The organism is Dethiothermospora halolimnae (assembly GCF_037577855.1).
GTDB lineage: Bacteria > Bacillota > Clostridia > Tissierellales > VENL01 > Dethiothermospora > Dethiothermospora halolimnae.
On record NZ_JBAKFX010000027.1, the window covers coordinates 1 to 51016 of the forward strand.

General features: G+C 29.1%; 40 protein-coding genes and 1 pseudogene. 3 read left to right on the forward strand and 38 right to left on the reverse strand.

All coding sequences use genetic code 11. The features are described 5' to 3' along the window. Positions 1 to 72: 72 nt before the first annotated feature. The 17 genes from V6137_RS11585 to V6137_RS11665 form a co-directional block, all read right to left on the reverse strand. Positions 73 to 990, reverse strand: a complete 918-nt coding sequence (locus V6137_RS11585; protein WP_425448099.1) for a 5'-nucleotidase, lipoprotein e(P4) family — start codon at positions 988 to 990, stop codon at positions 73 to 75. A 169-nt stretch (positions 991 to 1159) separates the two neighbouring features. Beyond that, the gene (gene arcC, locus V6137_RS11590) at positions 1160 to 2092 is read right to left on the reverse strand and encodes a carbamate kinase (RefSeq protein WP_425448100.1); all 933 of its coding nucleotides are present in this window, start codon (positions 2090 to 2092) and stop codon (positions 1160 to 1162) included. Between the two features lie 218 nt (positions 2093 to 2310). Further along, positions 2311 to 3306, reverse strand: coding sequence for an ornithine carbamoyltransferase (gene argF / locus V6137_RS11595; RefSeq protein WP_425448101.1), 996 nt, complete (start codon positions 3304 to 3306; stop codon positions 2311 to 2313). A gap of 276 nt (positions 3307 to 3582) precedes the next feature. Next, positions 3583 to 4818 (reverse strand): arginine deiminase, encoded by a 1236-nt coding sequence (gene arcA, locus V6137_RS11600; protein WP_425448102.1) that lies wholly within the window; start codon positions 4816 to 4818, stop codon positions 3583 to 3585. Between the two features lie 539 nt (positions 4819 to 5357). Next, positions 5358 to 5972, reverse strand: a complete 615-nt coding sequence (locus V6137_RS11605) for a methyltransferase family protein (RefSeq protein ID WP_425448103.1) — start codon at positions 5970 to 5972, stop codon at positions 5358 to 5360. A gap of 115 nt (positions 5973 to 6087) precedes the next feature. Continuing rightward, positions 6088 to 7644, reverse strand: coding sequence for a response regulator transcription factor (locus V6137_RS11610; RefSeq protein WP_425448104.1), 1557 nt, complete (start codon positions 7642 to 7644; stop codon positions 6088 to 6090). 185 nt (positions 7645 to 7829) lie between these two features. Continuing rightward, a complete protein-coding gene (locus tag V6137_RS11615) occupies positions 7830 to 9575 on the reverse strand; it encodes a methyl-accepting chemotaxis protein (protein WP_425448105.1) in 1746 nt (581 codons plus the stop codon). 222 nt (positions 9576 to 9797) lie between these two features. Continuing rightward, entirely contained in the window at positions 9798 to 10373 is a 576-nt protein-coding gene (locus V6137_RS11620) for a hypothetical protein (protein WP_425448106.1), read from the reverse strand. A gap of 84 nt (positions 10374 to 10457) precedes the next feature. After that, entirely contained in the window at positions 10458 to 11150 is a 693-nt protein-coding gene (locus V6137_RS11625; RefSeq protein ID WP_425448107.1) for a DUF421 domain-containing protein, read from the reverse strand. A 450-nt stretch (positions 11151 to 11600) separates the two neighbouring features. After that, complete coding sequence (locus tag V6137_RS11630; protein ID WP_425448108.1) at positions 11601 to 11759, reverse strand: aspartyl-phosphate phosphatase Spo0E family protein; 159 nt, start codon at positions 11757 to 11759, stop codon at positions 11601 to 11603. Positions 11760 to 11944: 185 nt separating this feature from the next. After that, a complete protein-coding gene (locus V6137_RS11635; protein WP_425448109.1) occupies positions 11945 to 12304 on the reverse strand; it encodes a response regulator in 360 nt (119 codons plus the stop codon). A gap of 119 nt (positions 12305 to 12423) precedes the next feature. Beyond that, on the reverse strand, positions 12424 to 13443 hold the full coding sequence (locus tag V6137_RS11640; protein WP_425448110.1) for a protein-glutamate methylesterase/protein-glutamine glutaminase: 1020 nt from the start codon (positions 13441 to 13443) through the stop codon (positions 12424 to 12426). 11 nt (positions 13444 to 13454) lie between these two features. Continuing rightward, positions 13455 to 14267 carry a CheR family methyltransferase gene (locus V6137_RS11645; protein WP_425448111.1) on the reverse strand — a complete coding sequence of 271 codons (813 nt, stop codon included), beginning with the start codon at positions 14265 to 14267 and terminating at the stop codon, positions 13455 to 13457. A gap of 21 nt (positions 14268 to 14288) precedes the next feature. Beyond that, positions 14289 to 16529 (reverse strand): HAMP domain-containing methyl-accepting chemotaxis protein, encoded by a 2241-nt coding sequence (locus V6137_RS11650; RefSeq protein WP_425448112.1) that lies wholly within the window; start codon positions 16527 to 16529, stop codon positions 14289 to 14291. Positions 16530 to 16572: 43 nt separating this feature from the next. After that, positions 16573 to 17061 (reverse strand): chemotaxis protein CheW, encoded by a 489-nt coding sequence (locus V6137_RS11655; protein WP_425448113.1) that lies wholly within the window; start codon positions 17059 to 17061, stop codon positions 16573 to 16575. An 18-nt stretch (positions 17062 to 17079) separates the two neighbouring features. Beyond that, on the reverse strand, positions 17080 to 19086 hold the full coding sequence (locus tag V6137_RS11660; RefSeq protein WP_425448114.1) for a chemotaxis protein CheW: 2007 nt from the start codon (positions 19084 to 19086) through the stop codon (positions 17080 to 17082). 5 nt (positions 19087 to 19091) lie between these two features. After that, positions 19092 to 19451 (reverse strand): hypothetical protein, encoded by a 360-nt coding sequence (locus tag V6137_RS11665; protein ID WP_425448115.1) that lies wholly within the window; start codon positions 19449 to 19451, stop codon positions 19092 to 19094. Between the two features lie 184 nt (positions 19452 to 19635). On the opposite strand from V6137_RS11665, the gene V6137_RS11670 reads away from it, so the two are divergent. Further along, entirely contained in the window at positions 19636 to 20322 is a 687-nt protein-coding gene (locus V6137_RS11670; protein WP_425448116.1) for a response regulator transcription factor, read from the forward strand. A 68-nt stretch (positions 20323 to 20390) separates the two neighbouring features. On the opposite strand, the gene V6137_RS11675 is transcribed toward V6137_RS11670, so the two are convergent. The 15 genes and pseudogenes from V6137_RS11675 to V6137_RS11745 all read right to left on the reverse strand — a co-directional run bounded on the left by V6137_RS11675 (position 20391) and on the right by V6137_RS11745 (position 39850). Continuing rightward, on the reverse strand, positions 20391 to 23468 hold the full coding sequence (locus tag V6137_RS11675) for a PAS domain S-box protein (RefSeq protein ID WP_425448117.1): 3078 nt from the start codon (positions 23466 to 23468) through the stop codon (positions 20391 to 20393). A 78-nt stretch (positions 23469 to 23546) separates the two neighbouring features. After that, positions 23547 to 25502, reverse strand: a complete 1956-nt coding sequence (locus V6137_RS11680; RefSeq protein WP_425448118.1) for a SpoIIE family protein phosphatase — start codon at positions 25500 to 25502, stop codon at positions 23547 to 23549. A 151-nt stretch (positions 25503 to 25653) separates the two neighbouring features. Then, complete coding sequence (locus tag V6137_RS11685; protein ID WP_425448119.1) at positions 25654 to 27708, reverse strand: sensor domain-containing protein; 2055 nt, start codon at positions 27706 to 27708, stop codon at positions 25654 to 25656. Between the two features lie 42 nt (positions 27709 to 27750). Further along, entirely contained in the window at positions 27751 to 28764 is a 1014-nt protein-coding gene (locus V6137_RS11690; RefSeq protein WP_425448120.1) for a sensor domain-containing diguanylate cyclase, read from the reverse strand. Between the two features lie 116 nt (positions 28765 to 28880). Next, entirely contained in the window at positions 28881 to 29120 is a 240-nt protein-coding gene (locus V6137_RS11695; protein ID WP_425448121.1) for a hypothetical protein, read from the reverse strand. A gap of 339 nt (positions 29121 to 29459) precedes the next feature. Then, positions 29460 to 30356 carry a transposase gene (locus tag V6137_RS11700; protein ID WP_425448122.1) on the reverse strand — a complete coding sequence of 299 codons (897 nt, stop codon included), beginning with the start codon at positions 30354 to 30356 and terminating at the stop codon, positions 29460 to 29462. Between the two features lie 197 nt (positions 30357 to 30553). Next, complete coding sequence (locus V6137_RS11705; RefSeq protein WP_425448123.1) at positions 30554 to 31381, reverse strand: energy-coupling factor transporter transmembrane component T family protein; 828 nt, start codon at positions 31379 to 31381, stop codon at positions 30554 to 30556. Then, positions 31374 to 33074, reverse strand: a complete 1701-nt coding sequence (locus tag V6137_RS11710) for an ABC transporter ATP-binding protein (protein WP_425448124.1) — start codon at positions 33072 to 33074, stop codon at positions 31374 to 31376. Before V6137_RS11710 ends, V6137_RS11705 begins: the two co-directional genes overlap by 8 nt. After that, entirely contained in the window at positions 33071 to 33751 is a 681-nt protein-coding gene (locus tag V6137_RS11715) for an ECF-type riboflavin transporter substrate-binding protein (RefSeq protein ID WP_425448125.1), read from the reverse strand. Before V6137_RS11715 ends, V6137_RS11710 begins: the two co-directional genes overlap by 4 nt. A 202-nt stretch (positions 33752 to 33953) precedes the next feature. Next, positions 33954 to 35006, reverse strand: coding sequence for a metallophosphoesterase family protein (locus V6137_RS11720; protein WP_425448126.1), 1053 nt, complete (start codon positions 35004 to 35006; stop codon positions 33954 to 33956). Between the two features lie 259 nt (positions 35007 to 35265). Then, positions 35266 to 35847 (reverse strand): GNAT family N-acetyltransferase, encoded by a 582-nt coding sequence (locus V6137_RS11725; RefSeq protein ID WP_425448127.1) that lies wholly within the window; start codon positions 35845 to 35847, stop codon positions 35266 to 35268. A 100-nt stretch (positions 35848 to 35947) separates the two neighbouring features. After that, positions 35948 to 36871, reverse strand: a complete 924-nt coding sequence (locus V6137_RS11730) for a helix-turn-helix transcriptional regulator (protein ID WP_425448128.1) — start codon at positions 36869 to 36871, stop codon at positions 35948 to 35950. A 248-nt stretch (positions 36872 to 37119) separates the two neighbouring features. After that, positions 37120 to 37887: a TatD family hydrolase gene (locus V6137_RS11735; RefSeq protein ID WP_425448129.1), complete on the reverse strand. Its 768-nt coding sequence runs from the start codon at positions 37885 to 37887 to the stop codon at positions 37120 to 37122. Positions 37888 to 38054: 167 nt separating this feature from the next. After that, a pseudogene (locus tag V6137_RS11740) lies at positions 38055 to 39359 on the reverse strand (alkaline phosphatase family protein). A gap of 14 nt (positions 39360 to 39373) precedes the next feature. After that, positions 39374 to 39850 carry a YkvA family protein gene (locus V6137_RS11745; RefSeq protein ID WP_425448130.1) on the reverse strand — a complete coding sequence of 159 codons (477 nt, stop codon included), beginning with the start codon at positions 39848 to 39850 and terminating at the stop codon, positions 39374 to 39376. 212 nt (positions 39851 to 40062) lie between these two features. Here V6137_RS11745 and V6137_RS11750 point away from each other — a divergent pair, with 212 nt between their 5' ends. Beyond that, positions 40063 to 40449, forward strand: coding sequence for a BlaI/MecI/CopY family transcriptional regulator (locus V6137_RS11750; protein WP_425448131.1), 387 nt, complete (start codon positions 40063 to 40065; stop codon positions 40447 to 40449). Between the two features lie 51 nt (positions 40450 to 40500). Then, positions 40501 to 42591, forward strand: a complete 2091-nt coding sequence (locus V6137_RS11755) for a M56 family metallopeptidase (protein WP_425448132.1) — start codon at positions 40501 to 40503, stop codon at positions 42589 to 42591. 48 nt (positions 42592 to 42639) lie between these two features. Here V6137_RS11755 and V6137_RS11760 read toward each other — a convergent pair whose 3' ends face one another. The 6 genes from V6137_RS11760 to V6137_RS11785 all read right to left on the reverse strand — a co-directional run. Continuing rightward, positions 42640 to 43656, reverse strand: a complete 1017-nt coding sequence (locus V6137_RS11760; RefSeq protein ID WP_425448133.1) for a hypothetical protein — start codon at positions 43654 to 43656, stop codon at positions 42640 to 42642. Between the two features lie 23 nt (positions 43657 to 43679). Beyond that, on the reverse strand, positions 43680 to 46373 hold the full coding sequence (locus V6137_RS11765; RefSeq protein WP_425448134.1) for a VWA domain-containing protein: 2694 nt from the start codon (positions 46371 to 46373) through the stop codon (positions 43680 to 43682). After that, complete coding sequence (locus tag V6137_RS11770; protein ID WP_425448135.1) at positions 46363 to 48159, reverse strand: vWA domain-containing protein; 1797 nt, start codon at positions 48157 to 48159, stop codon at positions 46363 to 46365. Before V6137_RS11770 ends, V6137_RS11765 begins: the two co-directional genes overlap by 11 nt. A gap of 4 nt (positions 48160 to 48163) precedes the next feature. Then, positions 48164 to 49033, reverse strand: coding sequence for a DUF58 domain-containing protein (locus V6137_RS11775; RefSeq protein WP_425448136.1), 870 nt, complete (start codon positions 49031 to 49033; stop codon positions 48164 to 48166). A 32-nt stretch (positions 49034 to 49065) separates the two neighbouring features. Then, the gene (locus V6137_RS11780; RefSeq protein ID WP_425448137.1) at positions 49066 to 50055 is read right to left on the reverse strand and encodes an AAA family ATPase; all 990 of its coding nucleotides are present in this window, start codon (positions 50053 to 50055) and stop codon (positions 49066 to 49068) included. 15 nt (positions 50056 to 50070) lie between these two features. Next, the coding region (locus tag V6137_RS11785) for a hypothetical protein (protein WP_425448138.1) at positions 50071 to 51016 on the reverse strand (946 nt) is incomplete at its 5' end.

Sequence of the window (51016 nt, forward strand, 5' to 3'; positions counted from 1 at the left end):
TAATAAATAATGGCTGACACCATGGTGTCAGCCATTATTTATTTTTTATATATTCTTAAAAAACTAACTCTTTTACTCCACTATCCAAGTATTTAATGGTGCTTTTCTTTTCTGACTTTTTTCTTCATTTGATATTCCCCATTCATAATCATACAAAGCACCCTCCCATTCACCATACATTGGATTTGGAAGAACTATAAATTTAGTTCCAAATTTATCTTTATTAGTATCTGTTACTTCAAATCTATCTTCTATATTTTTATCTCCAAAGGCACTATCAAAATCATTTAAGTTATCTCCCATAAGTAAAACAATTCTATGATTTTCATCTACAATTTCCCTTCTTGGTCCTTTATCAGAGGTTTCTTCTCTAAGTAATATATTTTCTTCTTTAACTTGTGGGAACCCTAGTTTTTCTAAATTTTCCATTGTTCCTTCTAATAAATGTATTTTTCTATTGGATACATAAAATACATCTCCACCATTTTCTACAACATAATTTAAAAATTCTATAGATCCAGGTAATGCTGTACCTTCAGCAGAATTTATCCAATCATCCCACCCGGTTGGATAGGCATAGTCACTACCTATTAGTCCTGCCTCATAGGGACTATTATCAAGAACAGTTTCATCAACATCAACTATCACAGCTCTTTTTTCGTCTGAATCATTATTATTTAAATCCATATCATACACCATCTTTGCAAGATTAAAAGCCTGATAGGATAAAGCTCTCATTTCTGCAGAGTTTTGATACCAAGTTGTTGCCATAACTAACTGTTCATTTAAATCTTTAATTGAATATTCATCATTATCCTCTGGCTTGTTTTCATCAGTTTCATTATCATTCTCATCTGCACCATCGGGATTAGCTCCATTTTCAGTTGTATCTTCCGGTGTATCTTCTTCTGTACATCCTACAGATATGGAAAATATTAATAAAACAATCAATAAATAAGCTAGATACCTTCTTAATTTAAATCTTTTCATAGTTAATCCTCCCAATTAATATTATTTTTTATTAAAATATCTTAAGTAAGTATTTTTATTATTGTTTGCAACTTTATTAAAAAATATCACTTAGTTGGAGGATTGCAAGTCTACCGATAACTAATAGCATTAAAAAAGAGGTTGATTTAAATCAACCTCTTTTTTAATGCTATTTTGTTATAGTAGTACCGCTTTGTCCCTTTAAAGCTTCCCCTGCTTTTTCTAAAGAAGCTATTACAGCCTTTCTACCTTCTTTAGAACTAGCAAATTTCATTGCAGCCTTTACCTTTGGAAGCATACTTCCCGGTGCAAAATGTCCTTCTTCTATATATTTTTCTGCTTCTTCTAATGTTATTGAATCTAAATCTTTTTGATTTGGTTTACCAAAGTTTATAGATACCTTATCAACAGCAGTAAGAACTACAAAGAAATCAGCATCCAATATTTCAGCTATCTTCTCACTGGCAAAATCTTTATCTATAACCGCTGGAACTCCTTTTAGGCTATTTCCCTCTTCTACTACTGGAATACCTCCTCCTCCAACAGTTATAACTATATGTCCATTATCAACTAATGTTTTTACAGTTTGTTTTTCTGCAACATCTACAGGAATTGGTGAAGGTACAACTCTTCTAAATCCTCTACCGGAGTCTTCTACCATGTCATATCCCTTTTCTTTCTTTAACTTTTCAGCTTCTTCTTCACTATAGAAGGCTCCTATTGGTTTTGTTGGATTTACAAAGGCTTGGTCATCTTTATCAACAATAACCTGAGTTACCACAGTTGCAACTGGCTTATTTACTCCTCTATTTAATAACTCTTCCCTTATGGCATTTTGTAGATGATATCCTATATAACCTTGACTCATTGCTCCACATTCTGGGAATGGCATCTCTGGAGTACCGGCTTCACTTTTTGAAGCTGTTTCCATGGCTAAGTTTATCATACCAACCTGTGGACCATTACCATGGGCTATAATAACTTCATTTCCCTCTTCTATTAAATTAACAATAGGCTTAGCTGTATTTTTTACTAAACTTAACTGTTCCTCTGGTGTTTTACCTAAAGCATTACCACCTAAAGCTACAACAACCTTACTCATTTTACATTCCTCCTAAGATAAATATTGAAAATAGATTTAAGGTTACGAAGGATAAGATTATATGTTTTATGTAACTTTTCATATTTATATCCCTTCGTAACCTTAAAGTTTTAGATTTCCGTTTATATACAGTGTATTATACACTTTAAAGTTCACTTTTTATTATCTATTATATTGGACTCCAATATACAAATTTTATAACTTAAAAATATTTTTTATTATTTTCCTAATGTAGCCACCATAACTGCTTTTATAGTATGCATTCTATTTTCAGCTTCATCAAATACTACTGAATGTTTACTTTCAAATACTTCATCAGTTACTTCCATTGAATCTAAGCCAAACTTCTCTTTTATTTCTTTTCCTATTATAGTGTTTGTATCATGGAATGCTGGTAGACAATGCATAAATATTACTTCATCATCGGCCATATTTATCATATCCATATTAACCTGATATGGCTTTAACATATTAATTCTTTTCTCCCATACTTCATCTGGCTCTCCCATTGATACCCAAACATCAGTATATATTGCATCTACACCTTTGATTCCTTCTTCTATTGATTCTGTAAGTGTTATCTTAGCTCCTGTTTCTTTAGCTATTTCTCTTGCTTCATTTACTAAATCTTCCTCTGGGAATAACTCTTTTGGAGCTACTATTCTAAAGTCTAAGCCCATTTTTGCAGAACCTATCATTAAAGAGTTACCCATATTATTTCTTCCATCTCCAACATATGCAAACTTAATTCCTTTTAAATGTCCTTTATGCTCTTGGATAGTTAAGAAGTCTGCTAATATTTGAGTCGGATGGAACTGGTCAGTTAATCCATTCCATACTGGAACCCCTGAATGTTCAGCTAAGGCTTCAACTGTTTCTTGAGAGAATCCTCTATACTCTATACCATCATACATTCTTCCAAGTACTCTAGCTGTATCAGCTGCTGATTCTTTTTTACCCATTTGAGAACCAGTTGGTCCTAAGTAAGTAACATGAGCCCCTTGATCTAAAGCTCCAACTTCAAATGCGCATCTTGTTCTTGTTGATGCCTTTTCAAATATTAAAGCTATGTTTTTACCTTCCATTGTTGGTTGCTCTGTACCTGAATACTTAGCTCTTTTTAAATCTCTAGCTAAGTCTAGTAAGTAATTTATTTCCTTTACTGAATAGTCCTTAAGTGTTAATAAACTTCTTCCTTTAATATTAAATCCCATTTTCACTACCTCCTAATATATGTTGTTTTTATTTTAGAACATAATTTATGATATTATGTTTTTTATGTTAATTAATTTTTACTTCGTATATCTAAGTTGATGGATTGCGAATCCATCAACAACAATAGACTTTTGTCACTAAAAAATTTATAATCTATTAACAACTATAATCTATTAACAACTATAATCTATTAACAACTATAATCTTGTTATTGACAACAATAATATCGTTGTTGGAGGATTCGTAATCCCCCAACATTTTATAATAAATTCAACTTATTTCTTTAAACTCTCTCTTACAAGGGGCATACTCATACATCTTGGTCCTCCACGACCCCTTGATAATTCTGAACTTGGCATAATGTGTGTCTTAATCCCATGTTCTTGTAATAATTTATTTGAAACATGGTTTCTTGAATAAACAATCACTTCTCCCGGGGCAATAGCAAGTGTATTTGATCCATCATTCCACTGTTCTCTAGCTGCATCTATTGAATCTCCACCGGCACATCTTATTAGTGTAACATTTTCCACTTCTAGATATTTCTTTAATATTTCTTCCAGTGTCGCCTCTTCTTTTTTAATATCTAATTGACCATTATCTCCTTTAGTTATGGAGAATACCGTCAATGGACCTTCTATCTCTGGGTGGATTGTAAACTTATCATAATCGACCATTGTAAATACTGTATCTAAATGCATAAATGCCCTCTTCTTTGGTATATCAAATGCTAGTATTGTTTCGAAGGTTTGTCCATCTGCAAATATTTTTTCAGCAAACTTCTCTACTGAAGCTGCATCTGTTCTCTCTGATATACCTATTGCAACAACTTTGTCGTTAAGGATTAATTCATCTCCACCCTCCATTGAAGTTGTTTCATCCCTATTAAACCAAATTGGAACATCTGCATCCTTAAACCTTGGATGATATTCAAATATATACTTAGCAAATATTGTTTCCCTATTCCTAGTCTCAGTTCTCATATGATTTAATGTGATTCCTGTTCCTATAGTAGCAAATGGATCCCTAGTAAAGTATAAGTTAGGCATTGGGTCTAATACAAATGGATAGTCCCTTGACACCATATCAGCTAAATTTTTCGCTGTATAGTTTTCAAGATCATTTTTTCTTACTCCCGCCATCATCGTATCTACTAGCTCTTTATTATCCATTTTTTCAAAGTATTTTTTTACAGCTTCCCTAGTACCTTGTCCTGTCACATTGCCCTCATCTAGGAATTGCTCTATAAACTTTTCTCTTACTTCCTTATCGGCTATTGCCTCAGCCGCAAGCTCTTCTAGATATAATACTTCTACACCGTTATCCTTAAGTATTTTAGCAAAAGCATCATGTTCTTGTCTTGCTATTTTTAAATATGGAATATCGTCAAACAACAGTCTCTCCATTAAGTCTGGAGTCAGGTTTTCAACTTCTTTTCCTGGTCTGTGAAGCAAAACCGTTTTCAATTTACCAATTTCACTGGTTACATTAAGAACATTGTTTTTTGACAAAGTTCTCCCTCCTTATTTTATACATCAATTATACATATATTTAAAGTAATCATTTTTCATCCATCAACCTTATACTATTGATTTTAACTTATTTGTGCCCAATTGTCAAACATGGTCTAAAGTTTATTTATTCACCTCATGTATATTTATTCATTGTTTTACTTCCTAAAAACCCCTTAGATATTTCCTATATCAGTAAACATCTACTCCAAGAAAACCTTTTCCCTGATAATTACCCATACTTTTATAGCAAAATATATATTTATCCAAACAAAAAAATAAAAAAATATATCTTGATATATTTTTTTATTTTAGTCTATCTTTCTAATACTTATATACCCTAGTATTACCTAAATAAATTATTTATAAAGTAAATTTATATCTTGCACATGTTCTAGGGTTTATAGGAGCATCATCTATAACATCATATTTTTCTTTTATTTTTTAAATCATTTACTTTACATACCCTTCATACCCAAGCAAGGGAATCCATACTTCCCAAACCACGTAAAGACTTCATATGTTGATTAGTATATACACTAAACCATAAAAGGTAGAAACATTTTTGTTTTTTTTCTATATCGAATATACTCTTCGCCAAATTCTTTAATCATATCCTCTTCTTCTTTCTTTGCCAATTTGTAATATGTATATATTATAATAGGGAAAAATAATAACATAAATAAATTGGCCCAATCAAATATCATCCCTATAGTTAACAGAATAAATCCTGTATATTGGGGATGTCTAATATGTCTATAAACTCCTGTTTTAACAACACGACCTTCCCCCTTTTCCCTTGACCAATATTTATGATAGATGTTATACCATCCATTTGAAATTAATAGTATAGCAATAATAGAAAGCCCAATATTTATATACATACCCCAATATCCAATGTGTTGATTTAATGTGTGTCCCCAAAGTATACCATCTGGTAGTTTTTTCCCTATAATCCCAGAGATTAAATACATACTAAAAGGTATGCCATGCATTTCTATAGCAAAGGCCAATACAAATGCCAAATATGCTGTAGCTGGTTTTCTATTGGCTTTCTTATAAAAGGGTACAAAAAGTAGTGCTATTGAATAAATTATTACAAAAAATATAACTCCTCCCCACTGATTAAAATGTCCATATAATGTTTCTTGCATATTAACCCTCCTCTAATATTTTTCTAATTTTATTATAATTTTTTTCATAATAAAAAACCCCTAACTAAAGTTGTGTTTTTAGTTAGGGGTTTTTAGATTAAAATATTTTAAATAATTAGACTAAGTTTAGCTCCTTAGCTTTACTGATTGCATCAAATCTCTTACTCACTGATAGCTTACCAAATATATTGTTAACATGCCATTTAGTAGTTCCAATACTTATAAACAAGGCATCTGATATTTCTTTATTGGTTTTTCCTTTAGATACTAATCGGAGAACCTCTAATTCCCTATTGGTTAATTTCTCTATCATATTATCTTGAGAAGGGGTAGATACATTCTTCCCTTTATTGTCTTTAAATAGCTTTTTAGATAGAGATTTATCCAAATCTTTAACATAACTTAAACAACTTAAATCCCTATTAATAAATTGAGAAAACATTCCATATTCTAAATAAATATCACAGGCATTTTTTAAATGGGCCTTACATATATCTATTTTCTTATCATTATAAAATAGTTCAGCTAAATATAGACTAATCCCTTGAATCTCAGGAGTATGTCCTATAAATTGTAACTCTTCTAATTTGTCAATTAAAATATCCTTTGTTATTACTTCGCTATATTTATTTAATTTAAGTTCAATTAATGCTTCTAATATAAATGTAGGTATTGACTTAGGACTTAACTGATATGCCAGTTCTAATTCTTCTACCCATTCATTTTTAAGTTTTTCATTAAAGTGTATAGCACATTTTACCTTCATTGCTCTAATTATATAATTAATTTGTGGATGATTAAGATTTTCAAAAATTGATTGTAATGTTTCTACTATCTTCTCAGCATTTTTTCTATCATTTTTCTTTATATAGCAATTAAATAAATACATTTCCATAAGACCGTGCATATGAACCAATTTCATATTAACAATGGCCACTCTAGCCTCGTCTAAAGCTTTTATAGCAAGATTTATTTTATTCATCTCATAATAACACATACCCATTGGGAGTTTTATGATATTCATAAAAGGATCCATTTCTAAATTTTTAGAGCTGTTATTTAATAGTATCTGTTGACATCTTTTTATAACATCTTCACACTCTCCTAGGGCATATAAATTTAGACATTGACTTACAAAACAATTAACAGCTAAAAAATTACTGTGTAATCTTCTAAAAATTTCATATCCTCTCTCAAAATATTTTGCTCCCTGTCTATATTTTTTTACATTAGTTAACTTTCTTCCATAGGTCATATATGCATTTCCTGCAATAATACTTTCATAATCCTTTGGTAATATATCTACGGCCAATTTAGCGTATTTCAAACTTTCCCCTTGGGACGCAACAGAGATAGCCATTGACTTTAGTGCATAAAAAGTAGATTTTTCATCTATTGTTTTTAACTGTGATTCATTTATACCAGTAAAAATCTCAGTTACTTTTTTGTTATTTCCACATATAAAACATAACCACCCCAACAATAGTTTAGAAAATACAGTATTATAGTATTGGTCTGGTATTTTAAGTGCTATATTATACATTTCATTTAACCTTGGAGATGAAAATGCTATATGAAAATCCTTTGTGAAGTAATCCACTGCTCTTTTATATGAGCCAGTCTCAACAAACTCTTTAAAATTATCTATCCACTTACTTTTTTTCATCTTCATAATTAACCCCCACAATTTCATTAATATAAAGTGTTTCTTTTATATTCAATAGATCGTTAATTTATTAATAATTTTATCCTATATAGTATTATATATTATTATATTATATAGATGACTTTTTTCAAATTCCTTTAGTTTTAACTAGAATATTTGAAAAAGGACCTGTTAAAACAGATCCTTTATATTTAATATTTAAATTTAGATATACTTTCTTGGGTTTCTTCAGCCATTTTCCCTAAGGCTTCACTGGCATTTGCTATCTCTTCCATTGATGCTGTTTGTTCCTCTACTGCGGCTGAGGCTTCTTCAGTTCCAGCTGCATTTTCCTCTGATATAGCTGAAAGACTTTCTATAATACTAATTATTTCATCTTTTTTATCTTTCATATCTTGTCCTGACTGATTGATATTTTTTATAACATTCTTCATCTTTTCAATTGCACCATCTATTCCTTCAAATTTTTCCCTTGTCATATGAACACTTTCTGTTTGAGACTTAACTACACTTCCAACTCCCTCTATAGTTTCCACTGCATGTTCTGTTTTATCTGTTAAACTCCAAACAACATTGGCTATCTCATCTGTAAACTCACTGGACTGTTCTGCTAATTTCCTTATTTCTTCTGCCACTACTGCAAACCCTTTACCTGATTCCCCTGCTCTAGCTGCTTCTATAGCTGCATTTAAAGCTAATAAATTTGTTTGTTCTGATATATTTCTAATCATATCACTGGCACTCTCTATTTTTTGTGTGCTATCATTTATATCTACAATAATTTCTTTAACTTCTTTAGATGATTTAATATTAGTTTCTGTATTTTCTACTAGTTCTTTTAAAATATCAAATCCTTCCTCTTTTAATCTGGTTACTTCTTTAGTAGAGGCATTTAAATCCTTTACATTTTTTTGGTCTTTCTCTATTAATCTATTTAATACATTAATATTTACAACTCCCTCTTCAGTATGATTCGCCTGTTCACTGGCCCCCGTTGCTATCTCTTCAATAGTTCTAGCTATCTCCTGTGATGTAGTTGATGACTGTTGACTAGTTGCTGTTAATTCCTCCGAAGCAGCCGCCACCTGCTGAGATGTATCTGATACAGTTCTAATCAAAGAAATAAAATTTTCCTGCATATTTGCTAAAGCCCTAGTTATAATTCCTATTTCATCCTTCCTTTTTAAATATTTTATAGCTTTACTCTTTTTATCTAAGGTTAAATCATAATCAGATAGCCTTTTAATAATTTCAGATAAATCAATTATAGGATTAGCTATTCTTTTTGCTATTATATAGACCACTATAAGTGCTATTATTATTCCTATTATAGTTATAAATGCTAAAGTGTTTCTTAAATCATTTAAATGGCCACTCATTAAATTATCAGATTCCTCTTTAGATACTCCAACAAATAATATTCCTATCGTATCTCCTGTTTTATTATATATAGGTTTATATGCAGTTAAATAGGGTCTCTCTAAAATCATGGCCTGCCCTACATATTGTTCTCCCCTTGCCATATAACTATAGGCTTCACTATCTTTCCCTAAATACGTACCTATTGCTCTTTTTCCATTTTCATCCTTAATATTCGTAGTTATCCGTCTAAAATCATCACCATCTTTAACAAATATAGTAGCCACATCTCCCATATCATTTAGGATGTCATCAACCATATTATTTCGTCCTTCTATGTTATTTCCCCTTTCATCTAAAAGTATTCCGTGATTATACTTTATTTCTCCAAAATATTTATCTAAATATACAGATGCTGCCGAAATATCTCCAGTTAATTTTGCCATTAAATTGTTATTTCCTATTTCTTTCATTCCCTTTGTTCCTTCTTGATATCCTAAAATACTAATAGCTGAAGTAATTAAAAGGATTAGAATACAAAAGTAAACAATAAGTTTGCTCTTTATGCTTTTTATCATAATTTTCCCTCCTTTAAGCTTATAAAAACTATTTATTATTATTAAGATCCAAATATAAATAAACACCTACATATATTCGTTTATTTATTATTACTTCGATATAGTATTTGAAATTACCTTTTTTTTCGACATTTTTATTTATTTTCTTCTACCTTAAAAAATAAAGCCTAAGTATGATAACTTCATCATACCTAGGCTTTATTTTCTCTGTATTAATAAAACTTAAGACTCTTCTATGTTTTCTTCTAAACCACCACAATCAGCTTCACATTCTAATCTTCCCACTGGATTTGTGCCAACATAATGGGCTATTGCATTAGCCTTTAGGTTTAATGGATTACATATGTCCCCAGGAATTATAAAACAAAATTCTTTCCTTACAGTGCCACAACTTCCACTGAATTTTCCAGTAAATATTATATCACTTTTTTGGGCATAAATTATATCGAATATATCTGGATCAGTTAATACAACACCTATTCCCAGAAATCTATTTTCACATACATTTCTTATTGTTACCATAACTCTAATTAGTGTACTTTGACAATTTAGTCTATTTATAGTTAAGTTAGTTCTTGAAAAGTCAACACATGGGTCTAAATTTATCGATTTAGATTCTTCACAACAACAATCATCAATAAGTATTGACTGAGTACTTATTTCTTTTTTATCCCTTGTTAATAATATATTTTCTTTCAAATCCTCTTTTTCTTTATTTTCCTTATTTTTAGAAACATATTTTCTACTATTTTTAAAAACTTTTTTACCTATTACAACATCATTACTATTTTCAGTCATCATATCACCCCTATTTTATATTCACTATATATTATGAATATCGTTTTAAGTATGATATGATTTTTTAAGTAATTAACAAATTTTTCAACTTTCCTTTTTCGCTACTATATGTATTCCTTCATCTTTTTTCCATTCTGCGAAAAATACATCTTCTACTTTTTCCAGTCCCCACATATGAATTTGATTCTTCAACCATTCTTCATCAAATCCAATAGCTTCTAAATTATTACATATAATCTCTCCATCTAATATCAAACTTATGGGTAGATAAACTGGTCTTTGGGACAGTTTCAAATCTTGAGTGACGGGTGTACTATACTTTGATTTTTTAAGAACACTAATAGAGCCACTTGTTTCCAATATGGCATATTCTACTTCTCTTATGGAAAAAACATCTTTTTCCCTTAGTAGGCTTAATAACTCGTTTATATCTAGCTTTTCCCTCTTAATTACATCATAGTCTATTTGTCCATTTCGAATAATAATAGCTGGATCCCCTTCTAAAATCTTTCTTGAACGCCTAATCTTTTGAGTAACTTTTTCTATAATAAACATTAAACATCCCCATATAAATATGGCATATAATATATAAGTTAGACCGATATCATTATCATATATTGCATTTCCTAATAGTTCCCCAAGCACCAATGCAGATATAAAGTCAAAGGGAGTTATTTGATTTATTTGAGTTCTTCTTAAAAATTTAGTTATTATAAACAATCCGAAAAAACCTATTATTAATTCTATTGTTAGATCAAAAAATTTTGATTCTGGCATAATCTCATCCTCTAATATTAGTTGGTACTTTAACTTTATAGTTATAAATTATCATTCCCATTATATAATAATGATATAAGATATTTATATAAAATGATATAATGAGGGTTTCTTTGGTGCTTCTTTATTCATTGCATATAGCAGGGATTTCCAAATCTCATAAATGTATATAAGGCTTCTTGTAGAAGACCTGTTATGCCAAAGACTGTATTTTCAATAGGCTGTGGGATTACGAATCCCCCAGCAACAAGAGAAGTTACGAAGTTCCGAGCAACAAGAGAAGTTACCAATTCTCTGGCAACTAAATTTTATTACTGTTATATATTATATGGCTTTAAAGTCATCCTTAATATATTCAGTACCTACATAAAAAATATATGGTTCTTACTCTAGAAAAGAAAAAGCCCTTATCAAAATGATAAAGAACTTTTATTAATAAATATTATATTTTTAATCATAACTTATATCTTTTTGATATTGGTTTAAAAGCTTGTCCAATTCTTGACTTTTTAATATTACTTTTTCATTTATTAACTGATCTTCCTCAATTATCATTCTGTACATCTCTTCCCTTAGCCTTTCAATTTGTTCCTTATTATTTTTTATCATAAAAACTCTCTCCCCTTCAATAACTCCATTAACAAATTCGATAACTTATAACAATTAATACCCTTGTTTTCAATTTTAAAACTTTTATGTAAAAAATAGTATGTTTCTGCTGTTACAAAGTTAATTGAAATGATGAGACTAAACATAAAGCAAAAAACAATTAATATCATTTATATAAATTCATTTTAAGTATTGGATATAGTATCTATAACAGATAATACTTTTTCTTTATTAAATGGTTTAACAATAAAACTTCTGGCTCCATTAAGGACACATTCTTTTACATAAACTTCCTGTCCCAATGCAGAAATCATTATAGCTTTTGCTTTTGGATCATATTCAATTATCTTTTTTAATGCTTCCTTTCCATCCATTTCAGGCATAGTTATATCTAATGTTACTATATCTGGTTTATATTCTTTATACATTGACACTGCTTCTTTTCCATTGGAAGCCTCCGCAACCACATCATGTCCATCGCTTACTAATATTCTTTTAATTGCAGTTCTCATAAACATAGCATCATCCACTACTAAAATCTTCATACTCTAACCCCACTTTTAATTTATTATAGTAATATTTTTAATTGTATTTACATATTATAATTATTTTATAAATTTCATACTATGCATTACGCATATAAATCCATTAATCTCCCCATATTCTACCTACTCCATCTATACAATAAACTGGAGATATCTGATAAAGGAACTTGTTTTTCTACAGCTCCTATTTCATAAGCAACCCTAGGCATACCATATATAGTACTGGTTTTTTCATCTTGTCCAATGGTTTTCGCTCCCCTCTTTCTCATCTGAAGAAGTCCCTTTGCTCCATCTCCTCCCATTCCTGTTAATATAACTCCTATTGTATTTCCTCCAACTTTATCTGCAACTGAATTAAATAAAATATCTACAGAGGGTCTATGTCCATTGCACTTTATATCCTCACTGCAAACCACTTTATATTGGCTACCATACTTTCTAACTACCATTTGATATCCCCCTGGAGCAATCAGTACCCTACCTGGCAAAATAATATCCCCATCTACTGCTTCTTTTACTTCCAATCTACTTAACTTATTTAGACGTTCCCCATACATTTTCGTAAACCCCTTAGGCATATGTTGTACTAATACCATTCCTGGCATATCACTGGGTAATTGTGTTATTATTTCAGATAAAGCTGTCGTACCTCCAGTTGAAGCTCCCATTGCTATCATAGTTATTTTTTCTTTTTCTAATTTTTTTTCTTTAGTTGTAACTGGCTTCTGTTTTGTTTTACTTATTTTAGGTTTTGCGTCCAATGCCGCTTTAATCTTTAGTATTAAATCATCTATAAATAGCTCTCCACTATTATTTGTTCTATTTGGTTTAGCTACAAAGTCCACCGCCCCTGCATCTAGAGCATCAAATACCTTATCATTCATGCTACTTAGCATAATAACAGGCATTGGGTATTGGGGTATCAACCTTCTTAAAAATTCAATACCGTCCATTTTAGGCATTTCCACATCTAAGGTCATCACGTCAGGTCTATATTTAATAATTTTATCCCTAGCATCATAGGGATCAGAAGCCGTATCCACAACTTCCAACTCAGAACTTTTAGATAAACCATTTTTTAACATCTTTCTAAAGAATACAGAATCGTCCACTATAAGGACTTTAATCTTCCTTCCCATTATATCCCTCCCTATTCCTTTCTATATACTCCCGGCATTATATATTTGTAGGGAGAACCACTATAGTTCAGTGATTCTGCTTGTCCTATAAATAAATAACCCCTTTTATGTGTATTATCAAATAGTTTCCTTACAAGTTTTTTTCTTGTGTCTATATCGAAATAAATCATAACATTTCTACAAAATATTATATGAAATTTTCTTTTAAAAGGATATACCGTCCTCATTATATTGAACTTTCTAAATATTATTTCCTTTTTTATTTCTTCCTTTACCTGACTATTTTTTTCACTTATTCTTTTAAAGTACTTTCTCTTCCAACTATCTGGTATTAGTTCAAGCTTTTCATTTTTGTATATTCCACCTTTAGCTATCGATAGTGCTTTTGAAGATATATCGGTAGCCAATATTTTTGTATCCCAGTTTTCCCTGTCCTCTTTTAAATAATCATCTATTAAGATAGCCAAAGTATATGGCTCCTCTCCACTGGAACATCCTGCACTCCATATTCTTAAATCCTTATCTTTAACTGTAGATTTAAGATGGGGTAAAATATCCTTTTTAAAATATTTAAAATGTTCAAATTCCCTCATAAAATAGGTATGATTTGTTGTTATCATATCTAAAAAATCTTTAGTTAATTTGCCATTTTTATCTTTTATAATATCTCTACTATATACAGAAAAATCATCATAATTGTTTTCAATAAGATAATTCTTTAACCTACTCACAAGTAATTTCTTCTTCTTAGTAAGATTTATTCCATAGTATCTTTTTATAAATAGAACCAACATTGATAAATCTGAATCCTTTATTCTAATCATTTTTTTACTTCATTCCCAACCTTAGTATTTTCCAAAATCTTCATCATCTAAAGATATATTTAAGTCTTCCATATCAACATCAGATGTATTATAGGGATCTTCTTGAGAATTCTCTTTTGATTTATCTTGGGATATTTTATTCTTCCCCCATTTATTACTATTATTTTTTTTCAATTTATTTATATTCTCTTTTCTAAGTTTAAATTGTTCAACAGCTTCCTTTACAAATTTAGCTTGTCCTTCTAACTCTTCACTGGCAGACGCTGTTTCTTCTGCTGTAGCCGTGTTGGTTTGAACAACCTGAGACACCTGATCAATAGACTCATTGATTTGAATTATGGCAGTTGCCTGTTCAGTGGAGGAATTGGCTATTTTATCAACACTGTCAGTTGTCATAGCTATACTTTCTACTATTTTTTGTAATGCTTCTGCTGTTTCATTGGCTATCTCTGTACCTCTAAATGCCTTTTTAATAGAACCTTCAATCATTGATGTAGTTTCCTTCGCTGCCTTAGCACTTCTAGCTGCTAAATTTCTTACTTCCTCTGCCACAACAGCAAATCCTTTACCATGTTCTCCAGCTCTAGCAGCTTCTACTGCCGCATTTAAAGCTAATAAATTAGTTTGGAATGCTATCTCATCTATAACTTTTATAACCTTAGATATATTCTGGGATGAGTTATTGATTTCTTCCATGGCAGTTAGCATTTCCTTCATCTCTTCATTTCCTTTTATAGCATTTTCTTTAGCTTTATTTGAAATTTCTTTAGCCCTATTGGCACAATTTGCATTTTCCTTCGTCTGATCAGCTATATCATTTATAGTTACATTTATCTCTTCTATGGCACTGGCTTGATCTGTAGACCCCTGAGATAACATTTGACTAGCCTCTGATATCTGGGTTGCCCCTATGGAAACCTGTTCTGTAGCAACATTTATTTCTCCAAACATCTTATTTAAAGATTCTATAATAAGATTTATTGAATCCTTTATATCTAAAAAGTCCCCTTTATAATATCTCTTAATACTTACATCTAAGTTTTTATTGGCTAACTCAGTTAGAATATATGTTATCTCTTTTACATATATAGATAAACTAGATATTGTGGTATTAAGGGCATTTTTTATTTTAGCATGATCCCCTTTATAGTCTCCATTAACCTTAACCTTTAAGTTTCCTTCAGATACTTTTTCAAGTACTATAGCTGCTTCTGCCACCGGTTCTATAACAGCATCTAAGGTTTCATTCATGCCTTTAACCAATCTAGACCAACTACCTTTAAAGTTCCTAGCATCTCCCCTTACTTCTAACTTTCCTTCTTTAGATGCCTCCGTTAATTTTTCTGTTTCATCTATTAAAGAATTTATAGTGGTGATCATTTCCTTAAATTTCTTACCTAAGAAATCATTTTCAGACATCAATTCTATTTCAATATTAGTTTCTCCATTGGTTATTTTCTCCGCCGTTTCAGCTTGATATCTAACATTTTTAATTATTCCCCTAAATGCATTTCCAAGGTGTCCAAGTTCGTCTTCTCTATCTATTTTAATATCTACATCAACATCTCCCAATGCTAGTTTATTTGCCTTTTCCGATAAGGTTTTAACTGGTTTACTAATTATTTTAGATATAAATAATATAAGTAATATTGTTAATACAATACCAATAACTAATAATATAATTATAGTTTTTACTGTGGTTAGCATTAAATCGGTATTTTCTTCTGCTTTATTTTTTGCCATTGTTATTTTATTATTCATTAACTGATCAAAGGACCCATCTATTAAGCTGGCTGTTGTTCTTAATTCTTTCCTCATCTCTTCAGCATCTTCAATTATTATATTTCTTGTAATTACATCTGCTACTTCATCCTTCTCGATATAGTATTCGTTAAGTAATCCTCTTAAGTTACTTAACTCCATCAAAGTCTCTTCATCTTTCGTACTATTTTTAAAATCTTCAAGTTCTTGACTTAAGTTTTTTTGATGTTCTTTTATCCTGGATATATATGTATCTGCTTCTCCCCTATTAGAACTATCTGATAGACTATTTAAGTTAACCCTAATCCTTTGAAAACTAACTGCCGCTTTACCTAAATTACCTAAAGGCTCAGTATTATATTTATATAATTCAGTATCGGCGGTATCAAGCAAATATATATTTCTTATGCTTATAGCTGTTATTACTATCATAATAATTAATATTATAAAGTGACTTATTGTAAGCTTTTTACCTATTTTTAAGTTATAAAACCATTTCATTATACCACTCCTCTTTTTATAATGACTCTATTTTAAATAAGTTCTATAAAATTTCTCTTACTTCTTCTAAGTTTTCGTCTTTAATTAACTTTTCTGTATCTAACAATAGTCTAACTTTACCCTCAGCTTTAGCTATACCATTAATATAATTATTTTTTCTTTTCTTGATATTTGGAGGTTTTGATATATCTTTTTCAGCTAAATCCATTACTTCAGTAACACTATCTACAACTAACCCAACACTTATACCTGACATATCTAGGATAATTATACAAGTACGATCATGATATTCTTTAAAGGTCTTATTAAACCTTAATCTAGCATCCATAATAGGTATTATTTTACCCCTTAAGTTAATAACCCCCTTCATATAGTTTGGCAAGTCAGGTATAGTCGTTATAGACTGTATACCTATTATCTGAGTAATATACATTATGTTTATAGCGAAATATTCTCCTTCCAAAGAAAAAACTAAATACTTTCTAATATCTTGTTGTTTTAAGCTTGAAACATTATTATTTTTTTCTTCCATCTAATATCATCCTTTACTTTATAGAATTTCGTCGGTTAACTTTGAAACATCTAATATTAGACTTATACTTCCATCTCCCAATAAAGTACATCCTACTATGCCCCTTACTTTTTTTATCTTATTAGGTAGTTGTTTAATAACCACTTGTCTATGCTCCAATACTTCATCCACAAATAGACAAATATTCTTTCTATCATTTTCTAGAACTATAATTATCCCTTCATTAATTTTTTTTATAGATCTTTTTATATCATAAAAGTCTCCTAACCTTATTATGGAATAACTAGTTCCCCTTATAAGTAACATTTCATTTCCTTCAGTATCTTTTATTACATCTTCAGAGCCTATATTTATGGATTGCTTTATTTCCTTTGTTGGTATTGTAAAGGTGCTATCCCCAACCCTTACTATCATTCCATCTATTATTCCAAGGGTTAAGGGTATTTTTATGGATATCTTAGTCCCCATACCATAATTGCTATCAACGGATATGGCTCCCCTTATTTTTTCAATATTTTTAAAGGCCACATCCATACCCACACCCCTTCCTGAAAATTCTGAAACTTTATCCTTTGTAGAAAATCCTGGTTTAAAAATAAAAGAATATATTTCTTTATTAGGTATACTTTCAATCTTATCTTCAGTAATCAAGTCCTTTTCTAAGGCTTTTTCAATTATCTTTTCTTTATCAAGTCCCTTGCCATCATCAATTATATTTATCTCCACATCTCCTCCAAGATTTTTAGCACTTAAAATTATTTTTCCTTCCCTTTCCTTTCCCTTTTCCATTCTTTCTTCCGGTGACTCTATCCCGTGGTCTATTGCGTTCCTTATTAGATGTAAAAGGGGGTCTGAAATATATTCAACTATATTTTTATCCACCTCTGTTTCTTCTCCCATTGTTATAAAGCCGATTTCTTTATTTGTTTTTTTACTAATATCCCTAACAACCCGTTTCATTTTCTTAAAAACTTGGCTTAATGATACCATCCTAGTTGCCATCACTTCATCCTGTAAATTAAGTATTATTTTCTTTAATCTCATTGCCGATTTATTAAAGTTTTCTAAATGTAAGTTTTTTAAATCTGGATTTTGGGTTACCATTGACTCTGCTATTACCAGCTCTCCAACTAAATTCATAAGATTATCTAATCTATCTACATCGACACTTATTCGACTGTGTTTTCTTTTCCCTATTTTATTTTCTTCCACTTCTCCACCGGTCTTTGAACTAGATTTTCTTTCTATTTCTTTATCCTTAGTATCTATTTTTTCTATATTTTTTTTGTTTTCTTCATATTGTAAAACTTTAAATTCCTTTATAAATGGAACTTTATTTATAAATGCTCTTATTTTATCAATACTTTCATTACTATTTATTTTAACCTTAAGCCCATCATCTTTTATCTTTTCAGAAGTGTTATCGTCTTCAAGATTTCTAGGTTCTGTTTCTAAAACATCTCCTATTTCTTTTATATTATGTACAACAGAAAATGCTCTTATATTGACCATTTCACAATCATCTTCATATCTTATATGAATTTCAAAAGAGTTGTCACTTTCTAAACTAATATCTATTTTGTCGTTATAATCATCTTCAATTTTATTAGCTTCCTCTACATTTTCCAATCTATCTAAATAGTCAATGGTTTTTCTTATTAAACTATTGGCCTGTCCACCTGATTCCTTGCCTTGATTTATTTTATCAATTTCTTCTTTTATAAAATCTATGCTCTCAAATACTATGTCTGCCAATTTTGAATAATCTAATGTCCTAGACTTATTTTTTCTTATATATGAGAATAAATCTTCTAATTTATGGGATAAATCCGATATATTATGAAATTCCATCATGGCAGAGGAACCCTTTATAGTATGCATTATCCTAAATATTTCGTCGGTATGGGGAGTTACGTCCTCCTCCTCTTCGCTTTCTAAAATTATTTGCTCTAACTTTTCTATAAGCTGTTCTGTTTCGTAGACAAATATATCTATCATAGGATCCCTTTCTTTATCTTCATCCAAAAAGCTCACCTCCCAATTGAGTTTGATTTTTCAACTTCTATCATCTCCTTAATTTTGTCTATCTCTTTATTTATTGTATTTATTTCAACCTCTAAGTTTATTTTTTTTCTATTATAAATTTTTTTCTCTATTATACCTAGGGCTTTCTTTGTATCCTTCATATTAAAATTTAAAGCAGCACTTTCTAATCTTTTAATAATAATAGTTGCTTCTATAATTTTTTTCTTTTTTATTAAATCGTATAAATTATTTATATTATTTTCTGAAAACATATCTAATAAGTCTTTAACAATATCCATTAGTAAGTAATATTCATCTCCTATCACATTTGATATATTATCAAAGTAATGGTTTGTGCTGTTCACTTTTTTCATCTCCTTTAAGTTTATAATAAAGTTACAGTGTAAAGGACAATTGTTCTTTTGTAAATATTGTGTAAATTCTTTTGAGAATGTTGTTAGTTTTGTTAATATTAAGTATATATATACAATGTACGATAATCTTTGATATAATATTATCAAATACTACAGTAAAGGTTGTGACATATAGATGAAAAACATTCTTTTAGTAGAAGATGATTTAACTACACTTAAGTTGGTTCAATTCACTCTAGAGAAACATGACTTTTTTGTATTTACAGCAGAAGATGGTAATACAGCTTTAGAGTACTTAAATAATAACAAAATCCATTGTGTCATACTGGATTTATATTTACCAGACACAAATGGTTTTGAGATAATAAAAAGAATAAGGGCCCATTCCTTATATAAAAACTTACCCATTATAATGCTTACAAGTAATGATGATAAAACCGATACCGTTATAGCTCTAGAGCTAGGAGCAGATGATTATATAACCAAACCATTTAATAAAAAAGAGTTAATTGCTCGTCTTCATGTGGCCCTAAGAAGGAATAATAAGTCCCTCGACAAATGGGATTCAAAAATCATTTTACATGATTTAGAAATAGACTTAGATTCAAGAAGTGTTTGTAAAAATAATTCTTTAATAGACCTTACTTACGGTGAGTTTGAAATTTTAACTACTTTAGCATCTAGACCTGGAAAGGTTTTTTCTAGAGACAATTTACTAACTAAGTTATGGGGAGAATCCTATATAGCAGAAAGTCGTGTAATAGATATGCATATATCTTCTTTAAGAAAAAAATTAGGAAATGATTGTAAATATATAGAGACTGTAAGGGGAGTTGGATATAGATTTAAAAAAATAAAATAAATAGACCTATCTACACTTTATTGACAAGGCTATTTGTCAATAAAGTGTAAGTAGATCTATCTACGTTATTAATTTATATTATATATTTTTAATTTATCTTTTAATTTATTATAATCTCTTTTTAATTTACTGTATAAGCACTTCATATTACTGTAATTATTATTTTTAGCCTTTTTTTCTATCTTATAAGCAATATCATATAGGTGGGGTATCTCAAAATATGATACTGTTCCTTTAAATTTATGGGCATATTTAATAATATTTTCTCTAGTTCCTAATTCTATAGCTTCTTCTAATTTCTCCACAATATTTTTTTGATATTTATCACTTGTAAAGTCATCTACCAATATCTTCAAAAGCTCTTTATTACCATCTAAATTTATTAAAATTTTATCCATATTTAAATTTATATCTGTCTTATTCTTTTTATTAACCAGCTGGTTCACCTTTTTATATAACTCGTTAGGTCTTATGGGTTTTGAAAGATAATCATCCATACCAACATTTAGAGACTTCTCTTTATCCTCTTTCATAGCAGCCGCTGTAAGGGCTAAAATAGGAGTATAATCTTTAGAATCTTTTTCTATGCCCCTTATCTTTTCTGTGGCAGTATATCCATCCATCTCTGGCATATTTATATCCATAATTATAATATCATAACTATATTTATCAACTTTTTTTATTACTTCCCTTCCCGTAGCTACAACTTCTATATTCCATCCTTTGTTTTTCAATAGGGTTTTTATAATATTTTGACTTATCTCATCATCTTCAGCAACTAATATATTTAATTTTTCATTATGAAATTCTCTTTGGCTATTATAGTATAAATCACTGTCACTTAGGTAAGTATAGCTTTCACTTGTCACTAAATCAACAACAAAATAAAACTGGGATCCCTTTCCCTTCTCACTCTTTACATCTATATATCCCCCCATCATATTAACTAGTTCTTTACATAAAGCAAGTCCTAAACCGGTTCCACCATATTTATTTTTATTAGAATGTTCCCCTTGTGCAAATTTTTTAAAAAGTAGACCTTTGTCCTCCTGGGATATGCCTATTCCTGTATCGGAAACGGTAAATTTAAGTCCCACTTTTTTATCTGCTTTATCTTCTAACGTTACCTTTAATTCTATTGTACCTTTATTAGTAAATTTAATAGCATTTCCAATTAAATTAAACAATATTTGTCGCAATCTGTGATTGTCACCAAATAATATATCGGGAATGTCCATATCCATACTAGCAACAAAGTTAAGCCCTTTTTGATGGGCCTGAATTTTAAAATGACTATGTATTTCCTTTATAAAAGAGTGAAAGTTAAAATCCACAGGTTCTAATTCCATTTTTCCTGACTCTATTTTAGAAATATCTAATATATCATTCAGTAAAGAAAATAAATGATTTGAAGACACTTTAAGCATATCTATGTATTCTCTTTGTTTCCTGTTTAGAGACGTTTCTGAAATTAGATTTATAGTACCAATAATACCATTTATAGGAGTTCTTATTTCATGACTCATATTAGCTAAAAAATTGGTCTTAAGTTTATTGGCCTTTTCCGCTTCTTTCTTAGCAATCCGTAATCTATTTTCCTGTAATCTCTGTTTAGTTATGTCTTTCATTGTACCAGCTAAACCTATCACATTATTATCTTCATCAAAAATAGGAGATCTATAAATTTTAATCCATTTTATTCCATCCTTTGTTGTTATTTTATTAACTTCTGTTTTTGCTTTTTTATTTTTTATAATTTTTATATCGGCATTATAATATTCTTCTGAAAATATATCCCCTAAAACTTCTTTTGCCCTATGCCCTATTACATCATCATCTTTAAGTATACTATAAGTATTTCTAAAAACTCTATTTACTGTTATATACTTTCCATCCCTGTCCTTCATCCAAGCACAATATGGCAAATGATCAAGTATTGCCTTTAGTCTAGATTGAATTTCAATAAGCTTTTGCTCAAATTTTTTCTCTTCAGTTATATCTTTAATCCGTTCAACTATATACTGTACTTCTCCCTCCTCATCTAATATGGGATTTAAACTACAATCCCTATATAAATCTTGAGCTTTATGATACCTAGTATAGGATACCATTTTTTTATTCTTTAAAACATCATTAAACTTGCAATATTCACAGGGTCTATTGCGGCCTTTAACCTCAAAACACTTCCTCCCCACCATCTCTTCTAAAGGCTTCCCCATAGCTTTACATCCTGCTTTATTTGAAGCTAAAATAGTATAGTCCCACTTAAGTAAAGCCACTATATCTGGAATACCTTGAAGTATACCTTCCATTAGATTTGTGGCTCTCCTTAACTTATCTTGTGACTGCTTAATTTCTGTTATATCTTTGAAACTTTTTACTATGCCAATAACCTTTCCATATTCATTAGTTAAAGGAGATGCAGAAACTACACAAACTTTGTTTATCCCATTATCTACATTAATAGTTATTTCATAATTAATAGACTTTTTATTTTTTATAACTTCCATTAATGAGCAGTTTTCTTTATTACAATTATTATCAACAGTTAATTTGCAACAATGTTTTCCAATAACTCGTTTTTTATCCTTCTCCAACAATTCCAATAACTTATAATTACAGTCTAATATATTTAAATCAGTATCTAGTATACATATTCCATCTCCAATTGTATTAAAAATTTTATTAATCTTTTCATATGCCTGTCCCAGTTCATTTTCCGTATCTTTCTCTTTAGTTATGTCCTTGCATACCGAAATTAAATGGAATCTGTTTCCTATTTTTATAGGATGACACTTAACTTTTATATATATTCTTTTACCGTTTTTATCCCTTAGTATAAAGTTAAATCTACCTTTTCTTTCCCTTAGCAATTCAAATATATTCTCTGTCTCTTCTTCCAAATGTATGTTATCTAGCAAATGATACTCTTTTAATGCTAATATCTCTTTTTTACTATATTTTAGAGTTTTAACTACTGAATCATTTACATCAATTATTCTTTTAAAGTTCATATCATTATCATGCTCTGTTATAAAGATCATATCATTTACAGTATTAAATATCTCTTTGTACTGATCCCCCATATCAATATTCTTGATTATTTCTTCATTAAATTTGCTCTGTTCATGTTTAATATTACCCATCACTAAATCCCCCATTGAAAACTATTTATTTTATATCATTATATCAAAACTTAGAAATTTATATATAAAGATTCCACATTATTTAAATTTCGATAAACAAAAGGTAATGTCATCCTTTATCTTATCTCCAAATTTTAAAATATATTTTTCTAGTTCTCTTTTTATGGAGTTTATTTCTTTATTATCATTTTGCTTTAATATATTTTCTATAAATTCATCTTTATTATCATAATCTCCTTTTAACTCTATCAATCCATCGGTATAAAGTAGCATTATGTCATTGTTTTCTATATTATAACTTCCCTCTTTATAATCTAATAAATGAAGGAAGTCAAATTGTCCTATTGGTAGCCCTTCACTTTTATTAAGTTTTATTATCTTACCACATTCTTTCATTATAATAGGTTCTGTATTAAAACCTGCAGTACAATATTTTAGTTTTCTAGTATGCTTATTATAAAGTATTGTAAACATAGCAAAATAAGTATCATTTGAAAATTTAGATGCATTAAAGGTGTCATAAATGGATCTTAAAAGTAGTTTAGGGGATTTTAATATTTCATACTCTCCTGTATTTTTATGGGTATTTATAACATGGTGAACAAACATTGATGTCAATGAAGCTTGTATCCCATGGCCTGCCACATCTCCAATATACATTATTGTATGGGCATCATCAATTTCTACTGTACCAACAAAATCCCCTCCTACCCTTTCATAGGGACTATAGTAGGAGGTATACTTAAATCCGTTACCAATAGTTTTGGGATTATTAAATGCTCTTTGAACATCTTTTACATATTCCAAATCATTTATTAATTTTTTATTTATATTATACAGGGTATCAGCTTGATTTCTTAGCCCGATTTCAGCTTCTTTTTGCTCAGTTATATCTAAAAGATACACCGCTGCCCCATCACTGGAATAGAAAAATTTGAATTCTATCCATTTCTTTAATTTCTCCATATATTCTATGTATTTTGTCTCTATCTTACTTTCTATTGTATCTTTAACTTTATTATGGAAATTATCCTTTCTAAAAAAGGAAAGCTCTTCCCATATTTTTTTTCCAACAAGTTGTTCTTTAGTTGTTTTTAATATTTCTGCCGATTCGTTATTTAATAGGGTTATTTTTCCTTGATCATCTAAAAGCATAAAACCATCTGTTATTCTATTTAATATTCTATCTAATCTACGGGAATATTTCTCCAGTTTTTCTTCCATTTCCTTATGTATAATGACCTCTGTTATTTTATCTGCAATGGTTTTAGCAACGGAACCATCATCGGATATTAAAGACCATTCCTCATGTAAAGATCCTTTTAAGTCAAAGTATATGTATATATATCCTAATTTTTCATTTCCCCTTACAATATCCTCCTCCATAACCCATTTAGTTCTATTAAATTTTTTTGATAGATAAATTTTATTATTTACTTCCATCTCAACTCCTGCTATCTCAGGTGATTGCCAGTTAAAGGATATTGTATTTGGAATTTTTTCTAAAATGGACTGTAAATCTAGATTAGTTTTATATGCATAGTTTGAGATAGTATATATGCAATTTAACTCTTGAACTTTTTTCATTTGAAAAGTTTTTAAATATTTATCTTCTAATATATCTCTATTAACTGCAATAATCCCATTTAGACTTCCTTTTTTATCGAACATAATAGATAAAGATGTTTTAAAAAAGAATATTTCGCCATTTATATTTGTCGTCCACTCATATGTTACGTCCTTCCCTTTTAATGCTATATCTATATACTTTTTATGCTTTATTAAGCCATCTCCATTAAAAAAATCACTAATTTTTTTTCCTATAAAATCTTTTTTAGAAAGGTTATTCTTTCTAAGCCATTTACCATAAACTCCAATAAATCGCTTGTCCGAATCTAAAATAAAAACTAATTCTTGTAGGTTATCCAAAATATTATTCTGTGATTTTACATTTTCAATGGATATCACATTGGATTCATAGTTTAAAGTTTCATTAACTAGGCTTTTATTAATAGTATTTTTCGATGTAGCCATTCTTTTAACCCCCATTACTAAAAAATACCTCTTTTAACTAATAATATGGAATAAATGTAAAAGTAATTTTTAATTTTGTAAAGATTGTGTAAGTATATCAAAGTTATTTGAATTCTTTAATATTTTAGGGGTATATGGTTGATATTTTGATCTATCTTTCATAAATAAAATTTTCTAGATCATGGGATAATAAAGGTTTACTATAATAGTATCCCTGTACTTCATCGCAATTATTAACTTTTAAAAATTTTAATTGTTCCTTTGTCTCTACCCCCTCAGCTATAACTTTAAATTTTAAATTATGGGCCATATCTATTATTGTTTTTGTGATAATGGAACTTTCAAAATCCCCGTTAAATCCCATTATAAATGATCTATCGATTTTCAACTTAGATATTGGTATCTTCCTTATATAACTAAGGGATGAATATCCTGTTCCAAAGTCATCTATAGATATTTGTATCCCCATATTTTTAAATTCATTAAGTACCTTTATGCTTCTATCCACATTATGCATCATCAGGCTTTCTGTTAACTCTAATTCCAATTGATTATGTTCTATATTATTTTCATCTATAACCTGTTTAACAATACTAACAATATTCTCTTGCCTTAATTGATAAGAACTTAAGTTTACTGCAACATTAAATCTAGGTAGTCCTTTATTATTCCATATATTTATCTGCTTTGCTGCTTCTTCTAATACCCATCTTCCAATTTCTTTAATTATACCAGTTTCTTCTGCTATGGGTATAAACTCTGCAGGGGATACTAGTCCATATTTGGAATTTTTCCATCTAAGAAGCGCTTCAACTCCTACAATTTTCTCCTCTTTTAGATCTATTTGGGGTTGATACATTAGGTATAGTTCTTCTTTCTTTATACAATTCCTTAGTTCATACTCTATTTCCAGTCTTCTGGTTATTTTATCATTTAGTGCTTGGGTATAATAATATATACGATTTCTTCCCTTTCTTTTGGCCTCAGCCAAAGCCTTTTCTGAATGCTTTATAAGCTCGTCACCATACTTGCTCTCATCGGGAAAAATGCTTATGCCTATACTGGAAGTTATATATATCTCCTTTCCAGTTATATGGAATGATTTTTCAATCAACTCCTTTATATCATTGGCCACAGTAGATGCATATTCCGGTATTGGTATATTAGAAAGTATTATAGCAAACTTGTCTCCACCAAAATGACTTATATTACAATTCTTTTTTATATATTCCTTTAATCTATTGCTAACTAATTTTAATATCTTATCCCCCACTTTATATCCAAATGCATCATTTATATTTTTAAAACGGTCTAACCCTATCATAATTAAAGCTATCTTGTTTCCTTCATTTCTACATCTTGTAAGTTCCCTATCTAGTATTTTAGTAAAGGCATGTCTATTGTGTAAATTAGTTAAAATACTATATTCAGCCATTTGCTTCATTTGTCTTTCTATTTTCTTTTTTTCTGTTATTTCATTTAATATCCCTACGTAATTTGTTATTTCCCCGTTTTTATTTTTTATTGTAAATACCATGAAGTTAGCTGAATATTTTTTATACTTCCTATTTTTACCCTCTATTTCCCCTTCCCAAAATCCATTTCTCTCAAGTTCTCTCCATATCATATCACTCTTTTCTTGGTCTATGATAAGTCCAAATAATTTATTTGTATCATTTATCATTTCTTTAGTTTCTAAGCCACTAATTCTACTGTATGCCCTATTTCCATATATAATTTCACTTGGTTTAGAGTTTGTGAAAAAAATACCCTCCGATGCACTTGACAATATCCTATTAACTAAATTAAGCTTTTCCTTAGTTTTATTTATTTCTGTAACATCTGTTACAGTTGTCACCTTAAACTTTTCACCATCGTCATTTTTTAAAAGTCCCGCCGTGGCATAAATATTAAGTATTCTACCATCTTTTCTGATAACTTTCCACTGTTTGTTAATTTCAGTTCCCCCATTAATGAATTTATTGTGGAGAGCCATAGCTTCCTCCCTTTTACACCTAGGCAGTATCATAGTAAAATTATTGCCTATTAATTCGTCTCTATTATAACCATATATATTACAATAGGTATCGTTTACTGTGACAAATTTCCCTTCTTCATCAGTCAAGCATATGCCTATATTAGCCACATCAAATATTGCATCTAATAGCTTATCATTATTTTTCAATTTCATCTTATTTATATTCATTTATATCCTCTCCCATAGTTGTTTTAACCAAGTATTATTAAATTAGTTATTTTTAAACTTTTCTTTAAACTCATACATCCTCTTATCTGCCACCTTGAATAATTCTTCCAAATCTTTAGCATCCGATGGATAGTAAGCAACTCCATAACTTGTACTTATTTTAAGTTTATTATTTTCTATATTAATCGGTTCCGTTTCCAGCTCAAATGCCATTTGGGAAATTCTTTTTTCAATATTTTCTTTATCAGTTTCAAAAAATATTCCAATAAATTCATCTCCCCCATAACGGGCAATTAAATCTGACTTTCTAAAGGTATTCTTCAGTTTATTAGCAAAAGCTTTAATAATTTCATCACCAATGCTATGTCCATATGTATCATTTATATTCTTGAAATTATTTAAATCAAAAACTACTAAAGAAAAGTCTTGATTGTATCTATCCGTTTTATCTAAAATATCCACTAACCTTTCTTTAAAATAATGTCTATTATATAATCCAGTTAATTTATCATGTCTTGATAAATACAATTTTTCCCGTATAAGTTGATAATTTTTTATGGCATTCTCAATTTCAATGGAAAAATATCTTATTAAAAAAATATCATCTTGGTTAAAAGCATCTTTACTATGGCTATCTATATTTAATAATCCATAAAACTTTTCATCAACTATAATAGAACAACTAATTGTAGTCTTTATATCTAATCCCCCAGCTTTTTTTAATAACTCATAATTCTCTTTACTCATGGAGTCTTTATTAAATTCTGAAATATTTTCTATTCGCATGGGAACTTTAATTTGACTCTTACCAAGTTTATCTTTAAAATAAGTCTCTTTAAACTTAAGCTTTATATTGCTTAAAACCTTTTTATCATATCCCTTTGAAGACTTTACCTCCAACATATTTTCATCATTTAAAACTAACAAACTCCCCTTATTGGCGCTCTCAATAAGATTTATTCCATTCTCTAAGATATAATCAAAGAAGTTTTCCGGGTTGTCCATTTTAATTGCAGAATTACTAATATCTAATATTACATCTTTTGCTTTTCTCATCTTACTTAGTTTATTATTTAATTCCGAGTAATCCTTAATTAATTTATCTTGCTTTTTTATACGATTATTTATTTCATCTATACAATACAAAAAACTATTAAAGTAATTATAAACATTTATATATAATTTTTTGTTTTCTTCTTTGAATCTACTTTAGGATATAACTTTAATATCTTTCTATTTATATAAAAAAATATCATATTTAAAGCTATACTTATAATTACAAAGGAAAATATTAAGTGACCCACATCCATGTCATTATAAATTATTAAATCCGGTATAATAACTGTAACTAAAGAAATAACCACCGCCATTATGGCCAATATTATAGGTTCCTTGCTCCTTTTCTTAGACAAAATATCAACTCCTAATAAAAAAATTGTAAAATAATCTTGGATATTATAGGTTTTGTTAATATGTTTATACCCTAAAGTCTATTATGTATATATTAATTTTAAAATTTCATTGTGGTTACTGAGAAGTTCGAAGTTTGTACCGGTTAAAAATTTGTAACGATTAATTATTTAATTGCTATGTGAAATTTCGTACTGTGAAATTTCGTACCGGTTAAATATTTATTTTTAATATTTAATAAAAAAAGTCCTTATTTAAAGATAAAGGACCGTAATCAAGTGTAGTTATGGATTTTTAAGCATAACAAAAAACCCCTCTAGTATATATTAAATTGTCTAATTTTAAGCTGCTTGAAAAAACTTTTCTAATAACTCTTTTTCATTAAAAGCTAATTCCATTCCAATATTCGACAGTGCAGACACTCTAGTTTGTGATATATTTCCAATATAATCACATATAGTTTTTTGACTAATGTTACAGTAACAACTCATGAAGAAACAACTTATTGCCCTTAACTTGGTGTATTTTTGCTTATATTTAATATGAATTTTATCCTTATCCAACTCTAAATATTTTGCAATAAAATTTACAACCTCTGTAGGTTTATAATTTCTAGGGAGTATTTTCCTACAACTTCTATATTCGTTCTCTATCTTTTCAAACTCTATGTCCAATTCATCATCTTCATTTTCAGTTCTTTTAACTAATTCAATATAATTTTTCATATTATTTTTATTATTTAAAGACATAATACTAGTTAAAAACGATAAGTCTAATACATCAAATCTATCTGTTTTATATATATAATCCTTCAAACTAGAAAATTCATATTGTTCAACTTTACCAGCATAGTCTTTTATATCTTTAGGGTTGTTATGTATATAGGCGGATAAAATTATAAGATATTCTTCCTTATCAACTATCTTACTTTTAAATCTATCCATAAAAAGATGTCCCCTACGTTCATATTTTTTATTATAATATATGGCATAGGAAAAGTTTATACCATGCATTATTCTAGATACATCTGCCCCATTGCAATCTAGCATTAGATGCCCATGGCTATCCATTAAACAATATGCATATATTTTAAATTGATATTTCTTTTGATACTTTTTTATTAATGAAAAATACATAAGTTTATCTTCTATTTCCCTAAAAAGCCTTAGCTCATCAATACTGCGAACCATAACATGATAAATACTATCTTCACTTTTCTCCCTTGGTAATCTGGGCATAGTCATCATCTCCCATTTTTTTTATTAACAGGATTATTACCACTTTTATTTTAAATATACATCTGTATATTGTTTAACTCTATTTCTTAATTTAATATCTGTGTACAAAAGTACTACCCCTATTTTTCAGATGAAAAATAGGGGTAGTACTTTATATAATATATTTAACCGTCCCTACAACCTTTTAATTATAAAACTTAAAATGGATACCAAAATTTAGTGCTCAAAGTATTATTTATTACAAACCCCAAAATAACTAACAGTATACTTAAACTTAAAAATACAAAATCAATCTTTTTATAAGGTCTTCTATTATACCATGTTCTTTCCTTATACCTTCCAAATCCTCTTAATTCCATGGCATTTGACACTACTTCAATCCTATTTAGTGATGATATAAGTAGGGGAATTAAAATAGTTATATGATTTTTTAATCTTTTAAATAACTTAGCTTCCTTCTTATTAAAACATACTCCCCTTGCTTCTTGTGCATTAATTATATTTTTCATTTCTTCTTTAACATCAGGTATATATCTTAAAGCTATATTTATTGCATAAGCTATTTTATATGATATACCAATCCTATTTAAACCGCTGGCAAACCTACTTGGATGGGTGGTAAATACAAATAGTAATGTTATTGGAAGAATCGATAAATATTTAAAGGATAGTGTTAGAGCAAAAAATAAAGTTTCGTAGGTCAACTCTCTTCCAAATAACTTCATAACTTCAGAATATGTTCCTGTAAGCTCTGAGCCATGCTTGGGAGTTATTATAATTAAAAAAATTGAATTGAAAAATGTAAATATAATTACAAATATAACAAGGGGTTTAATATTCTTAAATGGAATTTTGGCTAACTTTACTAAGAATACACCTAAGCCCCCCATTATGGTAAATACTCTAATATCCATAAACATAAATACAAAAATAGTCCATGCCAATAACATTATAAACTTTATACTGCCTTGAATTTCATGTACTATTGATTCCCTTTCAATATATAAAGAACCTGTTTTATTCATTAACAACACCTACCTTTTCCTTCCTGATAAATTGAGATACAAAGGAACCAATATTGTTAATACCACATATTCTAGCTAATTTGGTAAGGGATGTTTCTTTAAGATTTGCTTTTTTTATTACTTCATTATCTGATAAGATATTATAGATACTATCTTCTTTTATTATTTCTCCTTGGCACAGTACTAGTCCTCTATCTCCATATTCCAAAGCAAGCTGCATATCATGGGTAATTATTATAATACTTGTTCCTCCTTTCTTAATTCTATCAAGAAAGGTCATAAATTCCTTATAATTCCTATAGTCCTGACCGGCCGTTGGCTCATCTAATATAATTATCTCTGGTTTCATAACTAAAATTGAAGCTATAGTAAGTCTCTTTTTTTGACCATAACTTAATGCTGATATGGGCCAATTTCTATATTCATATAGTCCACATATTCTCAATGTCTCATTTACTCTATCTCCTATAGTATCCTTATCCATTCCAAAATTTCTAGGACCAAAAGCCACCTCATCACAAACTATGTTTTGGGTGATCATATGATTGGGATTTTGCATTGCATATCCTATTATATGGGCTCTTTTTCTAACTGTCCAATCTGTAATATCTTGTCCTTTATAATACATTTTCCCTTTATTATTTCTAGCAATCCCCGATATAACCTTTAAAAGGGTTGACTTACCGGCTCCATTGTTTCCTAGTATAATTAATGTTTCTTTTTTATTTATATTAAAACTTATGTTTTTAATAATATTTTCTGAATCTTTAAAGTATCGATAATAAACACCTTCTAGTTGCAAAATTATTTCCTTATCTTCTTTTTCTTTAATATCCTTTTTTGTCAAACTCAATTTTTTCATATTTTCACTATACTTTATTGCATTTTCTATTTTAGATATTTTATCTAGTTTTCCTATCTTGACCTTCAATTTTTTTAAAGCTTCTACATATAGAGGTTCCCTTAAGCCGCTTCTTGTAATTGAGTTGGTACTAAGTAATTCATCAGGGCTACTATTTGCTATTATCTCACCTTCATCTATTATCACCATTCTATCTATATTATGCTCTAAGACATCCTCTATTCTGTGCTCAATAATAATAATTGTTTTATTTGTTCTCCTATGTATTTCATCAATTAATTCCATGGCCCTATTCCCACTGACAGGGTCTAAATTAGCTAATGGTTCGTCAAATAACAGTATTTCAGCATCAGATGCTAATATACCCGCCATTGAGACCCTCTGCTTTTGGCCCCCACTTAAATTATATGGTGTCTCATCTATATAGTCATTCATGTTAACAGCCTCTAATGCTTTTATGACTCCATTGAACATATCCTTCTGGGCTACCTTGTTATTTTCATATATAAATGCCACGTCTTCTCCCACACTTAATCCTACAAATTGACCGTCTTGATCTTGAAGTATGGTTCCAACATGTTTACTTATTTCATGAATACTTTCTCTATATGGTTTTAGTCCATTTATAGTTAATTCTCCATCTATAACTCCTTTATATGAAAAAGGTATTAGCCCATTTATACAATGGGCTAATGTGGACTTACCTGATCCACTTGGACCTGCTATTAGTATTTTTTCACCTTTTTCTATATTAAGATTGATATTTTTTAATGTAGGTGATTTCACACCGTTATACTTAAATGTAAAATTTTCGAAAGATATGATTGTCATTCATTTTGTCCTCCAATTTCTTCTTTTTCCAAGTCTACAGTTTTGTTTCTTTTAGCTAAACCTATTAAAACAGGTATCCCTATCACTGCAATAACTGCTAAATTGGTGACACTAGACAAAATTATCTGAAGCCAAACCTTATCGGCTGGCTCACCATATAAAAATACATCTCCCAGATATGCAACTAAACTACCTATTACAACCCCTGCAATGGAATATATATACATCCTAATGATGTGCGCTTTATTTAACATACCAGCACTAATGTCATATTTATCATCTAAATTTATTAGTCCTGAAAATAATCCTATAACAGCTGATAAAAACACCCAACTCCACCATACAGATCCCCACATTAATGCATCATTGAGAGCATGACCAATAAATCCTACTAAAAAACCTACAATTGGTCCAAATAAGCCTCCGAAGATAACAAGTATTGCTATTGCTATTCTAAATGATGTGTTTGGCCCTATGGGTATTGGTATCATAGATATAACCCCATAAAGGGCTGCACCTATTCCTATGGCAACAACATCTTTAGTGCTTAATAAACTCCCCTGTGACTTTTTCTTTGAATATACTCTTAAAACCAAACAAACTACTAGTACCGCAGCAATAGATATAATTCCTTCTTTTGTAGCAATGGACTTAAAAAACCCCGTAATCTTATCCATACTAAATCCCCCTTTATTATTTATGAAATATTTACACCATAGATATTCTATAAATAATAAAAATAACCTTTATTTTTTCAAAATTATCTTATAGTTGTTACATATTGTATTTAACCGTCCCTAGGATTTTCTAGGATTTTCCTTAGATTACTTTAAAACATAAAATACTACCCCTTTATAGGTGCATATAGTTTGTTTGGATTTAGTTATTAGAGTTTATATCTATAATAGAAATTTCTCCTCCATTTAATTTCATCACTTTAGGTTTAATCTTTTCATAGGCAGTTTCATCATTTATGTTATGATTATCATCATCTAATATCATTCCACTTGAAAAAATAGTGTATAATTTATTATTAAAAAATTTTTTATACCCCTCTTCTTCCGCTTCGTGTCCCCTTACTATAATATCTATGCCTAAAATTTTTATAAAATTTATAAAGTGCCTCCTATAAAATCTAAATCTCCCTGTTTTACGATTAGGAATATTATCATCATCACAAGGATCACTCCACAACATATTATGGACTACACTTCTGTCTATATGGTCTGTTATCTCCTTATTAGTAATATCTGATAAGCTTTTTATATGATTATAATACCCTGTTCCACCTTTTTTAGGCCTCGGAATGCCTCCATGGACGGCAAGAATATTTATCTTATTATTTATAAGAGCTACTGTAGGTAAACTATCAAAAAACCTTAAATAATTTTTAACCGTTTCCATATCAAATGTGTTGTTTTCTTTGGCAAGATTGTATGTATATAAAACAAAATAATCCCTATCTAAGCTCCCTTTATTTCTTCCTACTATCATCTCCATATTTCCATCCACTAATTTCCCCCCGTCATGGTTTCCCTTTAAAAGAAAAATATTTTTAGGAAATATATATTTAAGAAGCAATATCAATTCTATTGTCTTTAAGTGACCCTCTCCCCTATCCACATAGTCCCCTAGAAATACCAATCTTATATCCTTATTCTCTATAATAGCTTTGAAGAAATCAGATATTTTAAGTATTCTTTTAATACTAGTAGCATCGGAATGTAAATCCCCAATAAAATAGTAATAGGCATTATCACCTGTAAGTATATATATATTATGACCTATCTTTTTACTATTTAAATCTTTATATATCTTATTAAAGGACAAATTTTCATTAAGTACCTTTTCATTTTTTATACACCTTTCATTTTTTATGACTTCACAGGTTTTGTTTATAATATAATTATGTATAAAAGATACTTTAGACAAATCTTCTTTTTCTAGCTTATAGACATTTATGCCTTCCCATATATCTTTACCTATATTATAAAAATCTTCTTTAAGATTTTTTTCACAATAAGCTTTATTATCTAACTTTTCCTTTAGTTTTTTTATAGACTCAATTATTTGATTTATAATAAATCACCGTCCTTAAGATATCAACCTAGTATTGAAATTTATTTTTTTATAAAGTTTAAGCTTTACTATAACAATATAGTCTTCTAGATTTAGCTACTATCAATGTTCTTTACTTATCTTTAATAGTGCTTTTATTGTTGACTATATCCTCAATATAAACAGACTGGTACTCAGAGGCTAATATATCCATGAATATCTCATCATATTTTTTACCAGCTATACATTTCACTCCCCTAAGTCTTCCTGCCTCTCTAAATCCAACCTTTTTATAACATTTTATTGCAGGTTTGTTAAAAGAATATACTGTTAAGCTAATATTATGTAAATTTAAAATATTAAATCCATAATCTAGTATTAAGTTTATGGCATCGACACCATAACCTTTTCCCCAGTACTCTTTGTTCCCTATAAATAAGCCTATTACCCCAGCTTTATTTAGAAGGTCTACTTTAGGAAATCCTATATTACCTATAAGTTCATCCTTTTTCTTGTCTATAATAGCAAAATTATATCTACCATTTGACAGTCTTTCTAATGCTTCTTTCTCCTGTTTTATTCCTATCATTTTTGATGCAAATACTACACCAGAAGCTACCTCCATATCATTTACCCATTGTGTATACTTTTCATAATCTTCCACATCTATGGGAGATAAATAACATTTCTCTCCTATTAATTTTTTAAAATACATATTTGACCCCTCCTTTGATTATGTTTATATAGTTTATAATTAATTTTCCCAATAATATGTTTAACCGTCCCTTTCTTTCCCCTCGCTTTTTCCCTAATTTTTAATTTAGATATTTTCCCAACATCATCTCTAAATATTTCTTAGTTCTCTTCCTTAATTCCTTTGGTTCTATTACTTCACACTCTTTTCCAAATCCTAATATGAACTTTATTAATCCTTCATCATTAGGATAGGATGCCTCTACAATAAAATTGCCATCATCTATCTTATTAATATCTTCCTTATGAAAATATTCTGTAAGTTGCTTTCCTATGGCTTTTGTAAATTTGAGCTTAACTAAGGTACTATTATGAGTATAACTATCATCAAAAACCTTTTTAAGCTCCTCTTTAGATATTTGTCTTTTTTCAAAACTAGTCCCCAATTTTAAGTTTTTAATTCTCACCAATTTAAATAATCTATAATCATCCCTAATCCTGCAAAAAGCAGTTAAATACCATTGTCCATTATTAAATTCAATTTCGATAGGCTCCACAACTCTTTTTTCATATTCCATTCTTCTATTAATATAATAAAATATTAATAGTTTATCCTCTTCTATAGCCTTACTCATTGTATAAAGATATTCCTTTAACTCTTTTTCCATACTAAAATGTGACATATTAATATTTACTTTATCCCCTTCTGAGTCTGTTTTTTTATAAGCATTCTCCAATTTTAAAACAATGTCATTAAATTTCTCATTTCTTCCAAACATAACATCTAAGCTATTCATAACAGACAAAAAAGTTTTTGCTTCCCCCTTATCTAAAAATAAATTATCAAGGTTATAGTTTTCCATTATATAATATCCACCACCCTTTCCTCCTTTAGATGCTATTGGAATTCCAGCTTCCCCAAGCTTATCTAAATCCCTATATATAGTTCTCAATGACACCTCAAAATGATCCGCCAGTTCCTTTCCTGTTACTAATCCCTTATTTGAAAGAATTAATAATATGGAAAGTAATCTATCTACCCTCATTATACCCCCCCTCACTTTTATTTTCTTATTATCTATATAGAATATTCCTTACAAAATAGTCTCTAGTAAATATAATTTATCTTTAAAATATATTCTAGATTTTTATCATATTCCCTTTAAATCTTCAATATTCTTTATATTAGAAATCAAACCTAGATAGGAGCATCAGTAAAAAACTTACTTTTAAATTTTTCAACAAAAAAACTGTAATTAGGAATATCCCATCTACAGTTCTTAAAAACCTATATTTAAGTTATATTAAAAAGCCTTTTTATATTATTTGCTGTTTTTCTTTCTACTAGTTGAAAAGGAATTCCTTTTAAATCAGCTATAGCTCCTGCTACATATCTAACATATGCCGGTTCATTTCTCTTTCTACCGATTTGTCCCGGTGATAAGTAAGGTGCATCGGTTTCTATAAATAAGTTGTCCAATGGTATTTCTGCAGCTACATCCTTAAGTTTTTTAGCACTTCTATAGGTTACTGGACCTGCTATGGAAATATAAAATCCCAACTTTACATATTCCTTCGCTAAATTTAAGTCTCCAGAGTAACAATGAATAACTCCTCTTAATTTTTCATTTTTTTCTTTTTCCCCTTTAATGATATCAAAGGTATCCTGATTAGCCTTTCTATCATGCACTACAATGGGAAGATTAAATTCATTAGCTAAATCTATTTGTTTTCTAAAGCACTTCTTTTGTATTTCCTTTTCATCGGGATAGTGATGATAATCTAAACCAATTTCCCCTATGGCAACAACCTTTTTACTTTTAAGTAAAGGTCTTAATTGTGGAATAGTGGGATACTCCTCTTCTCCACCACAGTTTATACCTACTGTAGCATAAATGTTATCATATTTCTCAGCCAGATCTATTGCTTGTTTTGAAGCTCTTATGGATGTGCCAATATTGATAACCTTTTCTATTCCATCTCTTTTTAGATTTTTAATTACTTTTTCCCTATCTCTATCAAACTTACGATCATGTAAATGTGCGTGACTATCTATTAACATATTATCCCCCATTTCTATTGTTATACTGTATTGTATATATTTAATTATAAGGGATAATCACTGACACCAGTATGTCAACTATTGAATAAATATATTAATATACTTAACCGTCCCTAGCTTTTATCGCTTTTCCAAACTTCTATAGACTCTCTTTAATATCTTGCTTCTTATCTTTTATTCATATTTAAAAATTCTTCAATAATCCGTCCCTCCGTATCTTTAAGGTCTAAACCAAGTAGTCTTGCCATTGTAGGCCCCTCGTCCACTAACTTCATTTCGTCTAAAATTATCCCCTCTTCTATTCCCTTTCCTGCTATCAGAAATACAGTTGTGTAATCCTTTTTAAACGGTGAATATCCGTGGGTTGATCTTGTTATATGGGGAACTTGTCCCACTTCATCTGGTTTTACCTCATCTATTACTTTACCAGTAACATTATCTAAAAAATAATATCCTTTATTAGCTTCTAACATAAGGGCACAGTCAGGGTCCGCTCCCAGTTTCTTTGCTTCTAGATTGGTATATATGGCTTCTATACAATTATGTTCTTGATTAAACTTATCAATTAAATTATATATTTGAGATATTAACTCCTTATTATTATTTTTAGTATATATATAAGTAGAACCATCACAATTTTTCCCAATAGCTCTATAATCTATTATTTTCCCATTGGTGTCCACATTTATATATCTATTTTCCCTTAAAAGGACATTAATATTTATTATTTTATCTTCATCTAAACTACTATGATCCCCTAAAACTATTATTGTACTGTTATCATGCATTTTTTCTTCTTTTAATATTTTTACTATATCCCCTAGTCTTTCGTCATGTTTTTTTAATGCTTCTTTTGCTTCCTTGGAATTAAATCCATAATAATGTCTCATTGAATCTAATTCTGTATAATGTACAAGGGCTAAGTCTGGCCTCTTCTCCTATAGCATAGCTTGATGGGTAAAATTATCTAAATTAGGCTGTTTTAACCCTTCTCTAATATATCCAAATTTTTTATTTAACCTATATTGAAATAATGGACTACCACTTAATAATGATGTCATTATTTGGTTTTTCCACGGTCTGTTGGAAAATATCTCCGGCACATTATATTGTATTTTAGATTTTGCTGTTACTGGCCATAATAATGCTGCCACTGTCATATCATTTTTTATTGCCAAATCATATAGTGTTTCTCCTCTAATATATTTTCTATACCAATACCAATCGGGGGAATCCCTGTTAGGCTGTAAAAAGGTATTATTTATTACCCCATGATTTTTAGGATACTTCCCTGTAACTATAGTGGTATGGGCGGGATATGTGAGACTTGGATATATACTATAGACCTTTTTACAGTATGAAGCATTATTGATATACTCTTTGAAATTAGGTAATGTTTTTATATAATTAAAGTCTGATGTGGACAATCCGTCAAAGGATATAACTACTAAATGTTTAGTTAATCTTTTCATTTAATAAATCCCCTTTATTTAAGTTTCTTTTTATTATATTTATTTTTCATTACTTTATAACCTTTCTTAGTAACTTTTTTACCTATTTTATAGCCTATTTTTCCAGTCTTAAGCATCGCCTTTCCTAAAAACTTTCCTGTTTTTATAAGCATCACTTTTGCAACTTTATTGCATATTTTAATGTCTTCCTCAATTTCTATCATAGTAATACCATGTTTCTTTAATAGTTCTTCCCTTATATTAGGATCTATGCCCTTTAACACTTTCTTTAGTATTGTTAATACCACTAATAAGTCATCCACTTGACCAGCCACTGGTATAAACCCAGGCACCAACTCTATGGGAGAAATTAAATATCCAATAGCTGTAGATAAAAGTGCCTTTTGTTTTTTTGTTATATATGGAGCTTTATACATATCATATATTAATTTAGAATAATTCTTTAATCTTTTAATTACTTGTTTTATGGCTTCTTTATCTTTTATGTTCACTTTTATCATCCTTTATTTTCATGTTTAATAACATTATATTGATTTACTCCTACAAATACAACCTTAATAACTTTCAACTTGCTCTATCTAAAATACGATTTTTGAAAATCAATTATAATATTATAAAAAAACTATTGACAATATTCGTTTACATGTGTAAACTGTAACTAAGATTTACATGTGTAAACAAATATCAAAAAGGAGGAATCTATGTGAAAGATGCATCTAGAATATCTGAGTCAGAATTAGAGATTATGAAAACTCTATGGAAGTCCAACCCCTTATCTGCCAATGAAATTAAATCATTAATAGAGCATAAAGTAGATTGGTCTCTCCCCACTATAAAAACATTTTTAAATAGACTCATGAAAAAAGAAATCATAGGGTATGAAAAATCCGGAAGAAAATATTTTTATTTTCCTCTAGTATCTTACGATGACTATGTTAAAGTAGAAAATAATTCTTTTTTGCATAGAGTATATGATGGAGCCTTGAATATGCTTTTTTCTAAATTCTTAGAGGAAAAAAATTTATCTAAAAAAGATATTGATAGGCTTCAAAAGATTTTAGAAGATAAAAAAGAAGATATAGATAAATAATACATATATCTTACACTATACTATTAAGTTTAAAAGGAGGTTTTAGATGGTATGATGAACCATGTCTTTTTATGGATTTTATATTCTTCTATTATGGCAACACTAATTATGATTTTTATTCTTTTTATAAAAAAAGTTTTTAAAAATTTTATAAGCTTTAGATTATCATATGCATTATGGTTTTTAGTATTAATAAAACTTTTTGTTCCCTTTACTTTTGAAAGTCCAATAAGTTTATTTAATTTTTTACCAAATGTAGATAATCATATTTTATCTCCTCAGGAAATTGAGCATAATATATATTCCATTGACTCTAAACAGCTTATAAATAATGAATATTATGGTGATGCAACTAAAAAGCACTCTAATATCTCCAATATAAGAGGAGTAGAGTCACAGTCCAATCTTTTTAAAAACAAGAAACTTGATAGTTATGATATAGAATCCAATTTAAATAAGAAAACTTCATTTCAAAAATACATATCAATAGGTTCCTATATTTGGTTTAGTGGAATTTTAGTTATGACTTTGTTTGTATCTGTAATTCTTGTTAACTTTCATAGGAAGACAAAGTTTGTTAAAAAGATTGAAAATCCCGAAGTCATAGGTCTAGTAAATTATCATAGTAAAAAACTAGATATAAGCAGAAAGATTTTTTTATACTATGATAATAAAATGAGTAGTCCATTTATCCATGGATTCTTTAGACCTAAAATATTTTTACCTGAAAATATTTTATCTATTATTGATCATAATAAATTGTCTTACATCATTTCACATGAATTATCCCATTATAAAAGGAAGGATACTTTATTAAATTTTATTTCCCTAATAGCTATTGTGCTTCATTGGTTTAATCCTATTATATGGTGGGGAATGAAGTTAATGAAGGAAGAGAGGGAAATCCTTTGTGATAAATATGCCCTTGAAAATCTTAATGAAGATGAAGCTACTTTATATGGAAAAACTATAATCAAACTTTCCAGTGCTTTTTCTTTTTCTAAATCAAAAAATCTTCTGGTTTCTAATTTTTTTGAAGCAACTAATATTCTTGAAAGGAGAATTGTTATGATAAAAAAATTTAAAAAAGGCTCTTATAAACTATCTGCTATTACCATTGGAGGACTAATCTTCATGAGCAGTATAACCCTAACCAATGCTCAAAGTTTAGAATATTATAACAATAATACCTCTAATATAAATTATGTAAAGGAAGATATATCAAATTTTAAAATTGACTCTACCTATAAACGTTTTAATGATCTAGAAAGGGCTATGGACTTTATTGATTATAAGTTTAAAGTTCCCAACTATATCCCTTCTGGATTTAAGTTCTATAAAGTAGATCTTATGGATGGTAGACCAATTAGTCTACGTTTTGAAAATAAACATAATGCTACCTTTAACTTTCTAATTTCTAAAGAAAATATTATTTCACTATTAGAACTGCCTAAATCTAATTTTGAAAACAATAAACAGATTATTTCCTCTAGTAATGGAAGAAATCACTTCATATGGCAAGATGATGGCATATGGTATGGTATTGAGTATTATTCAAAAGAATATCTTTTACAAAAAAATAAAATTTTAAATAATATTTCAATGGAAGATATAAGTAATATAGCATCATCACTAAAGGAGCCTAGAAATATAAATACTGTTGATTATGTATCACAACCTTATAAAAATTTTCTTTGTCTCTATGACCATAAGGATATAGAGAAAGCTAAAGAAATTTTAGGATTTTCTCCTAATTTACCAGTAAATCTATCAAATAACTTTAAGGCTGTATCATCAAGAACAAGTAAACTTTATTATGATGATCTAAACCACCCTGGTATGGAATTAGAAACTGTTTATCAAAAGAAATCTGATAACTCTCTCCCTAAAATAGAATTTGTCCAAGGAAATAACACATATGCTTATGATAGATTATTAAAGGATGATAGCTATAAAAAACAAGAAAAAGGGAGTAGTATATTAACTATTGATGGGTTAAGGATCTTAGCAACTGAAAAACTTAATAAAGAAGGTATTAAAAAACAAAAATACATATGGAAAAAAGGCGGTATTTATAATGAAATTAATATTACTGGTAAAATAAATAATATAGATGAAATAATAAAGAGTTTGATTAAATAAAAACTTGGGGCAAATATTTGCCCCAAGTTTTTATTATCATATATCTTTTTAGTTAACTATTATTTCTTTCTCTAGGATCTCCATAATCCCTTCACTATTCCATAATTTTTTATTATTTAAAAACCACTCATATATTTTTTCTAATAATTTATCCCTTTTTTCACTTTTATCACAGTTTGTTAAAAACATTGCAACCTGGCCCATATCATCTTCTTTATTATCATAGTAATCTTTATCAATAATTAACTTGAATTTTTCATAATTTTTATTTAAAATTTCATCTTCTATTCCTTCTGAAAACAGCAAATTATCCAGTTTATCAAAAATACTATAATTAGAAAAATCAAACTGTCCTTTATCCATATTCCACTTATACTTTATCGTTTTTTCTAATCCAAGCAATTCATCTAAAGCATAAGTATTAATCCCCAATTTATAAGTAGATTGGTAATCCCCAGTTGATTTATTATAACCTTCATCTATTAGCTTATATTCTCTAGAATATGAAATAGTATAGGGTGGAGCATCATATCCTCTTATGGGATACTCAAAGCTCTTAAGTAATTTCTCATTATAGACATTAAACCACACTCCTCCTATATGGTGAATTCCAGTTCCAGATGCCATTTTTATTGGGGATATCTGAACATGATTTTGATTTTTTCTAAAAGCCACATTAATTTTAGCTCTATTTTTGTTTTCCCACATATATCCATCTAAAAATTTCCCTAAATTATTATAGAGAAAAGCAAAGTTATCTAAATGAAATTCCCCTACAAGTAGCTTATAACTTTTATTATTTACTGTCCAAATATATTCTTTGTACTTATAGTCTTCTTTTCCATAGGGAGATTTCAATTTTTTAATATCTTTTAACAAATATTCTCTAATATCTTTAGTTTTAAATGTATCATTAAATTGTGAATTTATATCATCAATTTTTGAATTATCTCTAGATGATATTCTTTCTGGGTCAACTTCTTTAGTTTTCTCATCTTTAACCCCATAGGAACACCCAGTTATAAATAGTATAGTCATTATAATCATGAAAGATAACTTTTTCATTTCTCTCCTCCAATGTAGTTAGTCTACTTTTTATCTTTCCTCTTCGCCTTTAATAGTCTCGAAGTATTTAATTTTTTATCATCCTCTTCTTTTACATCTTCTTCTTTTCTCTTATTCTTTTTCTTTTGTTTTACCCTGGAATGGGTATCATACCTTTTTTCTTCTTCCTTTTTTTCCCTAGCAATATTCAATACTTTAAAATTAAAATCTAGCCTTCTTATGGCAATATCCAATATAAATAATAACAATGCTAATATTAATAATCCATTAGTTAAATCCTTCATTCCATATGTTCTATTAAAATCATCTTCAAATACTTCCTCTGGACTTGATATTAATTTCCCTTCTGTTTTATTTAATAATAAATCTAATCTGCTGGAAATATTACTAAAATCATACTCCTTAGGATAATTAATAGCTATTCCATCATTAATATTATTTATCTTATTGCCATTTTCAAATTGATTTACCTTTATTATATAGTTTCCCCTTCTATCTATTGGAACTTCACCTCTATATTCTCCTGGTTTCTCTACTTTAAGGTCTATTTCCATCTTCTTATTATCAGGGGTTAATATACTGGCAGTGGTTTTATATTGTTTTTTTAGCTTTGGATTCTTAGCTACTATCTCTATTTTATCCCCTTTATTTACTGACTTAAGGGTTATATTTTCATCTGATAATGTTGGTAATGTCCATTCAATTAACTTTGTAAAAAAGTCTATTCCCATATCTGAGTTTAGATAATCCTTAGTCCACCTTCCTTTTATATCAGAAGTCCATGCAACAGTTTTTCCCAAACCATATTGCCAAGTGGCCAGTATAGGCTCTCCCTTATCACTTTTCAGTATTATTTCCCCTCTATCTTTTTCTGATGTTGATATATAACCATCTAGATATGGAAGTCCCTGGTTAAATCCAGTTATTAATTTATGGGGATAATTAATGATTGGAGAAAATGTTCTATTATTGATATAAGACTTAGATGCTAAAAAGGATTCCTTTGTAAATATCTCTGGTAGACTAGAATAATCGTCTACAAAATAATATCTACCCCTTCCCATTTTAGCAAGGCCCTCTAAAAGTCTTCCATCTGCTCCATCTCCAACGGCTACTGTTGATAATGTTATATTATCACTTATTATACTATCCATCAGCTTACTATATCCCCTGTCTTCACCTTGTCCATCGGTTAACAATATAATATGTTTTTGCTTTGTATCAATTTTTTTTAAAAGGGCATAACCTGTTTTTAATGCTGGGATTATACTGGTTCCTCCATCGGAACTTATGGTTGAAATATTCTTCTTTATGTCATTTAAATTTTGGTCTTTCGATGGCTTTATAACTATCTTTGGACTACCATCAAAGGCAACAACTCCTATTTGATCTTTAGGCTTTCTAGCTTGGGCAGATTTTATTGCTGCTTCCTTTGCAAGCTCTAATTTATTATCAGAAGACATACTTCCTGATTTATCCACTATTAGCATTAACCCTAGACTAGGTACTTGACCTTTAATCTTCATCTCCATATTTACAGGTAGTATCTCTTCAAGGGGTGTTTTATAATACCCACCTAAACCATAACTATTTTCTCCTCCAGTTACAACTAGTCCCCCACCATAGTCTCTAACATATATTTTTAATAAATTAATAAATTCTTCGTTTACATTTTCTAAAGATACATCACTTAATACTATTGATTTGTACTTTGTCAATTCTGTTATTGACGTTGGTGCCTCTTTGTCCTTTATATCAGTTATATTAATATCCTTTGATAACAATATCTTTGACAATTCCCTAGCGCCACCACTTTTTCCATCTATAATTAACACATTGGGCTTTCCCTTGATATTTACATAACTTGAATAGGAGTTATTTTCAGTTATTGTATCCTTTTTAGCAGTTACTATGGCTTTATATCCTTTAAATCCACTTCTGTCTCCTTTATCTTTAAATAGAAATCTATTTTTTCCTTTTTCTATTACTACTTCCTCTTGACTAACCAACTGTCTATCTGAATATAATGAAATATCCCCTTCAGTTTTTACATTGCTGTAAATTTCCACCACTACATCAAATTTTTGATTTTCATGGATGTTTTCAGGCAGAACTATATTATTTATCTGTACATCTTCATATATATTGTTCTTAACCTTATATACTTTAAAATCTATATTGTTTCCCTTCATAGTATCTGCTTCTTTTATACTATTGCCTATATTTTCAATACCATCTGTAAGAAGGACTATCCTTTTATTTGTATCATCAGAAAATAATGCCTGGGATAACTTCAATCCCTTTTCTATATTTGTAAAGTCCTCTCCAGGAGTTGTTAGAAACTCGATATTCTTCATTTCTTTAAATAAAGGATATTCCACTTCACCTTTTTTACCAAAGGTAACAATCCCAACTTTATCATTTGGGGATTTATCCTTTATAGACTCTTTTATAAAACTTTTAAATTTTTCCTGATTTCCTGAAACACTTTCAGATAAGTCCACTAAAAATACTGTTGAAATAGAATCTAAAGACATTTTTATGTGTAAACCACTTAAAGCTAATATTAGTAATATGGCTATTATACTCCTCACTATCAATATAGGTTTTAGTTTTCTTTTATTTATTCTATTTAACTTAATAGCTGTATATATTATAACAGCTAAAATAATAGGTATTATAAGAAGTATCCCTGGATTTATGAAGCTAATATCCACGGTTATACACCCCCCACTCTATAAGAAGTAGTATCAATATTATCCAAATAAAAATATTTCTTAACTCCCTTTTAGTGGTTATATCATCTTCTTTGTTTTCCCCTATTTCAAAGTTCTGGTTATATTGTTTCATGTTTATAGATTCCCCTTCTGTATCAACATTAGACACAAAGTAATTAGTAATAGTTTCATTATTGGCCAATCCTTCCAATTTATATATGCCTATTTCATTGGTATTACTAAAGGGAATTATTGGAAAGGGAGGTGCTATTTTTTCTCTATTTCCCTTAGGGTTTGTTATATAGGCTTCTGTAACCTTTGGAGACATATCAATTTTTAAACTTTCCCCCGATAATACAGAAAAGGTTTTTAATGAGTCCATGTTTAAAGAGTAATCAAGTATATTATGAATAAAAATCGGAAACTCCATCTTCAATGGAAAATCAGTATTGTGAAGATCAAATCCCACTATTATGTACTTTTGGTTTCCATTTTCCCCTTTTATAAGTATTGGTTTATTGTTTAATGTTATTAAAGGTTGTCCCCAGTTCTGCTTCTTTAGTATTTTTGTCTTTTCTATGCTAAAATTCATATCTAGATAGCTAAATAAATCATCACTTACTATTCTTATACCGTCACTACCATCGTATATGCCATCTTCTATAAATGAAGTATTATTTGGACTAAATATAACTATATTTCCATCGTCAGGAAGTTCTTTAGGTAACATACCATCATAAACATATAAATCATAACCATCCACATCTTCCATAACTTCATCTGTCTTATATAGCTCTATATCATTATTTATGGAAAATCCCTTTTCTAAAAATATATTTCCTTTTGTGGTTAATAATACTTTATTTACTGATTTATTATTTATTATATGATATCTGTTATTATCTATATCTAAGCTATCATTTATATCCAGTTCTCCCCTTATAACATTTATATTGTTAGGTAGATTATCCCAGTAGATATCCTTACTTTCTTTAGCCTCTAGTGTAATTTCCTTAATATCTATTACCTCATTATTATTATGTATACTTAAATCACCATTTACCTTTTTATCAGAATAATTGCTTATAGTGGTTAATAAAACTATTCCTTCATCGCTTCTACTATGACTTATTTTTTCAATGGCAGTATTCATGCCATTATTATTAAGATTTTTAATGATAAAATTGTCATTATCTATATTTATCTTTTTATCGGTATAAAATAGAACCCTATAATTATCATATTCTTTAGCAAATGACTTAATTAATGATAGTGTGTCACCTATGCTATCACTTTTATTAGTTACAATTATATTTTTTAATTTATCCTTTATCATATACTTATTATTACTATTACTAATCTCAACTTTAGGTGTATTTTCCATATTTATTAGGGTTATATAAGTTTCATTGGGTATATCATCAACTATATTTTTAATTTGAGCTTTGGCTTTATTAAACCTAGAACTTCCACCTTCAATACTTTGCATACTGGCAGAGGTATCTAAAACTATTATTAAATTTTCAAGCTCCTTTTCATCGGATAATAAATAGGGGTTGGTTAATGCCAAAACTAATAATATAAATAATATTATTTGTAACAATAGTAATAAGTTTTTTCTAAGTTTTTGCCAAGGTTTATTGGCCTCTATATCTCTTATTGCTTTTTCCCATAAAAAATTACTGGACACTTGAAACTCCCTATGTTTCTTTTTTAGTAAATACATTAATATGATAGGAACTAAACCCATTAAAAATAGAAAATAAATAGGGGAGTAAAAACTCATATTATCACCTCAATATCCCTGTTCTAATAAGATTATCAAATAAGATTTTATCCATTGAAACCTCTGTGGAGATAAGGCTATAAAAACAACCATATTTCCTTGATATTTCTTTCACATTATTTAAATATAAATCTAAGTTTTTATTATAGGCATCTAAAATTTTGGGAGTAATTGAGATATCCTTATCTTCCAATGTTTCACTGTCTATTAATCTTACATCTCCCATTATTTTAGGTTTTAATTCTTCTTTGCTTAATACATGGATAATAATAATACTTTGATTCATATACGATAAATATTTTATTGTATCCTCAAGATTTTCTGTAAATAAATCGGATATTATTATGCTGATTCCCCTTTTATAGGTCTTTTTTTCTATTGATTTAAATAAATCATATATACTATTAAACTTTATATTATCTAGATAACCTATTAATCTATTAAGGCTATTTTTCCCCTTTATATATCCCATATCCTGTAAATTTTCCCCTTCTATAGTATATAGATTAACCCTATCTAATCCCGATATTCCAATATAGCCTAAGGCTAAAGCTATCTTTTTTGATATAAAGGATTTATTGAACTCTCCAAAGTCCATTGATTTAGATGAATCTAAAAATATATTTATTAAAGATTCCCTTTCTTCCATAAAAAGCTTTATAAACAGTTTTTCAAATCTTCCATATGCATTCCAATCTATTTTTCTGAAGTCATCTCCTGGGGTATATTCCCTGAAGTCTGAAAATTCAACGGAATCCCCCTTGCTCTTAGATTTTCTTTCCCCGCTATAGCCCTTATTTAATATAATATTAGTATTTAATTTGAAACCATTAAGCTTCTTTAAAAAGTCACTATCTAAAAGTCTATCTTCCATAAAATCATTCCCTTTAATTTTAAATTAATATCTTACTTTGAGTCCTTAACAGCCTTTATTATTTCATCGATTATAAAATCAGTAGTAATTCCATCTGCTACCCCTTCAAAATTTAGGATTATTCTGTGTCTTAATACTGGATATGCCACATAGGTTATATCATCAAAGGATACATTATATCTTCCCTCCATAAGAGCTTTAACTCTAGCAGATTTTATTATCCCCTGAGCTCCTCTGGGACTTGACCCAAACCTCACATATTTTTTAGTTATATCGGGACTACTGTTATCTTCTGGATGGGTTGCTACAATAATTGCCATTGCAAAATCCATAACCTTTTTAGATACTGGAATATTTTTAGATATTTCCATCATTTTAATAATTTCATCATCACTACTAACCCTATCTAACTTTTTTTCATCTTTCCCTGTTGTAATATTAACTATTTCAGATAATTCATCTATACTTGGGAATTTAACATTTAGCTTAAATAAAAACCTGTCCATTTGAGCTTCCGGTAATGGATAGGTTCCCTCCATTTCAATTGGATTTTGAGTGGCTAACAATAAAAATGGTTTATCCAATTTATATGTACTATTTCCTACAGTTACTGTTTTCTCCTGCATCGCCTCAAGCATGGCACTTTGGGTTTTTGGAGTAGCCCTATTTATCTCATCGGCTAATACAATATTACTAAATACAGGTCCTTTATTAAAGGTAAATTGACTTCTACCATCTTTATCATGGGTTATAATATTAGTCCCTACTACATCGGCGGGCATTAAATCCGGAGTAAACTGTATCCTTGAAAAATTTAAGTCCAAAACCTTTCCTATGGTTTTAACTAGCTGGGTTTTCCCAAGTCCAGGAACCCCTTCTAGTAAAACATTTCCTCCAGATAACATTGCTATCAAAACCAAGTCAATAACATCTTCTTGACCTATTATTGCCTTTCCTATTTCCTTTTTTATTAAAGCAACCTTTTCATTGAAATCTATTAAGTCTTTTTCCCTTATCTCCATTTTTCCATCCCCTTTTTATTCCAATTCACTAAAGTATTTTCTTACAGTTTCCTTCATATTAACTGGTATGTTTTTCTTATCTAATTTTTCATATGCTCTATTTTTATAGGTGTTTAAAACTTCATTATAGGGTATAGGCTCTCCTAATCTATTGCCCATTTTCTTTACTTCCATAGTATTACTATCACCCTTGTTATTTGAATCTACCTTTACATTTGTTTTATAGCTTTCTTCATTTAAATCCTTAGGGGCATATATCTTTTCATAGTTATCTGAACTTCCAACACCTCTACCCTTTCCACTACCATTTGAAGATTTTCCATTACCATTTTGCCCCTGGCCTTGCCCTTGTACTTGTCCTTGGCCTTGTCCTTGGCCTTGTCCTTGGCCTTGCCCTTGTACCTGTCCTTGCCCCTGTCCTCGGCCACTCTGCTGTTTACTGCCCCCCTTAGTTGCTCCATTTCCATTTGTACCCTGTCCCTTGGATGGTCCACTGCCCATCTTGTTTGAGGACATCTCACCTACTTTACTATTTAGTTGGTTTAATGAGTTTAAAAGATTAGACATACCATTTGACATATTATTACTTCCCATTAATCCATTAATAGCATCGGCTAAACTATTTAGATGACCATCTATATTACTACCCTCCATATTTTGAGAAAGTTCTTTAGATAAATTACTTAATGCATTTGTAAACTTTGGATTATCCTTTAACATTTCAGATAATTTCTTAAGATCATCACTGGCCCTTTTTAGCTCATCTTCTGACATATTATTTATTTTTTCAGATAACTTTTCCATTTGTTTAGATAATTCATTAGATGATTTTTTTAATAGCTTATTTCCTATTTCCTTAGTTATATTTTTAGATTTTAAAATATCTTCTATATTTTTTAATTTCCTATTTCTTTTCTTTTCTGATATTTCTTTTAGCTGCTTTTTAAATTTAGCTATTTCC

Coding starts and splice junctions, on each gene's coding strand:
- V6137_RS11655 (WP_425448113.1), bottom strand. CDS start 17,061: ATGGAAGAAAAAAATAATAATGTTTCAAGCTTAAAACAACAAGATATT.
- V6137_RS11650 (WP_425448112.1), bottom strand. CDS start 16,529: ATGAAATGGTTTTATAACTTAAAAATAGGTAAAAAGCTTACAATAAGT.
- V6137_RS11610 (WP_425448104.1), bottom strand. CDS start 7,644: ATGAAGATGAAAAAAAGTAAGTGGATAGATAATTTTAAAGAGTTTGTT.
- V6137_RS11685 (WP_425448119.1), bottom strand. CDS start 27,708: ATGAATATAAATAAGATGAAATTGAAAAATAATGATAAGCTATTAGAT.
- V6137_RS11680 (WP_425448118.1), bottom strand. CDS start 25,502: ATGGCTACATCGAAAAATACTATTAATAAAAGCCTAGTTAATGAAACT.
- V6137_RS11625 (WP_425448107.1), bottom strand. CDS start 11,150: ATGCCAGAATCAAAATTTTTTGATCTAACAATAGAATTAATAATAGGT.
- V6137_RS11770 (WP_425448135.1), bottom strand. CDS start 48,159: ATGAGTTTTTACTCCCCTATTTATTTTCTATTTTTAATGGGTTTAGTT.
- V6137_RS11670 (WP_425448116.1), top strand. CDS start 19,636: ATGAAAAACATTCTTTTAGTAGAAGATGATTTAACTACACTTAAGTTG.
- V6137_RS11675 (WP_425448117.1), bottom strand. CDS start 23,468: ATGGGTAATATTAAACATGAACAGAGCAAATTTAATGAAGAAATAATC.
- V6137_RS11700 (WP_425448122.1), bottom strand. CDS start 30,356: ATGCCCAGATTACCAAGGGAGAAAAGTGAAGATAGTATTTATCATGTT.
- V6137_RS11635 (WP_425448109.1), bottom strand. CDS start 12,304: ATGAAGATTTTAGTAGTGGATGATGCTATGTTTATGAGAACTGCAATT.
- argF (WP_425448101.1), bottom strand. CDS start 3,306: ATGGGATTTAATATTAAAGGAAGAAGTTTATTAACACTTAAGGACTAT.
- V6137_RS11735 (WP_425448129.1), bottom strand. CDS start 37,887: ATGTTAATAGATAGTCACGCACATTTACATGATCGTAAGTTTGATAGA.
- V6137_RS11705 (WP_425448123.1), bottom strand. CDS start 31,381: ATGAATAAAACAGGTTCTTTATATATTGAAAGGGAATCAATAGTACAT.
- V6137_RS11755 (WP_425448132.1), top strand. CDS start 40,501: ATGATGAACCATGTCTTTTTATGGATTTTATATTCTTCTATTATGGCA.
- V6137_RS11620 (WP_425448106.1), bottom strand. CDS start 10,373: ATGACTGAAAATAGTAATGATGTTGTAATAGGTAAAAAAGTTTTTAAA.
- V6137_RS11780 (WP_425448137.1), bottom strand. CDS start 50,055: ATGGAGATAAGGGAAAAAGACTTAATAGATTTCAATGAAAAGGTTGCT.
- V6137_RS11710 (WP_425448124.1), bottom strand. CDS start 33,074: ATGACAATCATATCTTTCGAAAATTTTACATTTAAGTATAACGGTGTG.
- V6137_RS11615 (WP_425448105.1), bottom strand. CDS start 9,575: ATGATAAAAAGCATAAAGAGCAAACTTATTGTTTACTTTTGTATTCTA.
- V6137_RS11715 (WP_425448125.1), bottom strand. CDS start 33,751: ATGGATAAGATTACGGGGTTTTTTAAGTCCATTGCTACAAAAGAAGGA.
- V6137_RS11605 (WP_425448103.1), bottom strand. CDS start 5,972: ATGCAAGAAACATTATATGGACATTTTAATCAGTGGGGAGGAGTTATA.
- V6137_RS11775 (WP_425448136.1), bottom strand. CDS start 49,033: ATGGAAGATAGACTTTTAGATAGTGACTTTTTAAAGAAGCTTAATGGT.
- V6137_RS11645 (WP_425448111.1), bottom strand. CDS start 14,267: ATGATTAGAATAAAGGATTCAGATTTATCAATGTTGGTTCTATTTATA.
- arcC (WP_425448100.1), bottom strand. CDS start 2,092: ATGAGTAAGGTTGTTGTAGCTTTAGGTGGTAATGCTTTAGGTAAAACA.
- V6137_RS11585 (WP_425448099.1), bottom strand. CDS start 990: ATGAAAAGATTTAAATTAAGAAGGTATCTAGCTTATTTATTGATTGTT.
- V6137_RS11760 (WP_425448133.1), bottom strand. CDS start 43,656: ATGAAAAAGTTATCTTTCATGATTATAATGACTATACTATTTATAACT.
- V6137_RS11640 (WP_425448110.1), bottom strand. CDS start 13,443: ATGGGAAGGAAGATTAAAGTCCTTATAGTGGACGATTCTGTATTCTTT.
- V6137_RS11725 (WP_425448127.1), bottom strand. CDS start 35,847: ATGTATTTTAAAAAATTAATAGGAGAGAAATGTTATTTATCTCCCATA.
- V6137_RS11690 (WP_425448120.1), bottom strand. CDS start 28,764: ATGAGAAAAGCAAAAGATGTAATATTAGATATTAGTAATTCTGCAATT.
- V6137_RS11730 (WP_425448128.1), bottom strand. CDS start 36,871: ATGAGGGTAGATAGATTACTTTCCATATTATTAATTCTTTCAAATAAG.
- V6137_RS11630 (WP_425448108.1), bottom strand. CDS start 11,759: ATGATAAAAAATAATAAGGAACAAATTGAAAGGCTAAGGGAAGAGATG.